The 55,829-nt window shown below is 68.9% G+C and carries 56 protein-coding genes (1 of these 56 running past the window's edge); 14 read left to right on the plus strand and 42 right to left on the minus strand.

Going from position 1 to position 55,829, the window contains the following annotated elements:
• Positions 1-131 precede the first annotated feature (131 nt).
• The 7 genes from E8P82_RS02425 to E8P82_RS02455 all read right to left on the minus strand — a co-directional run bounded on the left by E8P82_RS02425 (position 132) and on the right by E8P82_RS02455 (position 5,716).
• Entirely contained in the window at positions 132-617 is a 486-nt protein-coding gene (locus E8P82_RS02425; RefSeq protein WP_136452913.1) for a hypothetical protein, read from the minus strand.
• Positions 614-1,384, minus strand: coding sequence for a 4-hydroxy-tetrahydrodipicolinate reductase (dapB, locus tag E8P82_RS02430; RefSeq protein ID WP_136452914.1), 771 nt, complete (start codon positions 1,382-1,384; stop codon positions 614-616). Before dapB ends, E8P82_RS02425 begins: the two co-directional genes overlap by 4 nt.
• Before the next feature lie 15 nt (positions 1,385-1,399).
• The gene (locus tag E8P82_RS02435; protein WP_136452915.1) at positions 1,400-1,831 is read right to left on the minus strand and encodes a molybdenum cofactor biosynthesis protein MoaE; all 432 of its coding nucleotides are present in this window, start codon (positions 1,829-1,831) and stop codon (positions 1,400-1,402) included.
• The gene (locus tag E8P82_RS02440) at positions 1,818-2,303 is read right to left on the minus strand and encodes a MogA/MoaB family molybdenum cofactor biosynthesis protein (protein ID WP_136452916.1); all 486 of its coding nucleotides are present in this window, start codon (positions 2,301-2,303) and stop codon (positions 1,818-1,820) included. Before E8P82_RS02440 ends, E8P82_RS02435 begins: the two co-directional genes overlap by 14 nt.
• Positions 2,300-2,791 carry a cyclic pyranopterin monophosphate synthase MoaC gene (gene moaC / locus E8P82_RS02445; RefSeq protein ID WP_136452917.1) on the minus strand — a complete coding sequence of 164 codons (492 nt, stop codon included), beginning with the start codon at positions 2,789-2,791 and terminating at the stop codon, positions 2,300-2,302. Before moaC ends, E8P82_RS02440 begins: the two co-directional genes overlap by 4 nt.
• Before the next feature lie 25 nt (positions 2,792-2,816).
• Positions 2,817-4,106 carry a molybdopterin molybdotransferase MoeA gene (locus E8P82_RS02450; protein ID WP_136452918.1) on the minus strand — a complete coding sequence of 430 codons (1,290 nt, stop codon included), beginning with the start codon at positions 4,104-4,106 and terminating at the stop codon, positions 2,817-2,819.
• 62 nt (positions 4,107-4,168) lie between these two features.
• Positions 4,169-5,716, minus strand: coding sequence for a molybdopterin-dependent oxidoreductase (locus tag E8P82_RS02455; protein ID WP_136452919.1), 1,548 nt, complete (start codon positions 5,714-5,716; stop codon positions 4,169-4,171).
• Positions 5,717-5,956: 240 nt separating this feature from the next.
• Here E8P82_RS02455 and moaA point away from each other — a divergent pair, with 240 nt between their 5' ends.
• Genes moaA through E8P82_RS02475 form a run of 4 tightly spaced genes read left to right on the plus strand, consistent with a single transcriptional unit; the run spans position 5,957 to position 8,266 of the window.
• Entirely contained in the window at positions 5,957-7,027 is a 1,071-nt protein-coding gene (gene moaA, locus E8P82_RS02460) for a GTP 3',8-cyclase MoaA (RefSeq protein ID WP_136452920.1), read from the plus strand.
• A 1-nt stretch (position 7,028) separates the two neighbouring features.
• Positions 7,029-7,280, plus strand: coding sequence for a MoaD/ThiS family protein (locus E8P82_RS02465; RefSeq protein ID WP_136453206.1), 252 nt, complete (start codon positions 7,029-7,031; stop codon positions 7,278-7,280).
• A 41-nt stretch (positions 7,281-7,321) separates the two neighbouring features.
• On the plus strand, positions 7,322-7,615 hold the full coding sequence (locus tag E8P82_RS02470; RefSeq protein ID WP_136452921.1) for a DUF503 domain-containing protein: 294 nt from the start codon (positions 7,322-7,324) through the stop codon (positions 7,613-7,615).
• 6 nt (positions 7,616-7,621) lie between these two features.
• Positions 7,622-8,266 carry a maleylpyruvate isomerase family mycothiol-dependent enzyme gene (locus E8P82_RS02475; protein WP_136452922.1) on the plus strand — a complete coding sequence of 215 codons (645 nt, stop codon included), beginning with the start codon at positions 7,622-7,624 and terminating at the stop codon, positions 8,264-8,266.
• Positions 8,267-8,306: 40 nt separating this feature from the next.
• Here the strand turns inward: E8P82_RS02475 and E8P82_RS02480 are convergent, their stop codons facing one another.
• The 8 genes from E8P82_RS02480 to truB all read right to left on the minus strand — a co-directional run bounded on the left by E8P82_RS02480 (position 8,307) and on the right by truB (position 16,366).
• A complete protein-coding gene (locus E8P82_RS02480; RefSeq protein ID WP_136452923.1) occupies positions 8,307-9,689 on the minus strand; it encodes a M16 family metallopeptidase in 1,383 nt (460 codons plus the stop codon).
• Positions 9,690-9,801: 112 nt separating this feature from the next.
• Positions 9,802-12,054, minus strand: coding sequence for a polyribonucleotide nucleotidyltransferase (locus E8P82_RS02485; RefSeq protein ID WP_136452924.1), 2,253 nt, complete (start codon positions 12,052-12,054; stop codon positions 9,802-9,804).
• Between the two features lie 261 nt (positions 12,055-12,315).
• Positions 12,316-12,585, minus strand: coding sequence for a 30S ribosomal protein S15 (gene rpsO, locus E8P82_RS02490; RefSeq protein ID WP_136452925.1), 270 nt, complete (start codon positions 12,583-12,585; stop codon positions 12,316-12,318).
• Positions 12,586-12,687: 102 nt separating this feature from the next.
• Entirely contained in the window at positions 12,688-13,683 is a 996-nt protein-coding gene (locus tag E8P82_RS02495) for a bifunctional riboflavin kinase/FAD synthetase (protein WP_246020905.1), read from the minus strand.
• 138 nt (positions 13,684-13,821) lie between these two features.
• The gene (locus E8P82_RS02500) at positions 13,822-14,547 is read right to left on the minus strand and encodes a DUF4345 domain-containing protein (RefSeq protein ID WP_136452927.1); all 726 of its coding nucleotides are present in this window, start codon (positions 14,545-14,547) and stop codon (positions 13,822-13,824) included.
• A gap of 84 nt (positions 14,548-14,631) precedes the next feature.
• Positions 14,632-15,099, minus strand: a complete 468-nt coding sequence (locus E8P82_RS02505) for a hypothetical protein (RefSeq protein WP_136452928.1) — start codon at positions 15,097-15,099, stop codon at positions 14,632-14,634.
• A complete protein-coding gene (locus E8P82_RS02510) occupies positions 15,096-15,464 on the minus strand; it encodes a hypothetical protein (RefSeq protein ID WP_136453207.1) in 369 nt (122 codons plus the stop codon). Before E8P82_RS02510 ends, E8P82_RS02505 begins: the two co-directional genes overlap by 4 nt.
• Entirely contained in the window at positions 15,464-16,366 is a 903-nt protein-coding gene (truB, locus tag E8P82_RS02515; RefSeq protein ID WP_246020906.1) for a tRNA pseudouridine(55) synthase TruB, read from the minus strand. The genes E8P82_RS02510 and truB overlap by 1 nt, the downstream gene beginning before the upstream one ends.
• A 93-nt stretch (positions 16,367-16,459) precedes the next feature.
• On the opposite strand from truB, the gene E8P82_RS02520 reads away from it, so the two are divergent.
• Positions 16,460-17,659 carry a pyridoxal phosphate-dependent aminotransferase gene (locus tag E8P82_RS02520; RefSeq protein WP_211096782.1) on the plus strand — a complete coding sequence of 400 codons (1,200 nt, stop codon included), beginning with the start codon at positions 16,460-16,462 and terminating at the stop codon, positions 17,657-17,659.
• On the opposite strand, the gene rbfA is transcribed toward E8P82_RS02520, so the two are convergent.
• The 5 genes from rbfA to E8P82_RS02545 form a co-directional block, all read right to left on the minus strand.
• Entirely contained in the window at positions 17,656-18,084 is a 429-nt protein-coding gene (gene rbfA / locus E8P82_RS02525; protein ID WP_136452930.1) for a 30S ribosome-binding factor RbfA, read from the minus strand. The two genes, E8P82_RS02520 and rbfA, sit on opposite strands and share 4 nt — an antisense overlap.
• 102 nt (positions 18,085-18,186) lie before the next feature.
• Complete coding sequence (gene infB, locus E8P82_RS02530; protein WP_136452931.1) at positions 18,187-21,066, minus strand: translation initiation factor IF-2; 2,880 nt, start codon at positions 21,064-21,066, stop codon at positions 18,187-18,189.
• Between the two features lie 124 nt (positions 21,067-21,190).
• Positions 21,191-21,589 carry a YlxR family protein gene (locus tag E8P82_RS02535; RefSeq protein ID WP_136452932.1) on the minus strand — a complete coding sequence of 133 codons (399 nt, stop codon included), beginning with the start codon at positions 21,587-21,589 and terminating at the stop codon, positions 21,191-21,193.
• Positions 21,590-21,631: 42 nt separating this feature from the next.
• A complete protein-coding gene (gene nusA / locus E8P82_RS02540) occupies positions 21,632-22,621 on the minus strand; it encodes a transcription termination factor NusA (RefSeq protein ID WP_136452933.1) in 990 nt (329 codons plus the stop codon).
• A complete protein-coding gene (locus E8P82_RS02545) occupies positions 22,611-23,315 on the minus strand; it encodes a ribosome maturation factor RimP (protein ID WP_246020907.1) in 705 nt (234 codons plus the stop codon). Before E8P82_RS02545 ends, nusA begins: the two co-directional genes overlap by 11 nt.
• 42 nt (positions 23,316-23,357) lie before the next feature.
• Between E8P82_RS02545 and E8P82_RS02550 the strand changes: the two genes are divergently transcribed.
• Positions 23,358-24,428 carry a DUF4439 domain-containing protein gene (locus E8P82_RS02550; protein ID WP_168796468.1) on the plus strand — a complete coding sequence of 357 codons (1,071 nt, stop codon included), beginning with the start codon at positions 23,358-23,360 and terminating at the stop codon, positions 24,426-24,428.
• 6 nt (positions 24,429-24,434) lie between these two features.
• On the opposite strand, the gene E8P82_RS02555 is transcribed toward E8P82_RS02550, so the two are convergent.
• The 9 genes from E8P82_RS02555 to dxr all read right to left on the minus strand — a co-directional run bounded on the left by E8P82_RS02555 (position 24,435) and on the right by dxr (position 33,421).
• Positions 24,435-25,241 (minus strand): sulfite exporter TauE/SafE family protein, encoded by an 807-nt coding sequence (locus E8P82_RS02555; protein WP_136452935.1) that lies wholly within the window; start codon positions 25,239-25,241, stop codon positions 24,435-24,437.
• A gap of 7 nt (positions 25,242-25,248) precedes the next feature.
• The gene (locus E8P82_RS02560) at positions 25,249-27,048 is read right to left on the minus strand and encodes a proline--tRNA ligase (RefSeq protein WP_136452936.1); all 1,800 of its coding nucleotides are present in this window, start codon (positions 27,046-27,048) and stop codon (positions 25,249-25,251) included.
• 98 nt (positions 27,049-27,146) lie between these two features.
• Positions 27,147-28,049 (minus strand): GNAT family N-acetyltransferase, encoded by a 903-nt coding sequence (locus E8P82_RS02565; RefSeq protein WP_342773216.1) that lies wholly within the window; start codon positions 28,047-28,049, stop codon positions 27,147-27,149.
• Positions 28,003-29,169 (minus strand): flavodoxin-dependent (E)-4-hydroxy-3-methylbut-2-enyl-diphosphate synthase, encoded by a 1,167-nt coding sequence (gene ispG, locus E8P82_RS02570; protein WP_136452937.1) that lies wholly within the window; start codon positions 29,167-29,169, stop codon positions 28,003-28,005. The genes E8P82_RS02565 and ispG overlap by 47 nt, the downstream gene beginning before the upstream one ends.
• A gap of 98 nt (positions 29,170-29,267) precedes the next feature.
• Complete coding sequence (locus E8P82_RS02575) at positions 29,268-29,558, minus strand: YciI family protein (protein ID WP_136452938.1); 291 nt, start codon at positions 29,556-29,558, stop codon at positions 29,268-29,270.
• A 10-nt stretch (positions 29,559-29,568) separates the two neighbouring features.
• The gene (locus tag E8P82_RS02580) at positions 29,569-30,018 is read right to left on the minus strand and encodes a hypothetical protein (protein WP_136452939.1); all 450 of its coding nucleotides are present in this window, start codon (positions 30,016-30,018) and stop codon (positions 29,569-29,571) included.
• 143 nt (positions 30,019-30,161) lie between these two features.
• Positions 30,162-30,770 (minus strand): MarR family transcriptional regulator, encoded by a 609-nt coding sequence (locus E8P82_RS02585; protein ID WP_136452940.1) that lies wholly within the window; start codon positions 30,768-30,770, stop codon positions 30,162-30,164.
• Positions 30,771-30,809: 39 nt separating this feature from the next.
• A complete protein-coding gene (locus tag E8P82_RS02590) occupies positions 30,810-32,201 on the minus strand; it encodes a M50 family metallopeptidase (RefSeq protein ID WP_136452941.1) in 1,392 nt (463 codons plus the stop codon).
• Positions 32,150-33,421: a 1-deoxy-D-xylulose-5-phosphate reductoisomerase gene (gene dxr, locus E8P82_RS02595; protein ID WP_136452942.1), complete on the minus strand. Its 1,272-nt coding sequence runs from the start codon at positions 33,419-33,421 to the stop codon at positions 32,150-32,152. Before dxr ends, E8P82_RS02590 begins: the two co-directional genes overlap by 52 nt.
• Positions 33,422-33,655: 234 nt before the next feature.
• On the opposite strand from dxr, the gene E8P82_RS02600 reads away from it, so the two are divergent.
• Positions 33,656-35,353, plus strand: a complete 1,698-nt coding sequence (locus E8P82_RS02600) for an HNH endonuclease signature motif containing protein (protein ID WP_136452943.1) — start codon at positions 33,656-33,658, stop codon at positions 35,351-35,353.
• Positions 35,354-35,612: 259 nt separating this feature from the next.
• Here E8P82_RS02600 and E8P82_RS02610 read toward each other — a convergent pair whose 3' ends face one another.
• The 8 genes from E8P82_RS02610 to E8P82_RS02645 all read right to left on the minus strand — a co-directional run bounded on the left by E8P82_RS02610 (position 35,613) and on the right by E8P82_RS02645 (position 44,484).
• On the minus strand, positions 35,613-36,686 hold the full coding sequence (locus E8P82_RS02610; RefSeq protein ID WP_136452945.1) for a hypothetical protein: 1,074 nt from the start codon (positions 36,684-36,686) through the stop codon (positions 35,613-35,615).
• A 115-nt stretch (positions 36,687-36,801) separates the two neighbouring features.
• Positions 36,802-37,641, minus strand: a complete 840-nt coding sequence (locus E8P82_RS02615; RefSeq protein WP_136452946.1) for an HpcH/HpaI aldolase/citrate lyase family protein — start codon at positions 37,639-37,641, stop codon at positions 36,802-36,804.
• Positions 37,638-38,144: a MaoC family dehydratase gene (locus E8P82_RS02620; protein WP_136452947.1), complete on the minus strand. Its 507-nt coding sequence runs from the start codon at positions 38,142-38,144 to the stop codon at positions 37,638-37,640. The genes E8P82_RS02615 and E8P82_RS02620 overlap by 4 nt, the downstream gene beginning before the upstream one ends.
• Positions 38,141-38,788, minus strand: coding sequence for a CoA transferase subunit B (locus E8P82_RS02625; RefSeq protein ID WP_136452948.1), 648 nt, complete (start codon positions 38,786-38,788; stop codon positions 38,141-38,143). Before E8P82_RS02625 ends, E8P82_RS02620 begins: the two co-directional genes overlap by 4 nt.
• A 2-nt stretch (positions 38,789-38,790) precedes the next feature.
• Positions 38,791-39,588: a CoA transferase subunit A gene (locus tag E8P82_RS02630; protein ID WP_136452949.1), complete on the minus strand. Its 798-nt coding sequence runs from the start codon at positions 39,586-39,588 to the stop codon at positions 38,791-38,793.
• Positions 39,589-39,639: 51 nt separating this feature from the next.
• Positions 39,640-40,812: an acyl-CoA dehydrogenase family protein gene (locus E8P82_RS02635; RefSeq protein WP_136452950.1), complete on the minus strand. Its 1,173-nt coding sequence runs from the start codon at positions 40,810-40,812 to the stop codon at positions 39,640-39,642.
• Positions 40,809-42,863 carry an acetyl/propionyl/methylcrotonyl-CoA carboxylase subunit alpha gene (locus E8P82_RS02640; protein WP_136452951.1) on the minus strand — a complete coding sequence of 685 codons (2,055 nt, stop codon included), beginning with the start codon at positions 42,861-42,863 and terminating at the stop codon, positions 40,809-40,811. Before E8P82_RS02640 ends, E8P82_RS02635 begins: the two co-directional genes overlap by 4 nt.
• Positions 42,864-42,867: 4 nt before the next feature.
• Positions 42,868-44,484 (minus strand): carboxyl transferase domain-containing protein, encoded by a 1,617-nt coding sequence (locus E8P82_RS02645; RefSeq protein WP_136452952.1) that lies wholly within the window; start codon positions 44,482-44,484, stop codon positions 42,868-42,870.
• A 119-nt stretch (positions 44,485-44,603) separates the two neighbouring features.
• On the opposite strand from E8P82_RS02645, the gene E8P82_RS02650 reads away from it, so the two are divergent.
• Together E8P82_RS02650 and E8P82_RS02655 are read left to right on the plus strand one after the other, a co-directional pair.
• Positions 44,604-45,215 (plus strand): TetR/AcrR family transcriptional regulator, encoded by a 612-nt coding sequence (locus E8P82_RS02650; protein WP_136452953.1) that lies wholly within the window; start codon positions 44,604-44,606, stop codon positions 45,213-45,215.
• Positions 45,216-45,318: 103 nt separating this feature from the next.
• Positions 45,319-45,786, plus strand: a complete 468-nt coding sequence (locus tag E8P82_RS02655) for a GNAT family N-acetyltransferase (RefSeq protein WP_136452954.1) — start codon at positions 45,319-45,321, stop codon at positions 45,784-45,786.
• 79 nt (positions 45,787-45,865) lie between these two features.
• On the opposite strand, the gene E8P82_RS02660 is transcribed toward E8P82_RS02655, so the two are convergent.
• The 3 genes from E8P82_RS02660 to pdhA are packed head-to-tail and all read right to left on the minus strand — an operon-like array spanning position 45,866 to position 49,496.
• Complete coding sequence (locus E8P82_RS02660) at positions 45,866-47,314, minus strand: dihydrolipoamide acetyltransferase family protein (protein ID WP_136452955.1); 1,449 nt, start codon at positions 47,312-47,314, stop codon at positions 45,866-45,868.
• A complete protein-coding gene (locus E8P82_RS02665) occupies positions 47,311-48,333 on the minus strand; it encodes an alpha-ketoacid dehydrogenase subunit beta (protein WP_136452956.1) in 1,023 nt (340 codons plus the stop codon). Before E8P82_RS02665 ends, E8P82_RS02660 begins: the two co-directional genes overlap by 4 nt.
• Positions 48,333-49,496 carry a pyruvate dehydrogenase (acetyl-transferring) E1 component subunit alpha gene (gene pdhA, locus E8P82_RS02670; protein ID WP_136452957.1) on the minus strand — a complete coding sequence of 388 codons (1,164 nt, stop codon included), beginning with the start codon at positions 49,494-49,496 and terminating at the stop codon, positions 48,333-48,335. The genes E8P82_RS02665 and pdhA overlap by 1 nt, the downstream gene beginning before the upstream one ends.
• A 185-nt stretch (positions 49,497-49,681) precedes the next feature.
• Between pdhA and E8P82_RS02675 the strand changes: the two genes are divergently transcribed.
• Positions 49,682-50,158 carry an Lrp/AsnC family transcriptional regulator gene (locus tag E8P82_RS02675; protein WP_136452958.1) on the plus strand — a complete coding sequence of 159 codons (477 nt, stop codon included), beginning with the start codon at positions 49,682-49,684 and terminating at the stop codon, positions 50,156-50,158.
• Between the two features lie 73 nt (positions 50,159-50,231).
• Here E8P82_RS02675 and E8P82_RS02680 read toward each other — a convergent pair whose 3' ends face one another.
• Both E8P82_RS02680 and E8P82_RS02685 read right to left on the minus strand, forming a co-directional pair.
• Positions 50,232-51,869, minus strand: coding sequence for a solute symporter family protein (locus E8P82_RS02680; protein WP_136452959.1), 1,638 nt, complete (start codon positions 51,867-51,869; stop codon positions 50,232-50,234).
• Complete coding sequence (locus E8P82_RS02685; RefSeq protein ID WP_136452960.1) at positions 51,866-52,249, minus strand: DUF485 domain-containing protein; 384 nt, start codon at positions 52,247-52,249, stop codon at positions 51,866-51,868. The genes E8P82_RS02680 and E8P82_RS02685 overlap by 4 nt, the downstream gene beginning before the upstream one ends.
• A gap of 234 nt (positions 52,250-52,483) precedes the next feature.
• Between E8P82_RS02685 and E8P82_RS02690 the strand changes: the two genes are divergently transcribed.
• The 4 genes in view from E8P82_RS02690 to E8P82_RS02705 are tightly spaced (at most 19 nt apart) and all read left to right on the plus strand, a layout consistent with a single transcriptional unit that may run on beyond the window.
• Positions 52,484-53,671, plus strand: coding sequence for a sensor histidine kinase (locus E8P82_RS02690; protein ID WP_136452961.1), 1,188 nt, complete (start codon positions 52,484-52,486; stop codon positions 53,669-53,671).
• Positions 53,672-53,690: 19 nt separating this feature from the next.
• Complete coding sequence (locus tag E8P82_RS02695) at positions 53,691-54,425, plus strand: LytR/AlgR family response regulator transcription factor (RefSeq protein WP_136452962.1); 735 nt, start codon at positions 53,691-53,693, stop codon at positions 54,423-54,425.
• Between the two features lie 3 nt (positions 54,426-54,428).
• Positions 54,429-54,809 (plus strand): DUF485 domain-containing protein, encoded by a 381-nt coding sequence (locus E8P82_RS02700; protein ID WP_136452963.1) that lies wholly within the window; start codon positions 54,429-54,431, stop codon positions 54,807-54,809.
• A protein-coding gene (locus tag E8P82_RS02705) for a sodium/solute symporter (protein ID WP_136452964.1) crosses the window boundary here: on the plus strand, positions 54,802-55,829 show its 5' portion. The gene runs 466 nt beyond the window's last position; only the first 1,028 of its 1,494 coding nucleotides appear in the window; its start codon is at positions 54,802-54,804; the stop codon falls past the right edge of the window. The genes E8P82_RS02700 and E8P82_RS02705 overlap by 8 nt, the downstream gene beginning before the upstream one ends.

Here is a 55,829-nt window from a genome sequence, read left to right on the forward strand (position 1 = left end):
CCCAACACCGGCAAGAACCGGCTCCGCGGCCCCACCTACCAGACCACCATCAGCATCAACATCCTCCCCGACCCAAGTCCTTGACAACCCCACCCACCGCCTAACTACACGGCATTGCCGCTAGCCGTCCGTCAGGGCGCCATCCCGACCCCGTGCTGCCGGTACAGCTTCCCGGCGTCGCGCATCGCCTGCCGGGCGCGCTTGCGGTCCCCCGCCATGTCGTAGGCCAGCGACAGCCTGAACCTGCCGCGCCAGCTCTCCGGGTCGGCCTCCACCTCGGCCTGGTAGGCGGGGAACGCCTCGTCCGCGGCGGAGCGGACGATCCGGCCCGACGGCGTCCTCGGCAGATCGTCGACGGGCAGGCCGCCCTCGCTCTCGAGCTGCCGCGCCATGCGCTGCGTCTGCGCGCCGAAGAGCAGTTCGCGGATCAGGGCCCACGCGCCGATGCACGGCAGCAGGAGATAGCCCGCGCCGATCGCCTTGGCGACGGGTTCGGGATCGCCGAGGAGCAGGATGCTGCGCTGGAACGCGATCACGAGCCAGAAGACGAGCAGCGCCGTGACGAGCAGGACACCGATCTTGACCCTGTGCTCCCGGAAGAACTCCACGGCCCTCACGACGAGGTGCCGGCCTGCAGGTCCAGGTAGCCGTCCAGTCCGACGGTGAGGCCGGGATGCTGCGCCACGGAACGGATGCCGAGCAGCACGCCGGGCATGAAGGAGGCGCGGTCGAAGGAATCGTGGCGGAGACTGAGCTGCTCACCGGGACTGCCGAACAGCACCTCCTGGTGCGCCGTGAGACCGCGCAGCCGCACCGAATGCACCGGGACGCCGTCGATACCGGCTCCGCGCGCGCCGTCGGGCGCATCCCGCGTGGCATCCGGTGCGGCCGGTACTCCTGCGGCCTCCCGGGCTGTCGCGATGAGCTGCGCGGTGCGCACCGCGGTCCCGGACGGCGCGTCGATCTTGTCGGGGTGGTGCAGCTCGATGATCTCGACGGATTCGAAGTAGCGCGCCGCGGTCGCGGCGAACGCGGTGGCGAGCACGGAGCCCAGCGCGAAGTTCGGCGCGATCAGCACCCCCGTTGCCGGTGCGCCGGCGAGAACCGTGCCGAGCTTCCCGAGTCGCTCCGGCGTCCACCCCGTGGTACCGACGACGGCGTGCATGCGGTGCCGGACGGCGAACACCACGTTGTCGTACGTGGCCTCCGGGACCGTGAGATCCACGACGACACGCGCACCGGCCGCGACCAGGGAATCGAGCGGATCGCTGCTGCCGAGGGCTGCGACGAGTTCGAGATCAGGCGCCTCCCGCACGGCCGCGACAGCCTCCGCACCCATGCGTCCGCGCGCTCCCAGCACTGCCACGGGCAGAAGTTCGCTCATGTCCCCAGCGTACTGTCAGGCTCCGACACCCACCCACTCGACGGTGCCGTCGGTGAAGAACTGCTCCTTCCAGATGGGCACGCGCTCCTTGACCAGGTCGACGAGATCCGAGCAGGCACGGAAGGCCTCCCCCCGGTGTGCCGCACCCACCGCGGCCACCAGGGCCTGCTCGCCGATCTCCAGCGGTCCCACGCGGTGTGCCACCCAGATGCGGATCCCGTCGTGCCGTGCGGCGATCTCCTCGGCGACCTCGCGGATGATGCGTTCCGCGCTCGGGTGCGCCGAGTAGCTCAGCGACGTCACCGCGCGTCCGCCGTCGTGATCCCGCACCACGCCGCTGAACCCGACGATGGCCCCGCAGTGCGGTGCATCCACGCCCGCGTGCGCCTCCTCGGGGGTGATGGCAGTTGCTGCGACGGCAGCGTGGACGACGTCACCGGTGATCATTGTGGCCCTCCAGCTGGGAGCAGATGTGGTCGATGAGGGGTGAGAGCACGGCGAGCCCGTCGCGTACCCCTCCCGGCGAACCCGGCAGATTGACCACGAAGGTCGATCCGGCGGTCCCGGCCAGACCCCGGCTCAGGACGGCCGTGAGAATCTTTGCTGCGCCCTGCCCGCGCATCGACTCCATGACACCGGGCAGGGAACGGGTCAGGTAGGGCGCCGTCATCTCCGGGGTGGCGTCGTCGGGACTGAGCCCCGTTCCGCCACTGGTGATCAGCACCGAGGGCCGATCCTCGAGTGCGGCACCGATCGCCGCTCCCACGGGTTCGCCGTCGGGAACCACCACGGCGGTCGCGACCGCGAAATCGCGCTCGTACAGCCAGTCCGCGATGATCGGGCCGCACTCGTCCTGGTAGGCGCCCGACGCCGCTCGCGTCGAGGCAATGATCACGGCTGCACGTCGAAGAGTCGTCATACCGTCCAGTCTCCACTCTTGCCGCCTGATTTGGAGACGACCCGCATGCCCGTGATCACGGCCCGCTTGTCCACCGCTTTGATCATGTCGTAGAGCGTCAGCGCCGCCACCGATGCCCCCGTCAGCGCTTCCATCTCGACGCCGGTGAGCGCCGTGGTCTTCACGAGGACGACGACGCGGACGCTGCCCGCCTCGGGCTCGAAGTCCACGGTGACCCGTGCCAGGGGCAGCGGGTGGCACAGCGGGATCAGCGTGGACGTCTGCTTGGCGGCCATGATGCCGGCCACCCGGGCGACGGCGAGGGCGTCGCCCTTGGGCAGCTGCCCGTCCGTGATGAGGGCGACGACGTCGGGCGTGGTCTCGAGAACCGCTTCGGCGACGGCCTCCCGGGTGGTGGCCTGCTTCCCGGAGACGTCCACCATGTGGGCGGTGCCGTCGGCCCGGACGTGGGACAGCGCGTCGGAGGAGGAGTCGGTCATGGGGTCCATTCCTGCGGGTTCGGGTGGGCAGCGCTCATGAGTTGTCCAGGCTCTCGGTGAGCAGGACGTCGACGACGGCGAAGGGATCGACCGGCACGGGACCGGTCAGGGTGATCTCGACGCGGTCCCCCTCCTGCAGCGCAGCCACACCCTCGGGCAGGTGCATGAGGCAGTTCGACTGCGCGAGGGCGTGGAGGAGGTGTGAGTCCGGGCCCCCCACGACGGCGACCCTGCCGTCGCGGTACAGGCCGCGCCGGAGCTGGTGCTTGTTCTCCACGCTCTCGACTCCGCCGGTGAGCACGGCCTCCAGCACCGGACGCGGTGCGGGGATCCCGGTCAGCTGGTGCAGCGCCGGACGCAGGAACATCTCGAAGGAGACGATGGCGCTGACCGGATTGCCCGGGAAGCCGAGGAACGGGATGCCCGAGATGGTTCCGTGCGCCTGCGGACCTCCCGGTTGCATGGCGACGGAGGAGAACTCGACGCTGCTGTCGGCCAGTGCCTGCTTGACCACCTCGTAGGCTCCCTGGCTGATCCCGCCGGTGCTGAGCACCAGGTGGGTGCTGCCCGCGCTGATCGCGGCGAAGGCGTCCCGCAGGACCGCGGGATCATCGCCGAGCAACCCGTGGCGCGTGACCTCCGCGCCTGCCTCGAGCAGCGCCGCCTCGAGCAGCGTGGTGTTGGCGTCGTAGATCGTGCCCGGGGCGAGGGTTCCGCCCGGTGCGGCGACCTCGTCCCCGGTCGACAGCAGCAGGACGCGGAACCGCGGTCGCACGGGAACCTCGCCGACGCCGCAGGCGGCGAGCAGCCCCAGCTGTGCCGGCCCGAGGAGCGTTCCCGACTCCAGCGCGATCTGCCCCGCCGCGATGTCGCTGCCGGCCCGCCGTACGAACTGAGCGGGCGGGATGCCGCCGGGGAGCTGCACCTGCGCCTGACCGCCGGCGACCTCGGCCGCGGGGTGGAACTGGGCCGGTACTGCCCGCTCGATGGGCACGACGGCGCCCGCGCCGTCGGGCAGCATGGCACCGGTCATGATCGGAGCGGCCGTTCCGATCTCGAGTGCCGGCGGCACCGAGCCCGCGGCGATCGCCGCCGTCACCCTCAGAGAGCTCGGCTCCGCGAGATCCGCGGAGTGGACCGCGTAACCGTCCATCTGGGAGTTGTCGAAGGGAGGCAGGCTCACCGGGGCGTGGACGTCCTCGGCCAGGGCCCGGCCGAGGGCAGCGATCAGCGGCAGGACCTCCGGTGCGTCGTCCGGGTAGCCGCTGCTCCACCGCAGCAGCCCGGCGACGGCTGCCCCGTGCTCGGCGATGGTTCGTCTCATCGCTGCCTCTCGTACATGTGCATCCCGCGCAGTGATATCCCCCGCAGTGATCGCGGGGCGGTCTAGGTCACCGTGAACGATACCGTGTGCAGACCCTCGGACCCGTCGGGCGCAGGCGCGACGTCGGCCGCCGACTGGAGAACTCCGTCCCGGTCCTTCGCCCGCGACTGCACCGTGTGGGAGCCCGCCTCCAGCTGCAGCGTTGCGCTGTACTGGACCCAGGTGTCCGCGGAGATTGCCTCGGCGAGGGTGGCCTGCTGCCAGGGGCCGCCGTCCGCCCTCACTTCCACGCGCTCGATGCCGGTGTGCTGCGCCCAGGCGACACCGGCGATCACGACGTCGCCCGCCGGAACCTCGCGATTCCGGCGGGGCACGTCGATGCGCGACGACGTCTTGACCGGTCCGCGCGTCGACCAGCCGCGCGTGGACCAGTAGGCCGAGGCGTCGGCGAAGCGCGTCACCTCCAGCTCACTGACCCATTTGGTCGCCGACACGTACCCGTACAGACCCGGGACCACCAACCGGACGGGGAACCCGTGCTCCACGGGCAGCGGCTCGCCGTTCATCCCGATGGCCAGCAGGGCGTCACGATCATCCGTGAGTGCCTCGACGGGCGTCCCGGCCGTGAAGCCGTCCACGCTGCGCGAGAGCACCATGTCCGCCCCGTCCTGGACGCCGGCGCGGGCCAGGAGCTCGCGGACCGGCCAGCCCAGCCACCGCGCGGTACCCGTCAGGTCCCCGCCCACCGTGTTGGACACGCACGCGAGCGTGATGTGCCGTTCGATCAGGGGCAGCTCGAGCAGCTCGGCGTAGGTGATCTCGACCTCGCGGTCCACCAGCCCCGTGACCTTCAGCGACCACTTCGCGGCGTCGACCACGGGCACCACCAGCGCGGTGTCGATGCGGTAGAAGTCCTCGTTGGATGTCACGAGATCGCTGATGCCTTCGGCGTCGAGCTCGGCGCCGTCCGGCACGAAGGAGCCCTCGGCCGGCGGCGTGGTGTCCTCCGGCGTCGGGAGCGTGATGGCCGAGCGCTGCTGCGTCACGGTCGACTGCCCGGACCGCACGACGGTGGCTGCTGCTCCGGTTGCCGCGGCGATCACCGCGGCACCGACGGCTCCCTGCAGGAAACGCCGTCGGGCAGGCGCGAACTCCCCTGCGTCGCTTTCGGACCGTAGCGTCCACGCACCCAGCGACCGGATGAGCGCCCTGAGCACGAGGATCGCCACGAGGGCGGCGACGACCGGCGCCGCGTAGGACACGAGCGTGGCCTGCGGGCGGGACGCGACGGCGATCGCACCGAGTACACCGAAGCCCAGGATCACCGCCCGCCCCGCAGGGCTCCTGCGGCGCTCGAGCACACCCGCCGCGAGGGCCAGCACGAGAATCAGGACAGCGATGGTGAGAAGGAACACGGTCTTGTCCGCTGTCCCGAACCACTCGACGGCCCAGTCCTTCACCGCGGACGGCAGGACATCGATCACGGAGGAGCCGACGGCGCTGACCGGTGACACCGACGGACTCAGCGCCGCGGCGGTCAGTTCCCCGCCGATCACGCCCAGGCCCACCGCGAGAGCCCCGGAGACCGCCGCCCACGTGTTATGCCGCATTGTTCGTCACGTATCGCCCCTGTTCAGTTCGCTTCCGTCCGCCCCCCTGGAGACGACGCCCTGCCGGATCCTTCCCGATGGTCCATGGCTGCGGGAACGGTCTGCCCGTTACACGAGCGCGGCCGTCCGTGCGTTCCGTGGTCCGTGCCACACACCTCTGTCCAGACCTCCGCCCGCTCCTTGGCGGGTACGTCCTCCCCGGGACAGTCCTCCCCGAGAGAAAGGGCGTAGGCTCGAAGCATGGGAACACACCTGGGAATGCCGAGTGTCGCCGGCAGGACCGCGGCGTCGGGCCTGCTGGACACCCACGGCCGGCAGGCCACCGACATGCGCCTGTCCCTGACCGACAAATGCAATCTCCGCTGCACCTACTGCATGCCCGCCGAGGGTCTGAACTGGCTGCAGAAGGACGCCGTCCTCTCGCGCGCCGAGATCGTGCGGCTGGTCCGCATCGGCGTGGATCTGCTGGGCATCCGGGAGCTTCGGCTCACCGGGGGCGAGCCGCTGGTCCGGGCGGATCTGCTGGACATCATCCGCGACATCCGCGCGAACCACCCCGTGCTGCCCATCTCCATGACCACCAATGCCCTGGGCCTGGAGCGCCGCGCCGCGCAGCTCAAGGAGGCGGGGCTCTCGCGCATCAACGTGTCCATGGACTCGCTGCACCCCGAGACCTTCGCGCAGCTCACCCGCAGGCCCTTCCTCGACCGGGTCCTGAGGGGAATCGAGGCTGCTGCCGCGGCGGGCCTGGGACTGATCAAGATCAACGCCGTGCTCATGCGCGGCATCAACGACCACGAGGCGCCCGATCTCGTCGAATGGGCCGTGGCGCGCGGCTTCGAGCTGCGCTTCATCGAGCAGATGCCCCTCGACGCCGATCACGGGTGGACGAAGGAGGGCATGGTCACGGCCGCCGAGATGCGCGCCCTCGTCGAGACCCGCTTCGTCCTCACCCCCGATCCCCGTACACGCGACGGCGCCCCCGCCGAACGGTGGGAGGTCCGCTCGAAGGAGGCGCCCGACGTCGTCCTCGGCACGATCGGCATCATCGCCTCGGTCACGGAGCCCTTCTGCGCGGACTGCCGCCGCACCCGGGTCACGGCCGAGGGCAGGATCATGAGCTGCCTGTTCTCCCGCGAGGAGACGGATCTGCGGGATCTGCTGCGCTCCGACGCGGACGACGACGCCGTGGCCGAGCGCTGGCGCGATGCCATGTGGCTGAAGCCGAAGGCCCACGGTATGGACCACACGGGTCTCGGCGCGGCCGATTTCGTGCAGCCCGACCGATCGATGAGTGCCATCGGTGGCTGAGGTGCTGGTGCGGTATTTCGGTGCGGCACGGGCCGCCTCCGGCGTCGACGAGGAACGTCTGCCCGCCGGTCGCGAACTGGCGGCCGTCCTCGATGAGCTCCGGAGCCGACCGGGCAGGCCCGGTCTGCCCGACCTCGGCCGGGTCCTGAACCGCAGCAGTTTCCTGCTCAACGAGGTGGCCCTGAGGAATCACGCGACGGTCCTGGACGAGGGCGATGTGCTGGACATCCTGCCGCCGTTCGCCGGAGGCTGAGTGCTCCTTCACACCTACTCTTCGCCACGGGAGGACCAGTCATGTGGATCGGTCACATCGAATTCGACATCCTGCTCGGTGACGTCCACTCGCTGAAGGGCAAGCGGTCGGTGGTGCGGCCGCTGGTGTCGGATCTGCACCGGAAGTTCGAGGTCTCCGCCGCCGAGGTGGACCACCAGGAGCTGCACCGTCGAGCCGTCGTCGGGGCGGGGCTCGTGGGAGCGGACCGGCAGCACGTGGTGGACGTCCTGGACCGCGTGGAACGCTATGTCGCGGCACGCCCGGAGGTGGAACTGCTCAGTTCCCGTCCACGCATCATCAGCAGCGAGGACTAGTACGCCATGGCAAGGACATCGAGAGCCGAGATCTGGAATGCGGTCCATGACGAGCGCCGGGCCCTGATCGATGACCTCGCGGTGCTCGAGACTGACCAGTGGCACAAAGCTTCCTCATGTCCCGGGTGGGACGTCCACGACGTTTTGGCCCACCTCGTCGATACGGCCAGGACAACTCGCCTGGGTTTCGTGCGTCAGCTGGTGGCGGCCCGGTTCGACTTCGATCGTGCCAATGCCGCCGGGATCGAGCGGGAGAAGTCACCACGTCCTGAGCACACACTGGACGCCTTCAGGGCGGTACGCAGCCACACCGCCACACCCCCGGCGGCCCTGGCCACACGATTGGTGGAGGCCTTCGTGCACGGCGAGGACATCCGCCGCCCCCTCACGATCCGTGGGAACTATCCCCCGGAGCTCGTCGCCCACGCACTCGCCCACCAGGTACGAACCAGCGTGAAGATCGGCGGCGGCAAGGAGATCGCACAGGGATGTCACCTGGTCGCCTCCGACACGGGGTTCGATCACGGGGACGGACCGGAGGTGCGCGGCCCCGCCATCGCTCTTCTCCTCGCCGTCTCAGGCAGGCCGGTCAGGACGGACGACATCGCCGGTCCCGGGGTCCTCCATCTCCTGCCGAGGCAGGGCACCTGACGATTCTGGACGAGGACCCGTCACGCCGGGCCCGGCCGGCTTACGCCTGGGATCCTTCAGCGAAGTCCGCCACAGAGTCGAACGGTCCGACGACGACGGTGGTGCGCGGCGCCGCAGCGAGCTCCCGGGCCAGGGACCGGACGTCCTCCACCGTGACCGCACGAATGCGATCGAGGGAGGCGTCCATGTCGACGAATTCCCCGGACACCAGTTCGGAGCGCCCGAGGCGGGACATCCGCGAGCTGCTGTCCTCGAGTGCCATGACGAGACCTCCGGAGAGCTGACCGATGGCCTTGCGGAGTTCCTCGCCGTCGATGCCATCGGCGGCCAGCCGGTCCAGTTCACCACCGAGCAACTCGATGACCTGACCGGTCTTGGCCGGGGAGCAGCCCGCGTACATGCCGAAGTAGCCGGTATCGGCATACGCCGCCGCGAAGGAGTATGTGGAGTACACCAGGCCCCGCTTCTCGCGGATCTCCTGGAACAGTCTCGAGGACATCCCTCCGCCGAGCACGGCGTTGAGGACACTCATGGCGAAGCGGCGCTCGTCCGTGGCGGTCAGGGACGGGCACCCGATCAGGATGTTCGACTGCTCGACGGCCCTGCGGATGACATGGGTGCCGGTCTCTCCGCTCACCTCGACGGGCTGCGCCGCACGACGCGGCACCGGCACGACGCCGTCCTCGAGTACCCACCCCGCCTCCTCCAGCGCACCCTGCACCAGGCCGCAGACGATGTCGTGATCGAGTCCCCCGGCCGCGGTGACGACCAGTTCCGCAGGAGTGTAGTAGCGGCGGTAGTGCGCCAGCACGGCCTCGCGGGGCACCCCCTGGATGGCCTCGGGGGTACCGCCGATGGGCCGGCCGAGGGGGTGCTCCCCCATGACCAGCTCGACGAACTTCTCGTGTGCCAGGTCCGCCGGATCGTCGCCGTCCATCGCAATCTCCTCGAGGATCACGTCGCGCTCCTGCTCGAGTTCCTCCGGGTCGAGCTCGGCCGAGGTCACCATGTCCGCGATGACGTCGATGGCCATGGGCAGATCGGTGTCGAGCACCCGGGCGTAGTAGCAGGTGTTCTCCTTGGCCGTGGCGGCGTTGGACTCGCCCCCCACCTCGTCGAAGGCCGAGGCGATGTCCATGGCGCTGCGGCGTCCGGTCCCCTTGAACAGCAGATGCTCGAGGAAGTGGGTGGAGCCGTGTTCGCCGTCGGCCTCATCACGCGACCCGACACCGACCCAGAAGCCGATCGTCGCGGAGCGTTGCCCGGGCATCGCCTCGGTGAGCACCCGCACGCCCCCGGGGAGGACGCTGCGGCGCACCACGTTGCCGCTGGGATCGCCCGCGACGAACGTGGGATCGGTCCCATCGCCGTCGGGGCGCGGGGTAGGAAGGAGGGGCAGGGAGACGACGGAGGACAGGGACATACCGGTCTTTCTGAGTGGTTCGACGAAAGGCGGACGGCCCCGGCGCGATCCGATGGAATCGGTGCGCGTCGGGGCCGTCGAAGTGCTCAGCAGGAGCGGGGTCGGAAGAAGATCAGCTCTCCACGTCTACTGCTTCGGGCAGTTCGGTCCCGGGCTCGTCGTCGTCCACATCAGCCACGACGGGCGAGAGGGAGAGCTTTCCGCGGTCGTCGACCTTGGTGATCTCCACCTGGACCTTCTGGCCCACGGAGACGACCTCGTCGACGTTGTCGACCCGCTTGCCACCGGCGAGCTTGCGCAGCTCGGAGATGTGCAGCAGACCGTCCTTGCCCGGGGTGAGTGAGACGAAGGCCCCGAACGTCGTGGTCTTGACCACGGTGCCCAGGTAGCGCTCCCCGATCTCGGGGACCTGCGGGTTGGCGATCGCGTTGACGGCGGCGCGTGCGGCCTCGGCCGACTCGCCGTTCGTCGCACCGATCAGCACGGTGCCGTCGTCCTCGATCGAGATGTCCGCTCCGGTGTCCTCCTGGATCTGGTTGATCATCTTGCCCTTGGGGCCGATGACCTCACCGATCTTGTCCACGGGGATCTTGACCGAGATGATACGCGGGGCGAACTCGGAGAGCTCGTCCGGCGTGTCGATGGCAGCCTGCAGCACACCGAGGATGTGCAGGCGGGCCTCGCGTGCCTGCTTCAGCGCCGCCGCCAGGACCGAGGCGGGGATGCCGTCGAGCTTGGTGTCGAGCTGGATCGCCGTGACGAACTCGGAGGTACCGGCGACCTTGAAGTCCATGTCGCCGAAGGCGTCCTCGGCTCCGAGGATGTCCGTCAGCGCCGCGTAGCGTGTCTGGCCGTCGACGACGTCGGACACGAGTCCCATGGCGATCCCGGCCACGGGTGCGCGCAGCGGCACACCGGCGTTGAGCAGTGACAGCGTCGAGGCGCAGACCGAACCCATCGACGTCGAGCCGTTGGAGCTCAGCGCCTCGGACACCTGGCGGATCGCGTAGGGGAACTCCTCGCGCGTGGGCAGGACGGGCACGAGGGCGCGCTCGGCCAGCGCTCCGTGGCCGATCTCGCGGCGCTTGGGCGAACCGACGCGGCCGGTCTCACCCGTGGAGTAGGGCGGGAAGTTGTAGTTGTGCATGTAGCGCTTGCGCGTCACGGGCGACAGCGAGTCGATCTGCTGTTCCATCTTGAGCATGTTCAGCGTGGTGACACCGAGGATCTGCGTCTCGCCGCGCTCGAAGATCGCCGAGCCGTGCACGCGCGGCAGGACCTCGACCTCCGCGGTGAGCTGGCGGATGTCGCTCAGCCCACGGCCGTCGATCCGGACCTGGTCCTTGAGGATGCGCTGGCGGACGACGGCCTTGGTCAGCGAGCGGAACGCTGCGGAGAGCTCCTTCTCACGTCCCTCGAACTGGCCTGCCAGGCGCTCCATGAGCTCGGACTTCAGGGCATCGGAGGCGAGCTCGCGCTCCTGCTTGTCCGCGATCTGGAACACCTGGGCGAGCTTCTCGGCGCCGGCGGACTCGATCGCGGCGTACGCGTCGTCCTGGTAGTCGAGGAACACCGGGAACTCCATGACCGGCTTCGCGGCGCGGCTCGCCAGATCCGACTGGGCCTCGCAGAGGGCCCGGATGAAGGGCTTGGCCGCCTCGAGGCCGTCGGCCACGATCTCCTCGGTGGGAGCCGTCGCGCCGTCCTCCTTGATGAGATTCCACGAGTTGTCGGTCGCTTCGGCCTCGACCATCATGATGGCGACGTCGTCCCCGGCGATCCGTCCGGCCACCACCATGTCGAACACCGAGTTCTCGAGTTCGGAGTGCTTCGGGAAGGCGATCCACTGGTCGTTGCCGCTGCCGTCGGAGACGAGTGCCACGCGCACGCCGCCGATCGGCCCGGAGAAGGGCAGACCCGAGAGCTGCGTGGACATGGACGCCGCGTTGATGGCGACGACGTCGTAGCGCACGTCGGGGTTGATGGCGAGGATGGTCACGACGACCTGGACCTCGTTGCGCAGGCCCTTGACGAACGCCGGACGGAGCGGGCGGTCCATGAGCCGGCAGGCCAGGATGGCTTCCGTGGAAGGCCTGCCCTCGCGGCGGAAGAAGGAACCCGGGATACGCCCTGCGGCGTACATGCGCTCCTCGACGTCGACCGTCAGGGGGAAGAAGTCGAAGCCTTCGCGCGGGTGCTTGCCGGCCGTGGTGGCCGACAGGAGTGCGGTGTCCTCGTCGATGTACACCATGGCGGAGCCGGCGGCCTGCTGGGCGAGGCGTCCGGCCTCGAAGCGGATGGTGCGTGTTCCGAAGCGACCGTTGTCGATCACTGTCTCGGCGAACTGGATTTCGGGACCCTCCATGAGAGTCACCTCCGTTTCTGCGGTAGCGGAGGCAATCGGCACTCGATCTGACAAGTCCCTCATGGACTCGTCCCGGCACCTGGTCTTCGATCGAGATCCACGGAGCACCCGCTCCTGCGGGGCTCCGGAGACCACTACCGAGGACCACGGATGCGCGGTGCCGACTGGCTCCTGTTGTGCGTCGTCGGCCTGCTCGGGCAGGCCGTTCTTTACGTGAGAGAAGGCGGCTCCCCGTCAGGGGACACCGCCTCCGGCTGCTCTCTAGCGCCGCAGACCGAGGCGCTCGATGAGCGTACGGTACCGCGTGATGTCGGTGTCGCGCAGGTAGTCCAGCAGACGACGGCGGCGACCTACCAGAAGGAGCAGGCCACGACGCGTGTGGTGGTCGTGCTTGTGCATCTTCAGATGCTCGGTGAGGTCGAGGATGCGACGGGAGAGCATCGCGATCTGCACCTCGGGTGAGCCTGTGTCACCTTCGGCGAGCGCGTACTGCTTGATGATGTCCTGCTTGATGGCGGCGTCGAGGGCCATGAATAACTCCTGGAGTTGTACCGTGAGCATGTGCTGCGCAGTGCATGAGGACCGCACAGAAGGATCCAGCCACCACGGACTGCAGCCGGATCCTCGACGAGTCTAGCCGCTGGCCCGCTGCTCTGTCGAAAGCAGGGAACGCGCCTGATCCACATCGAGCTTCATCTGCTCGATCAGGGCCTCGGGTCCCCGGTAGGCCACCTGGCCGCGCAGCCGGTGCAGGAACTCGACGACGACGCACTGTCCGTAGAGGTCGAAGTCCTGGACCCGCTCGGGCGGACGATTGATGACGTGGGCCTCGACCTGGCGCGTGACGCCGTCGAAGGTCGGGTTGGAACCGACGGAGACGGCAGCGGGCCAGCGGACACCGGACTCGTCGATGAGCCAGCCGGCGTAGATGCCGTCCGCGGGGATGAATCCGTCGGAGGACGGCGCGAGATTCGCGGTGGGGTAGCCGAGCTCCCGTCCCCGTGCCGCGCCGTGCACCACCTCCCCGCGCATCCTGTGCTCGCGCCCGAGGACACGTCCGGCGGTCTCGACGTCGCCGCGCTCCAGGGCCTCCCGGACCCAGGTGGAGGAGCAGCGCCTGTCGCCGTCCGTGGCCGTGGAATGCAGGGGGTAGCTCGCCCCGAAGTCGTCGATCGCGATCACCTCGAAACCGAGTGTCGCACCGAGCTCACGCATCGTCTCCAGGTCCCCGCTGTTGCCCCGACCGAAGCGGACATCATGGCCCACGACGACGGCCCTGGCCTTGAGCGCGCGCACGAAGACCCGCTCCACGAAGTCCTCCGGCGAACTCGCGGCGAACTCCAGCGTGTACCGCATCATGAGCAGCGCGTCGATCCCGGTGGCGGCGAGCATCTCGACCCGGTCCTCCAGCCCCATGATCAGCTCCGGCGCGGACTCGGGACGATGCACCTGCGCGGGGTGCGGATCGAAGGAGACGACGACGGCGGCCGCTGACCGCTCCCGTGCTGCCTCGAGAACCTGCTGCAGGACCCGCTGGTGCCCCCGGTGCACACCATCGAAGTTACCGAGGGTCAGGACGGACGGCCCGAAGTCCTCGGGCACGTCGTCCAGGTCTCTCCAGTAATACACACAGCTCCTTCTGGATATGGCCTTCCGACCGGTCGTGCCCGGGGAACGAGCCGACGGGTGCATCGCCGCTTCCAAGTATGGCCGAAACCTGGACGTCGAGGCACCGCAGCGCCGATCTGCGCACCTGCCACGGATCGGTCAGTCGCGCTCGGCGAACTCCCGGCGCAGGTCACTGGTCTTGGCGATGTATTTGTGCCACACGAGCAGGGCCGGCGGGAAGGCCAGTTCCACGACCATCAGGATGATCATGGTGTAGTGCGGGGTACCGGAGAACGCCCAGGAGAGTACGCGGCCGATGCCGCCGATGAACACCATCAGGCAGACGAGCCAGAGCATGTTGGCCCACTGGAACTTCACGGCGATGGTGATGAAGGCAGCACCGACGCCGATCATCATGGCCGAGAAGAAGCGGAACTGGCTCTCGAGCGTGGGGTTCACCACGGCGACTTCCGTATCCGGCAGACCGTCGGAACCGAGGATCAGGTAATAGGCGCCGAATGCCGCGAGGACGAGCCCGACCAGGATGACGACGGTGCGGAAGACGCTCCAGTCATTACCCTTGTCACTGCCCTTGGCCTTGTCACCGCCTTTTTCCGTACTGCCCTTGCCTCGGTCGCTGCTTCTTCCCCTGTCGCTGCCCGCGGATCCGCTCACGCGCTGCACGGTGACCTTGCCCGTCGTCGTACCACGAGCCGGACCGCCGGAGCCGGTGACCACCGGGGAACCCTGGGCCGGGCCGGGCCGCTCGGGTTCGGGTGGCAGGGGCCGCGAGGGAACGGACGCACCCGCGCTGCCGCCCGTCTCCTGGCTCGCCGGTCGGCGGGGGGTGGCGGGATCGTCGTTCTCGGGGCTGGTACTGGTCATGTCGCTCCAAAGGTGCCGGATGGTCGGTGTTCTAGCGTCATACTCTCACGCGCCCGTGCAGCGCTGAAGGCCCTGACCAGGTCTTCACGGTACAGTCCGCTCCGGTCTGTTCCGGCGCAGCCAGATCAGGCCCAGGACGGGCAGGACCAGGGGCACGAAACCGTACCCGCGGCCGAACGCGGACCAGACCGTCTCACTGGGGAAGGCCCGGGCGTCGAAGATGCTCAGGACCCCGACCGTGATGACGCCCACGAGTTCGAGGGTCACGGCGGCGAAGGACACCCGGTAGGCGCGGACTCCGGGACGGGCGAGGGAGATCGTGGCCACGATGTACACGAGCGCAGCGACGGCCGACAGCAGGTAGGCCAGCGGTGCCTCGGTGAACTTGGTCGCGATCTGGAAGCCCGCCCGCGCAGTGGTTGCGAGGGCGAAGATCCCGTAGACGGCGATCAGCAGCCGCCCAGGACCTCTCGCGCGGGTCGATCGTTGCCCGTCGGAACCGGCCGGCACTGCTCCTGCCCGGTCCGCCGGTCCGCCTCGTCCGCCACTCATAGACCAGCCTCCCCCGCCCAGATCTGCTCCATCCGGAAGAGCATGACGAACACCGTGATCCCCGCGGCAGCGAGCACGATGTTGCTCCAGCGGCTCTTGTCGAGAATGGCCCACCAGAACGCTGCGACAGGTACCAGGAGGGCCGTCAGCAGATAGCCCCAGAATTCCCACGCCTCCCCGAGGACGGGTTCGCCGGTCACCTGTCGCACGACGGCGCCGACGGCGTAGGCCAGCAGGAACAGCTCCACCGCGGCCGTCGACAGGATCGTGACGTCGTTGGGGGGCTGGCGCAGCAGTGCGGCTCCGAGGCAGAGGACCGCGGCCATGGCGCAGACGAGGACGCCGACGACGAAGAACGGATCGATCACGCCTGGCCCCCACCGGGAGCGAAGACCAGGACGCTTCGTGCGGTATCGGCACGATTCTCCAGCAGGGCCACGAGCGTGCCGTCGGGAGCGAAGGCCGCCACGTGGCCCTGGTCCTCGCCGGGTCGGATCCTGCGTCCGTGGGAGACGTCGTCCGCCTCCGCGCTGGAGAGCTCCCGCACGGGGAACAGCGCCCGTCCGGCGTCGTCGAGCGCGAGGACGTCCAGCGACTCCGCGAGCTGGTCGAGTGTGCGGGCCTGCTCGATGGAGTACGGACCCACCTGCGTGCGACGCAGGGCTGTCAGGTGTCCGCCCACGCCCAGTGAGGCACCGAGATCGCGTGCCAGGGCACGGACATAGGTGCCCGCGCTGCACTCGACGGTGACCTCGATGTCCTGGAGCCGTCCGTTGTTGACGCGGTGGATCGCATGGACCTCGAAGCGGTGCACCGTCACGGGACGCGGGGGGAGGTCGACCTCCTGACCCGAGCGGACGCGCGCGTAGGACCTCTCCCCCTTGACCTTGATGGCGCTGACGCTGCTCGGCACCTGCTGGATCTCGCCCGTCAGGGCGGCGACTCCGGCGGCGATGTCCTCCTCGGTCACGGCAGCGGCGATGCTGCCGCCGGTGACCTCGCCCTCGGCGTCGTCCGTGACGGTGGACTGTCCCAGTCGGATCGTGGCGGTATAGGTCTTGGACGTACCGACGATGTACGTCAGCAGGCGGGTCGCGCGGTTGATGCCGATCACCAGCACACCCGTCGCCATGGGATCGAGCGTGCCCGCGTGCCCCACCTTCCGGGTGCCGGCCAGGCGGCGCAGGCGACCGACCACGTCATGGCTGGTCCAGCCCTGCGGCTTGTCCACGATGATCAGCCCAGAGTGGACCTGCCCGGAATTCACGCCTCCCAGTATATGGTCCGCGGCCCTCGTTCCCTGCGCCGCATCATCCCCGTCGACGGGTGGAGGAGGCCCGGCCGCGATAGCATCTCGGCTATGCCCTCCACTCCTGCGCATGTGGCCAATGTTCCCGTCAACCAGATCCGCGAGATCACGCAGGCCGCCTGGGCCGTACCCGGCGCGATCGTCCTGAGCATCGGTGAGCCAGCCTTCCCTGTGGCGCCCCACGTGCTCGAGGCTGGTATGGCCGCTCTCGAACGGGACGACACGAACTACACGCCCAATGCCGGGATCGCGGAGGTGAGGGCCGCGTTCGCCCAGCGCTTCTCGCAGCTGTCGGGTGTCGCGGCGGACCCCCACCGAGCCTATGTGGTCGCGGGCGCGCAGCAGGGGCTGCATCTGGCGCTGAGCACGCTCATCGCCCCGGGCGACGAGGTACTCATCCCGGATCCCGGGTACCCCACCTTCGCCATGACGGTCGGGCTGCTGGGCGGGGTGCCCGTGCCCTACCCGCTGGCGCCGCAGCACGGCTTCCAGCCCCGTATCGAGGACCTGCGCCGGCTCGTCACCGCGCGGACCAGGGTGCTGATGCTCAATTCACCCTCGAATCCCCTCGGCTCGGTGTTCGATCACGACCTCACCCGGGACCTCGTCCGCTTCGCCCATGAGCAGGACCTGTGGATCATCTCCGACGAGTGCTACGAGGCGTTCACCTACGACGTCCCGCACGTCAGCCCCGCCCGGTTCGACGCCGGCGGTCCCGAAGCAGTCCAGGGAGCAGCTGCTGCGCGGGTCATCACATCCCTGACGCTGTCCAAGACCTACGGGCTGACGGGTCTGCGGATCGGTGCCCTCATCACGCCCCCGGGGATGGAAGCCCTCCTGGACAACGTCATGGAAGCCTCGGTGTCCTGTGTCTCGGCGACCTCGCAGTACGCGGGACTGGCTGCCCTGCGCGGACCCCAGGACTACGTCTCCACGGCGCTCGCCCACTACCGCCTCAACCGGGACGCGGCGACGGCGGTCCTCGACGCGCAGGGTATCGACTACCTCGACGCGAAGGGGGCGTTCTACCTCTGGGCCGATCTCTCCCATGCCACCGGCGGCGACGTCCGCGCCTGGACGAGGAACTTCCTCGCCGAGCGCGGCGTCGCCCTCGCACCCGGCACCGCTTTCGGCGCCATGGGCGAGGGCTGGGTGCGGATCGCGCTGTGCGGCGACACCGACGAACTCGTCGAGGGACTCTCGCGGTTGCCCGCTGCGCCGGGGCGAGCCGTGAACCCGGTGTCGCGCTAACGCTCCTCGTCAGCGCTGCGGTACGGGTCGGCGTCGCCGGCGAAGTTCGCGTCCTGGGCGATCTCGGCCACTTCCGCATCACGCTCCCGCGCCTTCTTCAGGAGCTCCTCGAGGTGACTGGCATTGACCGGCACCTCGTCGGGAACGAACTCGAGGGTCGGCGTCAGGCGGGCCGTGATGTTCCTGCCGACCTCGGAGCGAAGCACACCGCGCGCCGATTCGAGCGCCACCCGGGTGGCCTGCTGCTCGGCGGAATCGCCGAGAACCGTGTAGTAGAGCGTTGCGTGCTGAAGATCGTTGGTCACGCGGGCATCGGTGATGGTCACGGCTTCGAGCCGCGGATCCTTCACACGACGTCGCAGTGCTTCGGCGACGATGACTTTGATGCGCTGCGCGAGTCGCGCGGCGCGAGCCGGATCTGCCATTACTCGTACTCCTCCTGAGGCGGGGAACCCCTGGGAGGGGTTCGGGCTGTCGAACGGGAACAGGCGCCCCGAGGATCCGGGGCGCCTGTTCTCATCGGGACACTAGACGCGGGGCTTCTCCCGCATCTCGAAGGTCTCGATGGTGTCGCCTTCCTTGACGTCGTTGAACGAGCCCAGGCCGATACCGCACTCGAAGTCCGTGCGGACCTCGGTGACGTCGTCCTTGAAGCGCTTGAGCGAGTCCACGGAGAGGTTGTCCCCGACGACCTTGCCGTCGCGCAGCACCCGAGCCCTCGTGTTCCGCCGGATCACACCGGATCGAACGATCGACCCGGCGATGTTCCCGACCTTCGAGGAACGGAACACCTCGCGTACCTCTGCGGTACCGAGCTGCACCTCCTCGTACTCCGGCTTGAGCATGCCCTTGAGCGCCAGTTCGATATCGTCGATCGCCGCGTAGATGACCGAGTAGAAGCGCATGTCCACGCCCTCGCGGTCGGCGAGGTCCGCCACGCGCTCGGCCGGCTTCACGTTGAAACCGATGATGATCGCATTGTCCACGGTGGCCAGGTTGACGTCGTTCTGCGTGATCGCTCCGACCCCGCGGTGGATGACGCGCAGCTGCACGCCCTCTCCCACGTCGATCTTGAGCAGCGAGTCCTCGAGCGCCTCGACGGCACCCGAGACGTCACCCTTGAGGATGAGATTGAGCGTGTCGACCTTGCCGTCGGCGACCGCCTGGTCGAAGTCCTCGAGGCTGATGCGCTTGCGGCGCTTCGCGAGGGCCGCATTGCGGTCCGCCGCCTCGCGCTTCTCCGCGATCTGACGGGCAGTGCGCTCGTCATCCGTCACGAAGAACGTATCCCCTGCGCGTGGCACGTTGGACAGACCGAGCACCTGGACCGGACGCGAGGGCTCCGCCGTCGTGACGGTGTCGCCGTTCTCGTCGAACATGGCACGCACCCGGCCGTGAGCCGTACCGGCGACGATCGTGTCCCCGACGTTCAGCGTTCCCGACTGCACCAGCACGGTGGCAACGGCTCCCCGACCGCGGTCGAGGTTGGCCTCGATCGCGATGCCGCGGGCGTCCTTGTTCGGATTCGCCCGCATGTCCAGGGCTGCATCGGCTGTCAGCAGGACCGCTTCGAGGAGCTCGTCGATCCCCATTCCCTGCAGCGCGGAGACGTGCACGAACATCGTGTCGCCGCCGTACTCCTCGGGAACCAGACCGTACTCGGTGAGCTGGCCCTTGACCTTGTCCGGGTTCGCGCCCTCCTTGTCCATCTTGTTGACGGCGACGACGATCGGCACGTTCGCCGCCTGCGCGTGGTTGAGCGCCTCGACGGTCTGCGGCATCACGCCGTCGTCGGCAGCCACCACGAGCACCGCGATGTCGGTCACCTTCGCACCACGGGCACGCATGGCCGTGAACGCCTCGTGGCCCGGGGTGTCGATGAAGGTGATGGCGCGCGTGGTGTCCTCGTGGACGTGCTGGATCTGGTAGGCACCGATGTGCTGGGTGATGCCTCCGTGCTCGCCCTCGACGACCTTGGTGTTCCGCACGGCGTCGAGCAGTCGTGTCTTACCGTGGTCCACGTGGCCCATGACGGTCACGACGGGCGGACGTGCCTCGAGCTGCTCGTCACCCTCGGCGTCGAGCTCGGCATCGAAATCGATGTCGAAGCTGCTCAGCAGTTCACGCTCCTCGTCCTCGGGCGAGACCACCTGGATCTTGTACCCGAGTTCGGTGCCGAGGACCTCGAACGTGTCCTCGTCCAGCGACTGGGTAGCCGTGGCCATCTCACCGAGGTGGAACAGCACCGTCACCAGCGCAGCCGGGTTCGCCTCGATCTTGTCGGCGAAATCGGTGATCGACGAGCCACGGCGCAACCGTACGGTCGAGTTGCCGTCCCCGCGGGGTACGCTCACGCCGCCCAGCGACGGAGCCGACATCTGCTCCAGTTCCTGCCGCTTCGCCCGCTTCGACTTGCGCTGCTTGCCACGACCGGCTCCACCCTTGCCGAAGGCGCCGGCGGTACCGCCGCGTCCGCGGCCGCCCTTGCCGAAGCCGCCACCGGCCGGTGCGCCGCTCGGACTGTTCGGAGCCCCGCCTGGTCCGCGCCGTGGGCCGGCTCCTGCACCCGGTGCTCCACGGCCCGGTGCTGCCGGGCGCTCGGTGCGATTGGGCATCATGCCGGGAGTGGGTCGCGATCCCGGGGTTCCGGGGCGTGGTGCGCCGGGCCTCGGTGCTGCGGGACGCGGACCACCCGCGCCTGCTGCGGGACGGGGTCCACCCGCGCCGGCCGCAGGACGCTGCTGGGCGTCGTCTCGGCGGCCCGGGCGGGGCATGCCCTGGGACGGAGCGAAGGGATTGTTCCCCGGACGTGGCGGACGCTCGGATCCCCGGTCGGCGCCGCGATCGGTGTCGCCGCGACGGGACCCCATGCCCTGGGACGGAGCGAAGGGATTGTTCCCCGGACGCGGAGCCCCCGGGCGTGCGCCCGAAGGACGAGTGGTGCCTGCCGAGGGTGCTGCCGGAGGCGTGGCCGGACGAGGCCCGGGCCGGTTGTCCGAACCCTGCTCGGTCTGCTGGGCGGGCGCAGGAGCATCCTGGGCGGGAGCCTCAGCTGCCGGTGCCTCGCTCGAGAAGGGCGAGGGCCGCACCGGGGCCGGCGTCGGGGGCGCCTCCGGTGTGGACGGTGCGGTTGGTGCTGCCGGTGCCGGGACGGGTGCCTCCGGGGCGGGCTTCGTTGCACCGGGCTTGGGTCCCGACGGCGCCGGGGCCGCCTGGCGGACCGGGGATGCCGTGGATGCCTTCGCCACGGCGTCGGGGAATGCGCCGCGAAGCTTCTTCACGACGGGGGCCTCGATGGTGGATGAGGCGGAACGGACGAATTCGCCCAGTTCCTGCAGTTTCGCAACTGCGTCTTTCGAGGTTATACCGAGCTCTTTCGCGAGTTCGTGTACGCGGACCTTGGCCACATTTCTCCTGTCTCGGTCCGCACCGAGTCAGGCACGAACCATCTATTTCCTGCTGCTGCGACCGATCGGCAGAGCGATCGGCGCCTCGAATGCAGAGCGCAACGGATTGATCATCGTTGCGCACTCATCGCTGGGTGCTCATCGAATTTCCATGAGGGTAATGACCCGCTTCCAGGGAGGACGGTGGTGAGTCGGAGCGTGCGTGTCGACGCTCCAGATATGCCCGGAAGTCCACTGCGAACTGCGCAGTGTCCACCGGCCTGCGGAAGGCTCTGTTGAAAGCTCTCCGTCTGACGGCCAGGTCCAGGCACGCCGGGTCGGGATGCAGCCATGCACCCCGTCCGGACAGTCGGCGCCGCTCGTCGATCACGGCGACGCTCAGTTCGCCGACCGGACGTGCAACGACCCGAATCACGTGTGACCGGCGGTCCCGCCGACGGCACCCTACGCACGTGCGTAGCGGATGGGTGCTCCGGTGGTGCCCGGGATCTTCCGGGCGTGACGCGACATCAGTCCCTTTCATTCTACCCCTTGCGCGCTCTGGTCACCGACCCGGCGGCACGCGTCAGGCCCTGGCTTCCTGTGCGGGCTTCGCGGCGTCGGAGACGATGTCGATCCGCCAGCCGGTCAGCTTCGCGGCCAGCCGCGCATTCTGCCCCTCCTTGCCGATGGCCAGCGAGAGCTGGTAGTCGGGAACGACGACGCGCGCCGACCTCGTCGCCTCGTCCGTGATGGTCACCGAGTTGACCCTCGACGGCGACAGGGCACTGGCGATGAACGCCGCGGCGTCGTCGTTGTAGTCGACGATGTCGATCTTCTCGTCGTTCAGCTCACTCATGACGGCGCGGACCCGGCCACCCATCTCACCGATGCACGCACCTTTGGCGTTGACGCCCGGGATGGTGGCCCGCACCGCCATCTTGGTGCGATGCCCGGCCTCACGGGCGAGGGCGACGATCTCCACGGTCCCGTCGGCGATCTCCGGCACCTCGAGTTCGAAGAGCTTCCGGACGAGCCCGGGGTGGGAGCGGGAGAGCGTGATGGACGGACCCTTCAGTCCGCGGTGCACGTCGACGACGAAGGCCCGCAACCGCGTCCCGTGCAGGTACTTCTCCCCGGGCACCTGCTCCGGTGGCGGCAGGACGGCCTCCACCGTGCCCAGATTGACCTGCACCATGTGGGGATTGTTGCCCTGCTGGATCATCCCGGCGACGATCTCGCCTTCCTTGCCGCGGAACTCCCCCAGGATGTTCTCGTCCTCGGCGTCGCGCAGTCGCTGCAGGATGACCTGCCGCGCGGTGCTCGAGGCGATCCGGCCGAAGCCGCTGGGCGTGTCGTCGAACTCACCCACGCTCTCGCCGTTCTCGTCGGTCTCGACAGCCCAGATGACGACGTGCCCGTTCCTGCGGTCGAGCTCCGCGCGCGCTTTCTCGTGTGCTCCCGGTGTGCGGTGGTAGGCGATGAGCAGGGCCTGCTCGATCGTGGGGATCAGCCGGTCCAGCGGGATCTCCCGCTCGCGCTCGAGGGATCGCAGTGCGCTCATGTCAATGTCCATGTGGGTCTCCTTGACCGCGGTGTCCGTCTCCGGCGTTCTCCGGGTCCGTCCCGTCGGCGTCATCGTGGTGGTCGTGCTGCTCGTCCTGGGCGTGCGCGAACTCGACCTGGACGACCCCCTTGCTGATCCTGCTGAAATCGAGGGTGAGCGGCTCGCCCTGCTTCGGCTTCGTGCCCTTCCTGACCGGCAGCTGCGGGAGGAGCCGCACTCCGGCGTCGGTGACGTTCTCCAGGCGGCCGAGGACAACGTCCCCGCCGACCTGCTTCACCTCGATCATTCGCCCCACGTTCCGGCGCCAGTGCCGAGGCTCGGTGAGGGGGCGGGAAACACCGGGAGAAGAGATCTCCAGGCTGTACGGGCGGTCGTCGTTCTCCGGATCCTCGTCCATCACCACGGAGAGATCGGTGGAGATGGCAGAGATCACATCGAGCCCCATGCTTCCCGTGGCATCCTCGGGCAGGTCGACCACCACGTGGACGGTGCGGTGGGAACCGGCCTGCTTGATGTCCACATCCTCGAGATAGAGGTGGTGCTGGTCGACGACGGGCTGCAACCTGGTGCGCAACCGCTCTGCTTCGGCCCGGAGTTCGGCTTCGAGGGTGGATCTGCGGAGCGAAGCCTGGTGTTCGTTCCCGGACCGGACTGCCATGGCTGCCTCCCACTCGATGATGTTGTCCTCCAAGAGTACCGACATTCCCGGGCACCGGGTGTTGCGGGAGCCCCGGACGGACCAACCGTGGGAGCATCGGAAACTGTGATCGGACGTGGGTGGAACGACGGGAATCGGCTGGATCGTGGTCCGGTCCGCTGGATGGTCCGGCTCGCTGCGGGCTTCGTGCTGGTGCTCGTCGTGCTCGGTCTCGGCATGGGGGCACCCGGAGAACCGCGATCGGTCTCCTCCGCCGCCGAACAGGCACAGCAGGACGCCGAAGGACGCTTCCGGGCACTCGCGGCACAGGTCCGAGGGGCCGCTGTGGACGATCCCTCCACCGCGGATCTGCTAGGGGCTCTGGCCACCGATCTGGATGTCCAGGCCGACGCCGTGGCGTTGCCTTGGCCGGCAGCAGATGGAGCGGCTCCTGCTGCGGCGACCGGAGTTCCCGGCGGGTCTCCGCCGGCCGGAGCCGCGCCCGCCGACGCGCAGAGCGTGCTGGTGAGGCTGCGGGACAGCGCCGAGCAGAGCCTGCGGGACGCGGTGACCGCCGAGCCCGGCCCCGCCCGGGTCCTCGCAGCAGCGGGAGCCAACCAGTGGCGCCACGCGGTGCTGCTCGGCGAGGCCCTCGACGTCGACCCCGGTCTGCCGTCGGTCGAGGCGGCAGTGATCACCGGCTTCGATCGGATCAGCGCGCCCCGGTCCGCTCCGGCCGGCGAGGACTGCACCGGCACGGAGCAGGCCTCCGACGCCGAGCGGCTGGCACTGGAGAGCGCCCGCCTGGCCGAGGAGGAGGCCCGCTACGGCTACGAGGTCGCCGCTGCGCTGATGGGCGACCCGGCCCCCGCGCTCGCCCGTGCCCGTCTCCACGGGGACCTGGCGAACGCGGCAGCTCGGCGGCTGGGCGCACTGTGCGTGCCGGTCGCGGCGGCACCACCCGCCTACGCGATCGACGCCGCGTTCCGCGCCGACCCCGCAGCTGCTCTGCGTGAACTGGAACAGGATGGTGCCGAGCTCTATGCCGGGCTGGTGTCCACCGTCGGTCCGGGGGGAAGGGGCTGGATCGTCGCTTCGTTCAACGCAGCGACCCAGCGCAGTCTCGCTGCAGGAACTCCCCTGGACGCCCTGCCCGGATTGCGGGTCGACGTGCCGTGAGATCGGTCAGGCCAGGAGCGGTTCGATGTTCTCGATCCAGACGTCGTAGCCGAGTTTGACGATCAGCGCACCGACGACGGCGAGGAACACGATCCGCACGAAGGTGCTGCCCCTGCTGACCGCCATCCGCGAGCCCAGATAGCCGCCGGCCATGTTCGCGGCGCCCAGCAGGAGGCCGAGACCCCAGAGGATGGAGCCGTTGGGCAGGAAGAACATGAGGGCACCGAAATTGGTCGCCATGTTCACGATCTTCGCCTTCGCACTGGCGCCGAGGAAGTCGTAGCCGAGCAGCGTGACCATCGCGATGATCAGGAAGGATCCGGTGCCGGGTCCGATCAGACCGTCGTAGAAGCCGATCACCAGACCGATGGCCGCGGCCGTCCCGTAGTGCCGGGCTCCCCGGTGCTTGAGCCTGGTCAGGGTCCCGACGGAAGGCTTCAGTGCGGTGAAGACCGCGACGGCCACGAGTGCGACGACGATCACGGGCTTGAAGACCGACGACGGGAGAGATGCGGCGAGGATCGCCCCGCCGAAACTCCCGACGAGGGCTATCCCCGCCATGGGCAGGGCGGTACGCAGATCCGGATGCACGCGGCGGTAGTAGGTGACGGCGCTCGTGGTGGTCCCGAAGATGGAGCCCAGCTTGTTCGTCGCCAGCGCCTGTACCGGGCTGATGCCCGGCACGAGCAGGAGCGCCGGCAGTTGCAGCAGTCCCCCGCCCCCGACGACGGCGTCCACCCAGCCCGCCGAGAATCCGGCGACGAGGACCAGCAGGATCGTGGCGAGGTGGATCTCCTCGAGCCCGGAGACCACGATCGTCCTAGTGGGCCGTGAGGGCCCGCAGGTGGGCCGCGGCGTCCTCGACCGCCACGTTCCCGGTCTCGCCCGTCCGACGGTCCCTGATCTCGATGACCCCCTCGGCGAGCCCGCGGCCGACGACGACGATGGTGGGCACACCGATGAGTTCGGCGTCGCCGAACTTGACGCCGGGCGAGACCTTGGGCCGGTCGTCGTAGAGCACCGTGAGACCTGCGGCCTCGAGCTCCGCCGCGAGCTTCTCCGCCGCCTCGTACACGTCGGTGCCCTTGCCCGTGGCCACGAGGTGCACGTCGGCGGGCGCCACGTTGCGCGGCCAGATGATTCCGCGGTCGTCGTGGTTGGACTCCGCCAGGGCTGCGATGGCCCGGGTGACGCCGACGCCGTAGGAGCCCATGGTGACCGTGGTGAGCTTGCCGTTGCGGTCGAGGACCTTCAGCCCGAGTGCCTCCGCGTACTTGCGTCCGAGCTGGAAGATGTGCCCCATCTCGATGCCGCGTGCGGCGACGAGCGGCCCGGAGCCGTCGGGGGCTTCGTCGCCCTCGCGGACCTCGACCGCCTCGATGGTGCCGTCCCAGCCGAAGTCGCGCCCCGCGACCAGACCGAAGACGTGCTGCCCGGGTGCGTTGGCGCCCGTGATCCAGCTGGTGCCGCTGACCACGCGCGGGTCCACCAGATAGCGCAGACCCGTGCCGGCGTCGACGCCGAGCACGGGATCCTCGAGCGAGAGCCCGGGCCCGATGTAGCCCTTGACGAGTCCGGGATGCTTCGCCAGGTCCGCCTCGGTGGCCGTCTCCACGGCTACTTCGCCACCGGTTCCCAGGTGCCCGGCGATGGTCGCCTCGATGCGCTTGAGATCCACGGCGCGGTCCCCCGGAACGCCGACGACGACGATCTCCCGCTCCCCCGTGGGAAGCACGGCTGCCAGGACCACGTTCTTCAGGGTGTCGGTCGCGGTCCAGGCGCGATCCTCGCGCGGAACCGCGCTGTTCGCGTGATCCACGAGCGTCTCGATGGTCGGGGTGTCCGGTGTGTCGCGGACTTCCGCAGGTGGCAGTCCCGTGACATCGATGTCCGCGGGCACGACCGTGGTGACGGCCTCGACGTTCGCGGTGTATCCGCCGGCGGAGCGGACGAAGGTGTCCTCACCGATCGGCGTGGGGTGCAGGAACTCCTCGCTCCGGGATCCGCCCATGGCACCCGCCGTCGCCGTCACCGGGATGGCCTCGAGACCGAGGCGCTCGAAGATCCGCACGTAGGCGGCGCGGTGGAGCTCGTAGCTCGCCTCCAGCGATTCGTCGTCGATGTCGAAGGAGTAGGAGTCCTTCATGATGAACTCACGACCACGCAGCAGGCCCGCACGGGGGCGTGCCTCGTCGCGGTACTTGGTCTGGATCTGGTACAGCCGGACCGGGAGGTCCTTGTAAGAGGTGTAGAGATCCTTCACGAGCAGCGTGAACATCTCCTCGTGCGTGGGCGCCAGCAGGTAGTCGGCGTCCTTGCGGTCCTTGAGGCGGAAGATGCCTTCGCCGTACTCGGTCCAGCGGTTCGTCGCCTCGTAGGGTTCCCTGGGCAGCAGCGCCGGGAAATGGACCTCCTGCGCGCCGATCGCCTGCATCTCCTCGCGGATGATGGTCTCCACCCGCGCCAGGACCCTCAGTCCCAGCGGCAGCCAGCTGTAGATGCCCGGGGCAGCGCGGCGGATGTAGCCCGCGCGCACCAGGAGACGGTGACTGGCGACCTCGGCGTCGGCGGGATCCTCACGCAGTGTGCGCAGGAAGAGGGTCGAGAGTCGTAAGACCACGCGGGTGTCCATTCGTCCGTATCGGGTTCTGCCAATCCTGTCTCCCGCCGAGCGGCGGGAGACAGCAGCTACCAATCTAGCGGTCGCCGTCGTCGTCCTCAGAACAGGATGGTCGCGAACGTGTCCAGCTGCTCGAAGCCCACACGCCGGTAGGCAGCGATGGCGCGGGCATTGTAGGAGTTCACGTACAGGCTCACGGTGGGTGCCAGCGAGCGGGCAGCGACGACGACGCCAGCCATGTACGGGGCGCTCAGCCCCTTGCCGCGGTGCTCCGGATTCACCCAGACGCCCTGCACCTGGACCACCTGCGAGGACACCGTTCCGAGCTCGGCCTTGAACACGACCTCGCCGTTCTCCCCGGTCGCCACGAGGGAGTGTCCCTTGCCGATGAGCGAGGCCACGCGGCGCCGGTAGTGCTCGGAGCCGCCGATGAACGGCGAGTAGCCCACCTCCTCCTCGAACATGGCGGCGCAGGCCGGCAGGAGCAGATCGAGTTCGTCCGGGCGCGTGAGGCGCAGGTCCGGTGCCGGGGTGATCAGCGGATCCGTGTCCATCGCCAGGAGCGGCTGGGCGGGCCGGACGTCGAAGGGTTCGCCGCTGTAGTCCTCGAGCGTGGACCAGAGATCCATCACGGCCTCGGAGGGCCCGAAGATCGACGAGAACGTGCGCCCCGACCGGCCGAGATGGTCGCCGAAGATGGCGCCGGTCTCGTCGGTCACCCCGATGGGGACGAGGTTCACGCCCGCCCAGCACGCCGCGCGCAACACGCCGAGCCGGAACATCCCGACGATCTCCGCACCGGCGGACGACGGCGCGGCCGTCCCCGTCGCCTCGAGATGGGCGGCGATGAACACATTGGCCACCGGGTCCGCGTTCACGATGGTCCACAGGTCCTGCGTATCGGCCGCTCCCAGGACACGGAAGGACCAGGGCCCTTCCGGATCGGCTTCAGGATCAGCTAACGGTAACCATGGGGCCACCCTGGCCAGCATTCTCGCCATCAGCCTCTCCCATTTCCTCTGCGAGCCGCATCGCTTCCTCGATCAACGTCTCCACGATCTGGTCCTCGGAGACGGTCTTGATGACCTCTCCCTTGACGAAGATCTGACCCTTGCCGTTGCCGGAGGCGACGCCGAGATCGGCCTCGCGGGCCTCGCCGGGTCCGTTGACCACGCATCCCATCACGGCCACGCGCAACGGCACCTCCAGGCCCTCGAGTCCGGCCGTGACCTCCTCCGCGAGGGTGTACACGTCCACCTGCGCGCGTCCGCAGGACGGGCAGGAGACGATCTCGAGCTTGCGGGGGCGCAGATTCAGCGACTGCAGGATCTGGTTGCCCACCTTGATCTCCTCGACCGGCGGGGCCGAGAGCGAGACGCGGATGGTGTCGCCGATGCCCTGCGAGAGCAGGGCGCCGAAGGCCGTGGCCGACTTGATGGTGCCCTGGAAGGCCGGTCCCGCCTCGGTCACGCCGAGATGCAGGGGCCAGTCACCGCGTTCGGCCAGGAGTTCGTACGCGCGCACCATGACGACCGGATCATTGTGCTTCACCGAGATCTTGAAGTCGTGGAAGTCGTGCTCCTCGAACAGCGAGGCCTCCCACACCGCGGACTCCACCAGAGCCTCCGGGGTGGCCTTGCCGTACTTCTGCATGAGACGCGGGTCCAGGGAGCCGGCATTCACGCCGATGCGGATCGAGGTACCGGCGGCCTTCGCTGCGGCGGCGATCTCCTTGACCTGGTCGTCGAACCTGCGGATGTTCCCGGGATTCACCCGGACTGCAGCGCAGCCGGCGTCGATCGCTGCGAAGACGTACTTGGGCTGGAAGTGGATGTCGGCGATCACCGGGATCTGGGACTTCTTCGCGATGATCGGCAGTGCCGCCGCGTCGTCGGCCGTCGGGCACGCGACGCGCACGATGTCGCAGCCGGTGGCCGTCAGTTCGGCGATCTGCTGCAGGGTCGCGTTGATGTCCGTCGTCTGCGTGGTCGTCATCGACTGGATGCTGATCGGTGAATCCGAACCGACTCCCACCGAGCCGACCTTGATCTGTCGGGTCTTGCGCCTGGGTGCGAGAACCGGTGGTGGTGCTGCTGGCATTCCTAGATTGACCGAGGTCAAGACATCCTCCATGCTGGCGACCGTGGCCGCGGATCCGACGATTTTCCTCTACTCATTATCCACCCGGCTCCCCCTCGCGGGCGCCGCCGCGACCTGGCTCACACGTGGTCCTTGAACACACCGATGATGGGATTCCAGGCGGCGGTCTTGACGGCGGAGATCACGCCCTCGCGCGCAAAGGGATCCTGCGCCAGGACGCTGTTGAGCTCGGCCTCCGACCCGGACGCGACAACCAGGAGCGCGCCGCTCCCATCGACGAACGGCCCGGAGGCCAGAACCACGCCCTGCTCCACGAGCTGCTCGAGCCACCCCCTGTGCTCGGGGCGATGCTCTGCGCGGAGATCCTCCTGCTCGGGGTCGTACACGTACTCGACGGCGAAGATACTCATGATCCTCACCCTACGTGACTCCCAGCAGGTAGCTCCTGACGATCGTGGTCACCCCTGCGGCCCACAGCAGGGAGGCCAGGGTACCGATGATGAAGCGCTCCGACGCCGCCGGGGACTGGCTGAGTTCGGGGTAGCGGCCCAGGGCCTTGACCGCGACCACGTAGGCGATCGCCACGGGTTGTCCGCTGAGGATGGCGACGCTGACGGCGAGCCGCTCGAGGACACCGATGACCAGGCCGCCCCTCAGCACTCCGGGCGGGACCATGCTCACCTCGATGGTCGGTGGTTCCGGCGGCGGAGCCGGCATGTCCAGCTGCGGCTGGTCCGCCGGCTCGGGTGGCTCGTCCCGGCGGCGCTGTGCCGTGTCCACGGATCGGGCCAGGCGCAGCACGAGGATGGTCACCGGGGAGCCGAGGGCACCCGAGGCCAGCAGCGCCAGCACGATCCACAGTGCGTCCATCACCCCTCCTGATCTCCCTGCTGAAGTACCTGCTCCCTGTCTACCGCACCGCACCCCCTTCAACTGCACCCTTCGGTCTCGCCGAGACTGCAGTTATGACCACCGCACCGCCGTCGGGCGGTCATATCTGCGGTCTCGGCCGGTCAGCTCCGTTGCGGTTCCGCCCCGGCGTCCGCCCAGGCCAGCAACCGCGCGACGGCGGGGCGCACGGCGAGCTCCTCCTGCCAGGCCGCCCGCGCTGCGGCCTTGCTCACGGCCTGCGGGCTGATGCCGAGCGTGCGCGCGACGGCGGTCTGCGTGCCCCGGGTGGCCGGCTGCAGCAGATCGAGGATGCGCCATTCCGCCTCGGAGCGACCCATGACGTGGCGGCCGAGCAGTGCGAGCACTCCTTCGGCCTCGGCGGAACCGTCGGGTCCCTCCACGGCCAGGGGCGCCCGGTCCCCCGTCTTCTTGGCGCGCTCGACGGCGCTGCGGGCTGCGACGAAGGCGGATCCGCGGCCCTCGCGGGGAGAGGCGGGAAAGGGTCGCTCCACGACGCCGATCCCCACGCCCACGTACCAGCCACCGGAGCGCAGGCAGCTCAGGACGGCGTCGACGACGTCGTACGCGTCCGCGACGACGCCCTGCGCCTCGTCCCCGACCGAGCGTTCCCACGCGATGACGGTCGGAACGGGCGCCAGGAGCGCGAGCAGCTCGGGGATGCGGTCCGCTGTGGAGCGGCTGCCCTCCTGGTCGATGGTGAGTACGAACATATATCAACCATATTCGGTTGAATTGCGATTTACAACCAATCAGCCGAAGAGATCCACCGGTTTCACGATGTCGGCGTAGATCAACAGCACACCCATCCCCATGAACAGGATGGCCACGGCATAGGTGAGCGGCAGGAGCTTCGCCATGTCGAACGGTCCGGGATCCGGGCGCTTGAGGACCCGGGCGACGCTGCGCCGCAGTCCCTCCCAGAGAGCGCCGGCCACGTGCCCGCCGTCGAGCGGCAGCAGCGGGATCAGATTGAAGACGAACAGGGCGAGATTCACCCCCGCCACCAGCCCGACGAGCGTCGCGGCCCGGGAGACCACCGGGATCTCCTCCATCGCCGAGATCTCGCCCGCGATGCGACCCACACCCACCACGCTGATGGGCCCTTCGGGGTCGCGCGGGGCGTCCGAGAAGGCGGCCTGGCCCACCTCCACCACGCGCTGCGGCAGGTGCAGCACCACGCCGGCGACGCTGGTGAGGGAGTCGCCGACGGCGGGGAGAACCTCGCTCGCGGGCTGCGGCACCAGCTCCTCGAGGGAGCCGACCCCGATGAAGCCGACCTCCCGCATCACCGGCACGCCGTCGTCGTCGATCAGCGCTGTTCCGTCCTCCGCCGCCACCGGCCGCTCGGTCAGCAGCGGCCGGATCGTGGCGTCGATGCTCAGACCGTCGCGCACATAGGTGATGCCGACGTCGCGACCCGCCGCCTCCCGGATCCACCCGGAGAGCTCGTTCCAATCGGTGACCTCGCGGCCGTCGAAGCTGACGACGCGATCGCCCGGCAGCAGGCCCGCCTCGTAGGCCGGCGCGGCGGGATCCTCGGGCGTGCACTCCGTCTGACCGGTGGCCGCCTGCTGACGTGCCGGGACCACGCACTCGGACACCGAGGAGATGGTGGTGGTGGGCTGGGCGGTACCGAAGCCCATGATGAGGACGGCGAAGAGCACAGTGCCGATCAGCAGATTCATCAGCGGACCACCCAGCATGATGATGATCCGCTTCCAGATCGGCAGCCGGTAGAAGACGCGGTCCTCGTCGCCGGGCTGCAGCTGTTCCGACGCGACCTGCCGTGCGTCGTTGGCCAGCTGCTGGAAGACGCCCGTGCTGGACTGGCGCACCATGTCCGACTCGGAGGTCGGCGGCGGGAACATCCCCACCATCGACACGTAGCCGCCGGCCGGGATCGCCTTGATCCCGTACTCGGTCTCCCCGCGCCACCTCGACCAGAGCGTGGGTCCGAAGCCCACCATGTACTGGGTGACGCGGACCCCGAACAGCTTCGCGGGTACCAGATGACCCACTTCGTGCAGCGCGATCGACACCACGACCCCGACGACGACGGCGAGCACGCCGACGATGAACAACAGAACGGTCACGACTCTTCCTTCTGGCCCTGCGGCCCTGCAGCCGCGTCCTGCGGCCATCTCTCGACACCACAACGGATCCGCGCCCTCGTGCGTGCCCAGCGCTCGGCGTCGAGGACGGCGTCGAGGGTCAGGTCCTCGTTCCGGCCTCCGGGTTCCAGGGCACGCTGGTCGTCGACGACGGCGGCCACCAGGTCCACGATGTCGGTGAAACCGATGATCCCGGCGTGGAAGGCGTCGACGGCCTCCTCGTTCGCGGCGTTGTAGACGGCCATGCGGGTGCCGCCCTCGGCGGCTGCCCGCTTGGCGAGGGCGATCGCGGGGAAGGCGTCCTCGTCCAGGGGCTCGAACTGCCAGCCGGCGGGCCGGGACCAGTCGCAGGGCCTCGCCGCTCCGGGGACACGGAACGGCCAGCCGATCCCGAGGGCGATGGGCAGGCGCATGTCCGGCGGCGAGGCCTGCGCCAGCGTGGACCCGTCCACGAACTGGACCATCGAGTGGACCATGGACTGCGGGTGGACGACGACGTCGATGCGCTCCAGTGGGATGTCGAACAGCAGGTGCGCCTCGACGACCTCGAGGGCCTTGTTGACCATGGAGGCGGAGTTGGTGCTGATGACCCGGCCCATGTCCCAAGTGGGATGCGCGAGCGCCTGCGCCGGGGTGACGTCCTTCAGCTGCGCCCGGGTCATGCCGCGGAAGGGTCCGCCCGAGGCCGTCAGGACCAGCCGGTCCACCTCGTCCGGCGTGCCGCCGCGCAGTGCCTGGGCGATGGCCGAGTGCTCGGAGTCCACGGGGACCAGCTGCCCGGGAGCAGCGGCGGCGCGGACGAGGGCGCCGCCTGCGATCAGTGATTCCTTGTTGGCCAGGGCCAGCAGGTGTCCGGCCGCGAGCGCTGCGAGGGTCGGCTCAAGGCCGATCGATCCGGTGATCCCGTTGAGCACGACGTCGGCGTCGGGCCACGCGGCTATGCGGGCTGCGGCGCTGGGGCCGGTGAAAAGTTCAGGCCGATAGCCGCTGATCCCGGCGGCATCGGCGGCCTTGCCGAGCGCGCTCTCGAGGTCTGTCTCCGAGCCCTGAGCCACCCCGACCGCCGGGGCCCGGACGGCGACGGCCTGCTCTGCGAGGAGGTCCAGCTGGCGTCCACCTGCACTGAGTCCGGCGACGCTGAACCGGTCGGGAGCGGCGGCTATGACGTCGAGTGCCTGCGTGCCGATCGAGCCCGTGGATCCGAGGATCGACACGCGCCGGTGCGCTCGGGTGGGGTTGCTGAAATCCATGTCCTCAGTATCCCGCAGTCCCCCGTGGCTCACGCCTCCGCGGGCCACGGGGCCCGGTGTGGTGGACGCGGTACCAATCCGCCTCCGTCCGTCTGCCCGGAGAATACCGGCGGCAACAGATACGATCCGTGCCATCCCTCCACACGATGACCAGAGAAATTTTTTTCCACATCTGGTCCCGGAAAACCATCGGATGGGCAGCTATTTTGTCGGTGCCGGGTGATGGAATGAGCTATGTCCACCGGACCGGCAACGCTGACCATCGAGGACTCCTACGAGGAGGCCAACCGGGGCTGGCCTGCGGATTCGTACGAGGCAGCTCTGGAGTCCGCCTACCGGGAAGTGACCGACGATGCCTGGCCCGAGGCAACGGATACCGGTATGTTCTGGGACACCGTGTCATGGTCCGATGCCGTCTCCCGTGGCGCATCATGGGACGGCGTATGTGAGCCCGATGCTGGAGGGCCACACGCTGCGGATTCCAGTGCTGTAGGCTCCGACGGCGCTCGATGGGAGACAGCAGGCTCAGGTGATGCCTGGTTCGACGCCGCCAGTTCCGAGGAGCACGCTCGTGCCCGTGTCGAGGAAGCGTCACCCGCTGGACTCGTCGGCCTGCTGCAGGACGCCGTCGCGGGCAATCCACCCAGTCTCGCGACCACCCTCGATCTGCTGCGGGCAACGGATCGGCTGGCGTCCTGGGCCGCTGCTCAGCGGGCCCGCCTGATCACGAAGGTCCACTCCTTCAGTAGCTCCGATCATCATTCCTGGTCCGGCTCATCCTCGTCCCTGGCACTGACAGAGACCGTCGTCGAGACGGCAGCACTGCTCAAGCTGTCGGAGGGCGCCGCTGCCCGGGTCGTCACGGAGTCCCTGACCCTGACCGGTGAGCTGACGAACACTCTGGCGGCCCTGGAGCAGGGAACCATCTGCGCTTCGCGGGCCTCGGTCGTCGTCGAGCAGTCCCGCACCCTGCCGGACGACGCCGTACACGCGTTCGAGTCGGAGATCCTGCAGGTGGCGGGAGACCTGAACCGGCCGAAGCTCACCGCACGGTGTCGGCGGCTTCGGGAGAAGCTCCATCCCGAGACGTTGGTCGCGCGACGAGTCAGGGCGGAGTCCGACAGGTGCGTGGTCTTCGAGCCGGATCGCGACGGCATGGCGTGGCTGAGCGCCTATCTGCCCGCCGAGCAGGCGTTGACGATCCACACCTCGGTCGACGCCGTCGCCCGCAGTCTCCGGGCCCCGGACGAGCCCCGCACGCTGGCGCAGCTACGGGCCGACGTCCTGGCGGACATGCTGCTGGCTCCCCGCTCCTCAGCACACAGCGAGGGCAGCAGTGCAGAACAGGTATCCAGGTCGCAGTCGGCGAAGATCATCGTCACCGTCCCGGTGTTCTCGCTCATGGGTCTCACCGATGAGCCGGCAGAACTCGAGGGCTACGGCCCGATCCCCGCCGATGCCGCCCGGAAGCTCGCCGCGGACGCCACGTCCTGGCTGCGCCTGCTCACCCATCCCTACACCGGGGCGGTCCTCGGCCTGGACCGGACGCGGTATCGACCGAGCGAGGACCTGCGGACGTGGGTCCAGGTGCGTGAGAGGACGTGCAGCTTCTACGGGTGTTCGCGTCCGGCCAGCCGGTGCGACCTCGATCATTTACTGGCCTGGGCCGACGACGGCTCGACCCGTGCAGAGAATCTCTACCCCGCATGCAAACGGCACCACATGCTCAAGCACCAGACGGACTGGACCCCGACGCCGGATCCCGGGGGCGCGCTGACCTGGCTCTCCCCCGGCGGTCGCACCTACACGACGCCGCCGGAACCACCGCCGACAGAACTTGGGGCAACTGCCACAGCACGCATCCTGCAGGACCTGGACCTTCCGATGCGCACCGAGCCGATTTTCGAAGCCGACGCGCCGCCGCCCTTTTGAGCAGCACCTAGGCTGACAACATGAGCCGAACGGTGTGGATCGTGTGTCACGACGAGACGCCGGACAATACTGTGCTGGGAGTTTTCGAGACCCAGGCTGAGGCGGAGGCGCTGGCTGACGAGATCCAGGATCGATTCGAGAACGGCGTCATCTACTTCAGCTGGGTGGTCGGAACACGGTACGACGGCGGTACACGTCAATTCGTGAATCAAACCGGCCGGCGCCGAACCAACCGAGCCGGGTCGAGGTAGTACTCATATCAGGGATCGGCTCTCTCCCAGGGGTCCTGATAGGTAGCACGTCGCCACTGCGCGCGAGGGCCGTCCGCCTCCCGGGCCGAGGCCGTCAGCCAGATCGTCGTGTCGGGGTTCCATCCCGCGATGACCGTCGCCGTATCCACGTCCACCTGCAATGCACGGTTAGCGCTGCCGAGGTAGGCCAGAACTGTCAGGTGCACTGCATCCCACTGCCGGGAAACCTTCTCCCAGTCCGGGATCACCCAGTCGCCATCGCGCCCGGTACAGCGGAACCAGTCGTGTCGCCGGGAGGCAGTGACCTCCAGCGGACAGGCACGACACAATGACACCCACTCGTCCTCGCCCCGGATCTCGTAGGTCCGGCTGAGCCCACGAAGCGGGATCGTCGTGGCGTGCTCCCAGCCCAGCGAATCTTCGATGAGATTCAGACCGAGCGGTATTCTCCCGACCGACTGGAGGGCGCCTTGCGGGAACGACCACCACGTTCCCGACCACGTGGCTTTGGGGTCACGCGGTCTTTCCTTTTCTGCTCGCACCTCCTCGGCTCGTGCGGTGCGCGCCCAGGTCGAGAGCAACTGGGCCGGGTTTCTCCCCAGCGGTGCAGGGTCGTCGGGTGATCGCCAGTCGATCGCCCACTGCTCGATCTGCCTGCCCTGCGACCACCACTGTGTGGACGGAAGCGTCACCAGGCTCCGGGCGATCGGGGCAAGAACAGCTCTGACCTCGGGAAGGCCCGCGAGGACGTCTTCCCCGTCCGGCTCCTGCCACGGACGGGACGTGTCGACCGCCTGCGCCAGAGCCCGGTCGATGAAATCGTCGTCCGTCAGCGACACATCGAGCGAGGCCACCGCGGTCAGGAAATCCGTCATGGACGATTTCGGCAACGGATCGTCGACGCCGTCCGCGGTGTCGGAGACCGCGGTGAGCATCACCCGGGACGATCCCTTTTCCGGGTCCAGATCGTGCGCGAGCCAGAACGCGGCAGACCTGATCTCGGAGCTCATCTCCATGGCCACCTCCAGGCACAGACGCCGACCGCGGGGCCCAGCCAGCAGCATCTCAGCATCCCTCATCATCGGCCCACCCTAAGCGAGCCGTTCGTGACACGCACGCAAGGTCAGCACCGCGCCATTCGCTCGGGCTGCTGTCCTCGAAGCCACGGTCCCGTCCGTTACGGAACGCCCGTATCAGCTAGAGCACCCCAGCCCTCGCCACCACACTGCGCGCATGCCGAAGGATCGGCTCATCGACCATCCTGCCCTCGTAGGTGAACACACCACGCTCGTGCTCCGCCGCAGCAAGCAGGGCCCGAGCGTGCTCCACCTCGTCGTCGGTGGGCGCGAAGGCCGCGCGGATCGTCGCGATCTGACCGGGATGGATACAGGCCTTCGACCCGAATCCGGAGGCCACGGCGTCGTCGGCCTCCTCCTTCAGCCCTGCAGTGTCCTCGATGTCCACGTACACCGCATCGATCGTGTGGACACCGGCAGCACCGGCCGCGAGCAGGACCTGCGAGCGCGCCTGGAGCGCCACCGCCCTGTAGCTTCCCGAGGCCGTCCGGCTGGAGGTGCCACCGAGGGAGGCCACGAGATCCTCCGCACCCCACATCAGTGCGACGACGCCCTCCGCCAGGGCGATGGCCACGGCCTCGACGACGCCCCGCGCCGTCTCGCACAGCGCGATGACCGACACGTCTCCGAGTGCCTCCCGGAGCGCTGCGACATCGGCCGCGGACTCCGTCTTGGCGAGCATGATCGTGCGGTAGGCAGTTCGGCGCACAGCCTCGCAGTCGAGCGCGAACTCCGGTGTCCCCACGCCATTGACGCGCACCACGGTCCGCGAGGGGTCCAGCGGAGTCTCCTCCAGCGCGGAGTCCACGAGCGCCTGCCGCGCGGCGGCCTTCGCCGCAGGAGCGACGGCGTCCTCGAGATCGAGGATCACCGTATCGGCGCGATCGGCGGCCTTGGCATAGCGCTCGGGCCGGTCGGCAGGGCAGAAGAGCAGGGCCGGACCCAGCACACTGGCACTCACGACGCGCCGTCCCGCTGCGCCGCCGAGGACCACATCAGCACCGAGCGCGTGGCGGTCGCCACGACGTCGCCGTGCTGGTTCCGCCCGGTGTGCGCCATGGAGACGATGCCCTGGCCGGGGCGCGACGACGACGGCCGCACCCCGGTGATCTCCGTCTGCGTGTACAGCGTGTCACCGTGGAACAGCGGCTTCGGGAACGCGACGTCGGTGAGCCCGAGCTGCGCCACGATGGTGCCCTGCGTGAGCTGCGCGACGGACTGCCCGACGAGCGTGGCCAGGGTGAGCATGGAGTTGACCAGCCGCTGCCCGAACGGCTGCTCGGCGGACCACGCGGCGTCGAGGTGCAGCGCCTGCGTGTTCATGGTGAGCGTGGTGAACAGCACGTTGTCGGCCTCGGTCAGCGTGCGCCCCGGCCGGTGCGCGTACACGGCCCCGACCGCGAGCTCGTCGGCATACAGACCACGCTGGACGATGACGTCCCGGGCGGGATCGGAGTCGCTCACGCCCTGGCCTCGAGCTCGATCCGCAGGGGCACTCCCGTGGCAGCGACGACGTCGTCCGCCGAGACACCGGGTGCGGTCTCGCGCAGCACGAGGCCGTCCGGTCCGACGTCGATCACCGCGAGATCGGTGATGATCCTGTTCACGCATTCCTTGCCGGTCAGCGGCAGCGAGCAGGCCTCGACGATCTTGGGGCGCCCGGAGCGGTCCACGTGCTCCATCATCACGATCACGCGCTTGGCGCCGAACACCAGGTCCATGGCCCCGCCCATGCCCTTGACCATCTTGCCGGGTACCATCCAGTTGGCCAGGTCTCCGTTCTGCGCCACCTCCATGGCACCGAGCACGGCGACGTCCACGTGCCCTCCCCGGATCATGCCGAAGGACGCGGCCGAGTCGAAGAACGCCGCCCCGGGATTGGCGGTGACGGTCTCCTTGCCGGCATTGATCAGGTCGGGGTCCAGCTCCTCCTCCGTGGGGTAGGGCCCGACGCCGAGGATCCCGTTCTCGGAGTGCAGCACCACCTCCACGCCGTCGGGGATGTAGTTCGGGATCAGCGTGGGCATGCCGATCCCCAGATTGACGTACTGGCCGTTCTCCAGCTCCTGCGCCACCCTGGCGGCGAGTTCGTTGCGGGTCAGTGCCATGCTCATGCTCCTTCGGGTGCGGTCGGGCCGGCCTGCGGATCGGGGGTGCCTCGGAGCGAGACGGTCCGTTTCTCGATGCGCTTCTCCACATCGGGGGCGACGACGACGCGCTGCACGAAGATGCCCGGCGTGTGGATCTCGTTGGGATCGAGCTCGCCGGGCTCCACGAGCTCCTCGACCTCGGCGATCGTGATCCTTCCGGCCTGGGCGCACAGCGGATTGAAGTTCATCGCCGTGGCGTGGAACACCAGATTGCCGTGGCGATCACCCTTCCAGGCGTGGACCAGCGCGTAGTCGGGGCGCACGGACTCCTCGAGCACGTAGTCCACGCCGTCGAACGAGCGCACCTCCTTGGCCTGGGAGGCGACGGCGATCCCGCCCTCGGCGTCGTACCGCTGGGGCAGTCCGCCCTCGCTGACCTGGGTGCCGACACCCGCCGTCGTGTAGAAGGCGGGGATCCCGGCCCCGCCTGCACGGAGCTTCTCGGCGAGCGTGCCCTGCGGGGTGAGTTCCACCTCGAGCTCTCCCGCGAGGTACTGGCGGGCGAACTCCTTATTCTCCCCCACGTAGGAGCTGATGGTCCGGCGGATCCGGTGATCGGAGAGCAGCCTCCCGAGGCCCCAGCCGTCCACACCGCAGTTGTTGCTGATCGTCTCGAGCTCCGCGGTGCCCTGCGCGTGCAGGGCGTCGATGAGCGCCACCGGGATACCGCTGAGTCCGAAGCCTCCGACCGCCAGCGACGCGCCGTCGGGAATGTCCGCCACGGCTTCCGCCGCGCTGTCGATCACCTTGTTGATCACTGCATCTCCTCCTGCTGTCCGATGCGCCTGTGGGAATGCCGGCCCGACGAGCTAGAGGCCGAGCTCCCGGGCGATGAGCATGAGCTGGACCTCCGTGGTCCCCTCACCGATCTCGAGGATCTTCGAGTCACGGTAGTGCCTCGCGACCGGGAACTCGTTGATGTACCCGTAGCCGCCGAAGATCTGCGTCGCGTCGCGCGCGTTGTCCATGGCTGCTTCCCCGGCGACGAGCTTCGCGATCGAGGCCTGCGTCTTGAACGGCTTGCCCGCGAGCATCCGCGACGCGGCGTCGTAGTAGGCCAGGCGGGCCGTGTCGGCACGGACCTTCATGCGCGCGATCTTGAACTGGATGGACTGGTAGGCACCGATGGTGCTGCCGAACGCCGTGCGCTCGCCGGCGTACCTGATGGATTCCTCCACGCAGCCCTGCGCCGCACCCGTGGCGAGCGCGGCGATGGCGATCCGGCCCTCGTCGAGGATCTGCAGGAAGTTTGCGTAGCCGCGGCCCCGCTCGCCGAGCAGATTCGCCTCGGGGACACGGACGTCCGTCAGGGTCAGCGGGTGCGTGTCGGAGGCGTTCCAGCCCACCTTGTTGTAGGCCTTCTCGGCGGTGAAGCCGGGCGTGTCCGAGGGCACCAGGATGGTGGAGATCTCCTTCTTCACGGTGCCGTCCGGCCGCTCCGAGGTCCCGGTGACGGCCGTGACGGTGACGAGCGAGGTGATGTCCGTGCCGGAGTTCGTGATGAACTCCTTCGTGCCGTTGATCACCCACTCGGGGCCGTTCGCGCCGTCCTCGAGCTTCGCCGTCGTCTTCGTCCCGGAGGCGTCGGAGCCTGCCTCGGACTCCGTCAGGCCGAAGCCGCCCAGCGCCGTGCCCGCGGCGAGCGAGGGCAGCCACTGCTGCTTCTGCTCCTCGGTGCCGAACCGGTACACCGGCATGGCGCCGAGGGACACCCCGGCCTCGAGGGTGATCGCCACGGACTGATCCACGCGGGCCAGCTGCTCGAGCGCGAGGCAGAGCGCGAAGTAGTCCCCGCCCATTCCCCCGTACTCCTCCGGGAACGGCAGGCCGAACAGGCCCATGTCCCCCATCTGCTTGACCACCTCGTAGGGGAAGCTGTGCTCGGCGTCGTGCCTGGCCGAGACCGGGGCCACCACCTCGTCGGCGAACTCGCGGACCGTGTCGACGAGATCCTGGTATTCCTCGCTCAATTCGAAGTTCATGCTGCGCTGCCTTCCGTGGGACTGGTTGTGTCTTGCTCTGCTGCTGCTTCGATGGTGGCGACGACCTGCTGGGCCCTGACCAGATCGCCGGGCTTCAGCGAGAGGCGGACGACGCCGGAGAGGCCCGCAGTGAGCTGGTGCTCCATCTTCATGGCCTCGACGGCGACGAGCACGTCCCCCGCCTCGACGAGCGCACCGTCCTCGACCGCCACCGAGACGACCGTGCCCGGCATGGGACTGCGGACCGCGGGATCGGCAGCCCCTTCCTCGCGCTCGATGCGTGAGAGGACGGCGTCGAGCAGTTCCCTGCGACCGAGCCGCCTGATGCGTGCGGAGAACCCGTCCTCGCCCAGCCAGAGCGTGTCGCCGTCGACGACGTGCTGCCGCTGCGAGCGCAGACCGTCGACGGCCGCGCCTCCGGTGCTGACCGAGATCGTGCGGTCGTCGATCGTGGCGCTCCAGCCGGTCCCCGCCTGGCGGAGGCCGACGACGGTGGTGCCGCCGTCGTGCTCCAGGTGGATCGAGCAGGGCCGGGGTGCCCCGAGCCGGAAGCCGTCCCCGCGCCGCCACGGGGAGCTGACGGTCGCAGGCGCGTCCGCCTCGACGAGCAGCACCGCGGCGACCGCGAGGTCCTCCGGGCTCAACGTCCGGAAGGCGAGATCGGGGAGTTTGCGCTCGATCATGGTGGTGTCCAGCCGTGCGGCCCGGACGTCGTCGTCGTTCACGAGCAGGCGCAGGTACTCGAGATTCGTGTCCACCCCGAGCACCACGGTGTCGGCGAGCGCGGCGTCGAGCCGGTCCAGCGCCTGACTCCGGTCCGTCCCCCAGGCGATCACCTTGGCCAGCATCGGATCGTACGACGACGACACGGTGCCGCCGGGCAGGAGGGAACTGTCCACCCGGATGCCCTCCCCGACGGGCTCGGAGAGCGAGAGCACGGTCCCGGTGGACGGCAGGAACCCGGCCTCGGGGTTCTCGGCGTAGACGCGGGCCTCCACGGCGTGACCGGTGAGCGCGACGTCGTCCTGACCCAGGGGCAGGTGCTCCCCCGCGGCGATGCGGATCTGCCACTCGACCAGATCCACCCCCGTGACGAGCTCCGTGACCGGGTGTTCCACCTGCAGGCGGGTGTTCATCTCCATGAAGAAGAATTCGTCCGGCGCGGCGTCGGAGACCAGGAACTCGACCGTCCCGGCGCCGGTGTAGTCGACGCTGCGCGCGGCATTGCAGGCCGCCTCGCCGATCCGGGCCCGCGTCGCCTCGTCGAGCAGGGCCGACGGTGCCTCCTCGATGACCTTCTGGTGGCGGCGCTGCAGGGAGCACTCGCGCTCGCCGAGGTGGATCACGGACCCGTGGCCGTCGGCCAGGACCTGCACCTCGATGTGCCGGGGTCGCTCGATCAGCCGCTCCAGGAACAGGGTGTCGTCCCCGAAGGCACGGGCGGCCACGCGGCGGGCGGTGAGCAGTACCTCGGGCAGCTCCTCGGCACGCTGGACGGCATGCATGCCCTTGCCCCCACCCCCGGCCGAGGGCTTGATGAGCAGGGGGAAGCCGACGTCGCCTGCCGCGCGGAGCAACTCCTCGTCGGAGAGGCCGGGTTCGGCGATGCCCGGCACCACGGGTACGTCGAAGCCGGCCACGTGGTTCTTGGACCTGATCTTGTCGCCCATGACGTCCAGCGCGTGCACGGAGGGTCCGATGAACACGATCCCGGCGTCCCCGAGCGCCGCCGCGAAGGCCGCGTTCTCACTCAGGAAGCCGTAGCCGGGGTGGACGGCGCCGGCACCCGTGCGCCGGCACGCCTCCAGGACGGCGGGGATGGACAGGTAGCTCTCCGACGGTGCCGCAGACCCGATGCGCACGGCGATGTCGGCGTCGCGGACGTGGCGCGCGTCGGCATCGGCGTCGCTGTAGACGGCGACCGAGCGCAGGCCCAGGGCGCGGACGGAGCGGATCACCCGGCTGGCGATCTCGCCTCGATTCGCAATGAGGACCGTGTCGAAGGGCCACGACGACGTGTCCGGGCCGGAGGAGTGGGTGCTGGGGGTCATCTGGTCACATCCTGAACAAGCCGAAGGAGGTCTCCGGCAGTGGTGCACTGGCGCAGACATCGAGCGCCAGGCCGAGGACGGTCCGGGTGTCCGCCGGGTCGATCACGCCGTCGTCCCACAGGCGCGCCGTCGAGTAGTAGGGATTGCCCTGGGCCTCGTACTGCTCGCGGATGGGGGCGCGGAAGGACTCCTCCTCGTCGGTGGACCAGTCCTCGCCACGGGCCTCGAGCTGGTCGCGCTTGACCGTCGCGAGGACCGCCGAGGCCTGGTTGCCGCCCATCACGGAGATGCGGCTGGCCGGCCACATCCACAGGAAACGCGGGGAGAACGCGCGCCCGCACATCGAGTAGTTGCCGGCGCCGAAGGAACCCCCGACGACGACGGTGAGCTTCGGGACCCGGCACGTGGCGACGGCGGTGACCATCTTCGCCCCGTTCTTGGCGATGCCGCCGGCCTCGTAGTCCCTGCCGACCATGAAGCCGGAGAGATTCTGCAGGAACACCAGCGGTACACCGCGCTGGTCGCAGAGTTCGATGAAGTGGGCGCCCTTGAGCGCGGACTCGCTGAACAGTACGCCGTTGTTGGCGACGATCCCCACCTGGTGTCCGTGGATCCGCGCGAATCCCGTGACGAGCGTGGTCCCGTACTCGCGCTTGAACTCGTGGAAGAGGGAACCGTCGACGATCCGGGCGATGATCTCGCGTGCGTCGTAGGAGGCGTTGACGTCGGTGGGGACGGCTCCGTAGAGCTCGTCCATCGGCACGGCGGGCTCCTGCACTGCCTCGGACTCGGGCACCGCAAGGGGAGTCCCGGCCGCGGGCGGCAGGGTCGCGATGATGTCGCGGACGATCTCGAGGGCGTGCTGGTCGTTCTCCGCGAGATGGTCCGTGACGCCCGAGATCCTCGAGTGCACGTCTCCGCCACCGAGTTCCTCGGCCGTGACCACCTCACCGATCGCGGCCTTCACGAGCGGCGGCCCGCCGAGGAAGATGGTGCCCTGGTTGCGAACGATGATCGTCTCGTCGCTCATCGCGGGCACGTATGCGCCGCCGGCGGTGCAGCTGCCCATGACCGAGGCGATCTGCGGGATCTTCCGCGCGGACATGGTGGCCTGGTTGTAGAAGATCCGGCCGAAGTGGTTGCGATCGGGGAAGACCTCGTCCTGCCGGGGCAGGAAGGCTCCGCCGGAATCCACGAGGTAGATGCACGGGAGGTGGTTCTCCAGCGCGATCTCCTGGGCCCGGAGATGCTTCTTGACCGTCATCGGGTAGTAGGTGCCGCCCTTGACCGTCGCGTCGTTGGAGATGACGAGCACCTGCCGCCCGTGGACCAGACCGATACCGGCGATGACCCCGGCTCCCGGGGACTCGCCGTCGTACATGCCGTCCGCCGCGAGCGGGGCGATCTCGAGGAAGGGACTGCCGTCGTCGAGCAGCTGATCGACGCGCTCGCGGGGCAGCAGCTTGCCGCGGGCCACGTGACGCTCGCGGGAGCGCGGCGGCCCGCCGAGGGCTGCGGTCGCGAGCTTGGCACGCAGTTCGTCGACGAGTTCGGTCTGTGCCTCATGATTCGCGCGGAACGACGCCGAGAGCGGGTCGACCTTCGATGTGAGAGTCTCCATCGACTACTTCCTCGAGGTGTCCGGTTAGCACTCACTAACCGGAGTCAGGTTAGTATCCATTAACCCGATTGTCCACCACCGCCGGGTGGTCAGCTCCCCCACCGACGACAAGGACCCGCATGGAGGCGCAGCCCACGCACGACCGCGTCACCGACCGGAGCATCGCCAAGGCCACCCGGCGTGCCGCGCTGCTGGACGCTGCCGCCGAGCTCTTTGCGGACCGCGGCTACAACGGCGTATCCATCGAGGATCTCGGAGCCGCCGCCGGTGTCAGCGGGCCGGCCGTCTACCGCCATTTCGCGGGCAAACCGTCGGTGCTGGCCGCGCTGCTGACCGGCGTCAGTGAGCAACTCCTGGGAGGAGCGCGGGCCGTCGCCCGGTCGTCCTCCTCCCCGGAGGAGGCGCTCAGGGGACTCATCCGCTTCCAGGTGGAGTTCGCGCTGAACCACGCCGACGTCATCCGCGTCCAGGATCGCGACCTCGGCTCGCTCCTGCCCGACGACGAGAGCGCGGTCCGGTCCCTGCAGCGCAGCTACGTGCAGCTCTGGGTGGACGAGCTGGTGGCCTATCGCTCGGACGGTGACCGCTCGCTGCAGCGCCGACGCGTCCACGCGGTCTTCGGCCTGATCAACTCCACCCCGCACACGGCCCACGGTACCGGCTCCGTGCACGAGCGGGATCTGCTGCGGACGCTGCTCGAGAAGATGGCATGGGCTGCGCTGACCGCCTGATCGTGGAGGTTCGTCGTCGCCCGTTCGGCTGGCTGTACGCTGAAGCTCGAGACGTCCCGGCCGCGCTCACCCGCCGGCCGCTCCACCGACCGGGAGAATTGCCGTGATCACCCTACGTGCCGTTGAAGCCACCGACCTCGACGAGTTCTTCTCGCACCAGCTGGACCCCCGCGCCAATCACATGGCCGCTTTCGGCGCCAAGAACCCCTCGGATCGCGGTGTCTTCGACCACCACTGGCAGGACATCCTCAACGATCCGAAAGTGACGGTGCGCACCATCCTGTCCGACGGTGACGTGGTGGGCAGCATCCTCGCGTACAACGACGGCGAGGTGCCCGAGATCAGCTACTGGATCGACCGCTCGCACTGGGGTATGGGCATCACGACGGCGGCCGTGGGACAGTTCCTCGAGGAAGTATCCGAGCGACCCATCCGGGCCCGGGCGGTCGCCGACAACGTCGGCTCCATCCGCATCCTCGAGCGCTGGGGCTTCACGGAGATCGGGCAGGCTCAGGGCTTCGCACCGGCCCGCGGCGCCGTCGTCGATGAACTGGTCCTCGAACTGCAGTAGCACCCGCCGAGACTACAGAAACGACCATGACCCCGGACCGCACGCGGTCATTTCTGTCATCTCGGCCGATCAGGAGCCGCTACACCATGGTGAGGACCATCGCCGGATTCCGCAGGATCGTCCCGATGTCCGCGAGGAAGCGCGAGCCCTGCTCGCCGTCGACGAGCCGGTGATCGAAGGACAGACTCAGCGTCATCACGGACCGGAGGGCGACGGCGCCCTGGTACTCCCACGGCGTGCTGCGGACCGCGCCCATCGCGAGGATGGCCGCCTCGCCGGGATTCAGGATCGGCGTGCCGGCGTCGATGCCGAAGACACCGATGTTCGTGATCGAGATGGTCCCGCCCGTCAGGTCCGCAGGAGGCGTCTTCCCGGCACGTGCCGTCTCGGTCAGTGAGGCCAGGGACCGCGCGAGGTCCACGAGGGACAGGGACTGTGCGGCCCTGATGTTCGGTACGAGCAGTCCGCGCGGCGTCGCGGCGGCGATGCCGAGATTGACGTCCGCGTACTGCACGATCTCCTGGGCCTGCTCGTCCCATGACGAGTTGACGGTGGGATTCCGCGCGACGGCGATGCACAGGGCCTTGGCGACGATTGTCAGTGGCGTGACCCTGGTGCCCTCGAACGCGCGGCTCGCCTTGAGCTCGGTGAGCAGCTCCATGGTCGGCGTGACGTCGATGGTCAGGAACTCCGTGACATGGGGCGCGGTGAAGGCACTGGCCACCATCGCCGCAGCGGTGTGCTTGCGCATCCCCCTGATCGGCGTACGGGTCTGGCGAGCGGCCGTGTCCGTGGCGGGCGGCTCCCCGGCGGGCGGCTCCCCGGCGGGCTGCTGCCCCGGCGAGAGCTCTGCCGGGCTTCCGTCGGCCGCCGCCAGGACGTCGTCGCGCACGATCAGGCCCCCGGGCCCGGATCCGGTGAGGGTCTCGAGGGCGATCCCCAGATCCCGGGCGAGTTTGCGCACGGGAGGTGTGGACCGCGGACGTTCGGCGGGAGCCTGCGCGGAAGCTGCAGCGGCAGGCTGTTCCACGGGTTTCACAACGGGTGGCGGTGTTGCCTCGGCCGTGCCCGCCTGGTGCGCCCGACTCCGACGCTGCGGCCGCCCGCTCTTCTCCAGCGCAGCACCGTAGCCCACGAGATTCGGCTCGCGCTTCGCCGGAGCGGCATCGGTGTCCCCATCGGGCGGTGCAGCCACCTCGTCGGACGCGGTCTCCGGCGCTGACGCAGGCGGAACGGAAGGGGTGGTGGTCGGGGTCTTCCCCGGTTCGCCGGCGACCTCGAAGGAGACGATCGGAGCCCCGACGTCGACGACGGTTCCCGCTGCCTCGTGCAGCCGGAGCACCGTGCCGGCGTACGGGGAGGGCAGCTCGACCACGGCCTTGGCGGTCTCGACGTCGGCGATGATCTGGTTCAGCTCGACGGTGTCGCCCTCACCGACGTGCCACTGGACGATCTCGGACTCGGTCAGCCCCTCCCCGAGATCGGGCAGGCGGAACTCCTTCACCGTCGTGCTCGTCGTCGTGGTCATCGGGCTGCTCCTTCGCCGGTCAGGGCACTGAGCGAGTTGGGCCGGCGCAGTACGCGGTCCACGCCGTCGAGGATACGGTCGAGATCCGGCAGGTGGTGGAATTCGAGCTTGGAGTAGGGGTACGGGACGTCGAAACCCGTGATCCGCACGGGCGCGTGCTCCAGGACGTCGAAGCAGCGCTCGGTGATGCTCGCGGCGATCTCCGCGCCGAGACCGCCTGACTGCGCCGCCTCGTGGGTGATGACGAGGCGGCCGGTCTTGCGGACGGAGGCCTCGATCGTGGCGAAATCGATCGGGGCCAGCGAGCGGAGATCGATCACCTCGATGGAGATGTCCTCGTCGGACGCCGCGACGGCGGCATCGCGCGCCGTGGGAACCAGTGGACCGTAGGTCACGAGCGTGACGTCCGTGCCCTCGGAGACCACCTGAGCCCTGCCCATGTCCGACGACGGACCGGTCATGCCCTCGTCGACCTCGCCCTTGACGTGGTACCGGCGCTTGGGCTCGAAGTACATCACGGGATCGTCGCTGGCGATGGCCTGCTGGATCATCGTGTAGGCGTCCTGCGGGTTGGAGACGCTGACCACCCGGAGCCCGGAGGTGTGGGTGAAGTAGGCCTCGGGCGACTCCGAATGGTGCTCGGGTGAGCCGATACCGCCGCCGAAGGGCACCCGGATGGTGAGGGGCATCCTCACGGCTCCCTGCGTGCGATAGTGCAGTTTCGCCACCTGGCTGACGATCTGGTCGAACGCCGGGTAGATGAAGCCGTCGAACTGGATCTCCACGACGGGACGGTAGCCGCGGTACGCCATCCCCACGGCCGTACCCAGGATCCCCGATTCCGCCAGGGGACTGTCGAGGACGCGGTGCGGACCGAAGTCCTTCTGCAGTCCGTCGGTGATCCGGAAGACACCGCCGAGCTTGCCGATGTCCTCCCCCATGAGGATCACCTTGGGATCATCCTCCATCGCGCGCCGCAGACCGGCGGTGATGGCACGGCCGAACGTCATGGTGGTCATCAGCGGGATCCTTCCTGGGATGCCTCGGCGAACGAGGCGAGATAACGCTCGTAGTGATCCTGCTGGCGGTCGAGCCAGGAGTTCGGAGCACTGTAGACGTGCTTGAAGACATCAAGCGGTTCCGGTTCGGGCATCGACAGGCAGCCCTGGCGCAGTTCTGCAGCGATGGCGTCCGCCGTGGCCTTGACCGAGTCCGTGTAATCGGCGTCGAGCAGCCCGAGCGAGTCCAGGAGCGTTGCCACGCGCGCCAGCGGATCACGCGCCGTCCAGTCCTCGAGCTCGTTCGCGTCACGGTAGCGCTTGGGATCATCGGCCGTCGTGTGCGGGCCCATGCGATAGGTCACCGCCTCGATGAAGGTGGGGCCCCCGCCGGACCGCGCGCGGGCCAGCGCCTCCCGGGTCACGGCGAGGCAGGCGAGGACGTCATTGCCGTCCACGCGGACGGACGGGATACCGAATCCCGGCGCCCTGCGCGCGATCGGCACGTGGGCCTGCAGACCCACCGGCTCCGAGATGGCCCACTGGTTGTTCTGGCAGAAGAAGATGACCGGCGCCTGATAGCTGGCGGCGAAGACCATGGCCTCGTTGACGTCGCCCTGGCTTGTGGCGCCGTCGCCGAAGTAGGTGACCGCCACGGAATCGGCGCCGTCCTGGAGGATGCCCATCGCGTATCCGGTGGCATGCAGGGTCTGGGCGCCGATGATCACCTGGGGCGTGGCCATGTTGATGGAGTACGGGTCCCAGCCCGAGGACGCGTTGCCCCGCCAGACCCGCAGCAGATCCGTCAGATCCACTCCGCGGCAGTAGGCCACCGCGTTCTCGCGATAGCTGGAGAACACGAAGTCGTCCTCGCGCAGCGCCCGTCCGGAACCGATCTGGGCCGCTTCCTGGCCCAACAACGGCGGCCACAGGGCCAGTTCGCCCTGCCGCTGGAGAGCCGTCGCCTCGGCGTCGATGCGGCGGACCACCACCATGTCCTCGTACAGCTTCCGCAGCGCTGCGCCGTCGACGTCGGTGATCAGTTCGTCGTAGTGCCCGTGCGGACGGCGTACACCGTGCTGATCGATGAGCTGCACCGGGTCGTCGGCGCCGTCGTGCGGGGGGCCGGGCAGTATCGCGCCGCTGCCCGTCTCCGGTCCTCGTGGTGTGTCGTCCTGGGCCATGTCAGTCAACCTTCGCGTGTCCAGCAGGTCCTCGCCCGATCGGGAGCGACGCGGGGCGGGGTCGGGCACCGTTGCCCGAAGATGCTGTGACCCTACTCACAGCGAGCAGGTAGCACAACCGGTCGTGCTCGGACTGAGCAGAATGCATCACAGCTGGTCGCGAAGCTCTGTTAGCGTTGCGCACTATGCAACCCCTCGATCGCACGGACATGCGCCTCCTGCTCGCCATGGCGAAGGACCCGCGGCGCACCGTCGTCGCCCTCGCGCAGCGACTGGGTCTGTCGCGGAACACCGTGCAGGCGAGGATGGGTCACCTCGAGAGGAAACACGTGTTCCTCTCCTTCGAGCGGCGCATCAACACCGTCTCCCTCGGGTACCCGCTCACCGCCTTCATCCACGTGCATGTCCAGCAGCAGAAACTCGCCTCCATCACCACCAGCATCGCCGCGATCCCGGAGGTCATCGAGGCCTTCGGGCTGACCGGTCAGGCGGACATCCTGGTCCGCGTCGTCGCCGTGGACGCCGAGGACCTCTTCCGTATCAACGGCAAGATCCTCGCGTGCGACGGCGTCGAGCGGTGCGACACCTCCCTGGCGATGGGCGAGCTCGTGCCGTTCCGGGTGGAGCCGCTGCTCGAACGCGGGCCGCTGCCGCCGGCGTGAATCGGGTGGCGCGCCCGACACGATGCGAGGCCGCCCCTACCGGGACGGCCTCGCGTCGTGGAACGGGTCGATGTCAGTGGTCGGTGGCCTTCTCGGCGCCGACACCCGTGAGTGAGCGGACCTCCATCTCCGCCTGCTTCATGGGGTCCTCCACGGTCCTGGACAGCACGGTGCCGAGCCAGCCGAGCAGGAACGCCAGCGGAATCGAGACGATACCGGGGTTGCTGAGCGGGAAGACCGAGAAATCGGCGCCCGGGATCATCGACTTCTCCCCACCGGAGACCACCGGCGAGAGCGCGATCAGCAGGATGGCCGAGCCGAGACCGCCGTACATGCTCCACACGGCGCCCTGGGTGTTGAACCTCTTCCAGAACAGCGAGTAGAGGATGGTCGGCAGATTGGCACTGGCGGCCACCGCGAAGGCGAGCGCCACGAGGAACGCCACGTTCTGACCCTGTGCGCCGATACCGCCCGCGATGGACAGGAGCCCGATGACGATCACGGTGCGCCGCGCCACCTTCACCTCACCGTCCGCGTCCACCCTGCCCTTGCGGATGACGCTGGCGTAGATGTCGTGGGCGAAGGACGCGGCGGCCGTGATGGTCAATCCGGCCACGACGGCCAGGATGGTCGCGAAGGCCACGGCCGAGATCAGCCCGAGCAGGATGGACCCGCCGAGCTCGTAGGCCAGCAGCGGCGCCGCCGAGTTGACGCCTCCGGGTGCGGCCTGGATGCGCTCCGCGCCGATGAGCGCGCTGGCGCCGTAGCCGAGCACGAGCGTGAAGAGGTAGAAGGCGCCGATGAGCCAGATGGCCCACACCACCGAGCGGCGGGCCTCCTTGGCGGTGGGCACGGTGTAGAAGCGCATCAGGACGTGCGGCAGGGCCGCGGTGCCCAGGACCAGTGCGAGCGCCAGGGACAGGAAGTCCAGCCGCGTGAGGGCGCTGACGCCGTACTGCAGGCCCGGTCCGGTGATGGCCGGGTTGCCGGAGGTCTCGATCGCCGCCCCCAGCAGCGTGGAGAGATTGAACCCGTGGCGGGCGAGGACCCAGATGGTCATGATGAACGCGCCGGCGATCAGCAGGCAGGCCTTGATGATCTGCACCCAGGTGGTGCCCTTCATGCCGCCGATCAGCACGTACATGATCATGAGGACACCGACCACCGTGATCACCAGCGACTGGCCGAGGCGGTCGTCGATGCCCAGCAGGAGTGAGACGAGCCCTCCGGCACCGGCCATCTGGGCGAGGAGGTAGAAGAAGCAGACCGCCAGGGTGGTGATGGCCGCGGCGATCCTCACCGGCCGCTGCCTGAGGCGGAAGGACAGCACGTCGGCCATGGTGAACTTGCCGGTGTTGCGGAGCAGCTCGGCCACCAGGAGCAGGGCCACGAGCCACGCCACGAGGAAGCCGATGGAGTACAGGAAGCCGTCGTAGCCGTTGATGGCGATGGCGCCCACGATGCCGAGGAAGGAGGCGGCCGAGAGATAGTCCCCCGCGATCGCCGTGCCGTTCTGGCCACCGGTGAACGAACGGCCCGCCGCATAGTAGTCGGCCGCCGTCTTGTTGTTGCGGCTGGCCCGCAGCACGATCACCAGGGTGATCGCGACGAACGCACCGAAGATGGAGATGTTCAGGACCGGGGAGCCGACACTCGTCGACTCGACGGTCTGGAGCGGTACGCGGAGCACCGCACTGCCGAGGGAGATCATTTGGTTCCGCCTGCCGGATCGATGAACGCTTCTGGTGCGGCTTCCTCGAGCTCGTGCCGCAGCTCGGCCGCGATCGGGTCGAGACGCCGGTTGGCGTAGCTCACGTACCACATGGTGATGACGAACGTGCTGACGAACTGCAGCAGCCCGAGGATGATGCCGATGTTGATGTTCCCGACGACCGGTGTGGCCATGAAGTCATGGGCGTAGTCGGCCAGGAGGACATAGGCGAAGTACCACAGCAGGAAGAACACCGCCATGGGGAAGACGAAACTGCGGTGGCGTTTGCGCAGCTCCCTGAACTGCTCGGTCTGCTGGACCTCGGTGAAGTCCACGGCAGCGCCGGAGCCGGCAGGCGGCTCTACTGGGTGGAAACCCATGATTGCTCCTTCGGTTCGGACGTCACCCTCGCCGCAGGGCGGCATCCCCGCCGCTCGGCAGGGCACATCGGTGTGACTGTCATCACTGTGGGGCACGACGGTGATCACCGCCACCTGCTCCCGCCACCCGCTCGGTGAGTGCGCCGCCGCGTGCGGTGAACGGTCGGCCGGTACGACGAACGGTCGACCTCCGCCGTCGACCTGGGTCCGATGCGGTCCGGATAGTCTGGGGCGATGTTCAGCGCCGCCGTCGACACCGCCCTGGTGTGCGCCGTCGCCGCCGTCACTCTCGCCGTCGTCGCCTCGCTCGGCTTCCGCCTCTCACGCTCCTCCCGCGACCTCGGATCCGACGCCGACCGCGCGACCTACGCGACCCTCCACACCGCCGCCCTGGCCTCCGAGTACCTGCGCGAGGGCCTCACGCCCGCAGGAGCACAGAAGGCGAGCCGCCATCTGCGCGGACTCCTGCGCTGCGACGTGCTCGTGATCACCGACGACGCCGGCGTCCTCGCGTGGGAGGGCGGACGTTCGGCGCAGCAGGAGGTGATGCCGCTGGTGGAGCAGGTGCTCGGCAGCGGCCGCACGCAGATCTTCCGGCGCCAGAGCGTGATCGATGCGCAGCTCGTGGAGCTCGGCGAGCTCGTGCTCTGCCCCGTGCGGGTGGAGAACCGTGTGGTGGGCACCGTCGGGGCCTTCTCGAGCGTGGTCCGTGCCGGCCTGGTCCGGGCCACCAACGAACTCGCCGGGTGGGTCTCGACCCAGGTGGAACTCGCCGAGCTGGACTCCTCCCGCCGGCTCCTCGCCGAGGCCGAGCTCCGTGCCCTCCGCGCCCAGATCAGCCCGCACTTCATCTACAACTCCCTCAATGCCATCGCCTCCTTCATCAACACGGATCCCGAGCGGGCCCGCGAGCTGGTCGTCGAGTTCGCGGACTTCACGCGCTACTCCTTCCGCCGTCACGGTGAGTTCACCACGGTCGCCGAGGAGCTGCTGAGCATCGATCGCTACCTCCTGCTCGAGCGTGCCCGGTTCGGTGACCGGCTCAGGGTCAGCCTGAACGTGGGACCGGAGGTCCTCGGTACCGTCATCCCCTTCCTGAGCCTCCAGCCGCTCGTCGAGAACGCGGTGCGCCACGGCCTGGACTCGAAGGACGGTATCGGGAACATCGCCATCACCGCGCACGACGCCGGCACGTTCGCGGAGATCACCATCGAGGACGACGGCGTCGGGATCGAACCGGAGCATCTGCGCTCCGTCCTCGCGGGCCACACCGAAGGTGTCCACGTGGGACTGCGCAACGTCGATCTGCGTCTGCGCCAGGTCTACGGGAACGATCACGGTCTCGTCATCGACACGGCGCCCGGTGCTGGGACGCTGATTACCATGCGGGTCCCCAAGTCCCAGCCCGGGCACCGCGTGTGAGACGCGTAGCCTATGAGCCATGGTCACTGTTGTCCCTGCCAATGTCGTCGTCGCCGATGACGAACTCCCCGCCGTCGAGGAACTGGCGTTCCTGCTCGGCCGCGATGCCCGGATCGGGACGATCCACCGCGCCTCCAGCGGGGCCGAGGCGCTCAGGGCGCTCGAGAAGTACCCCGTCGACGCGCTCTTCCTCGACATCCACATGCCCTCCCTGTCCGGGCTGGACATCGCCCGCGTCATCTCGCGCTTCCGCAAACCTCCTCCCGTCGTCTTCGTCACGGCGGACGAGGACCGCGCCGTGGAGGCCTTCGATCTCCGCGCGCTCGACTATCTCCTCAAGCCCGTACGCACCGAGCGCCTCGCCGAGTCGGTCCGACGGATCTGCGAGCTCATGGAGGGCTCCACGCCGGCGCCGGAGGTCATCACCGTGGACCAGGGTGGTGTGAGCCGCATGATCCGGCGTGACGACGTCCGCTACGTCCAGGCCCAGGGCGATTACGCCCGTCTGCACACCGTCGAGGCGAGCTACCTGATCCGCATTCCGCTCAACGACCTCGAGCGCCAATGGGCGCAGGCCGGGTTCCTCCGGACGCACCGCTCCTACCTCGTGGCGATGGATCAGGTGCGCAAGGTCCGCATCAATGCCGGGCGCGCCAGCCTGTTCGTGGGAGACGCGGAGCTGCCGGTCAGCCGCCGCCACCTGCCCGACGTTCGGGAGAAGCTGGAGGCCACGCGCCTCCGCCCGGGCCACTGAGCCGTGGACCAGCCGCAGCCCCCGCACCGGGTACGCGTCACGGCGCCGCGGAGTGCGGCCCGCGCCACCGGTGCGTCCTTCCCCGTGGCACGCGAGATGGCCGAGCAGTCCGAGGTGGGCGAGCTCTTCGTCGCCTCGCTGATCCGATCGCAGTTGCGCCTGGCGGTGGTGGTCGCCGGGGGGTTCCTCGTGATCCTCATCAGCATCCCGGTGCTCCTGGCGGTGTTCCCCGACATCAACGGCGTGAGGATCGCGACGGTGCCCGTCCCCTGGCTGCTCCTCGGTCTTGGCATCTACCCGCTCGTGATCGGCAGCGCCGTGCTGTACGTCCGCAGTGCCACGCGCAACGAGCGCCGCTTCCAGGATCTCGTCGACGATGACTGAGACCGGCACGGGCCTCGACGTCGATCCTGCGGTGGGCTACGCCGCGCTCGTCGTCGTCATCCTGAGCACGGTCCTGATCGGCGTCTACGGCCTGCGCGTCTCCCGCACCACGGACGACTTCTACGTGGCATCGCGGACGGTCCGGCCGTGGTGGAACGCCTCGGCCATCGGAGGCGAGTACCTCTCGGCGGCGAGCTTCCTGGGTATCGCCGGGCTGATCCTGGTCTCCGGTGTGGATGCCCTGTGGTTCCCGATCGGCTACACGGCCGGCTACCTCATGCTGCTGCTGTTCGTGGCTGCCCCGCTGCGGCGCTCGGGCGCCTACACCGTCCCGGACTTCGCGCAGTCCCGGCTCGACTCCCTGCTGGTGCGGCGCGTGACCAGCGTGCTGGTGATCGTGGTGGGCTGGCTGTACATCGTGCCGCAGCTGCACGGCGCCGCCCTGACCGTGCGCATCACCACCGGTCTGCCCTCCTGGGTCGGTCCGGTCGCCGTCGTCGTCGTGGTGTATCTCAGCGTCCTCACCGGAGGGATGCGCTCGATCACCTTCGTCCAGGCCTTCCAGTACTGGCTCAAGCTCACGGCCCTCGCCGTCCCGGTGGTGTTCATCCTCCTCCGGCTGGGCGCGGACGGCAGTCCCGTCACGGGTGGCGGCAGCGCCTTCACCACGGAGCTGGACACGTCGGCGGACGCGTCCCTCTACGGCACCATCTCCCTGGTCATCGCGCTGCTGTTCGGCACGCTCGGTCTGCCCCATGTCCTGGTGCGGTTCTACACGAATCCCGATGGCGCCTCCGCGCGCAGGACCACCCTGATAGTCCTCGGGCTCCTGTCCGTCTTCTATCTCCTTCCCACGGTGTACGGGATCCTGGGGCGCATCCACACTCCCGAACTCGCGGCCTCCGGCATGTCGGACGCCACCGTTCTCCTGCTGCCCGGACGGATCATCGACGGGACCACGGGCGATCTCCTCTCGGCGCTCGTGACCGCGGGCGCCTTCGCCGCATTCCTCTCCACCAC

The organism is Arthrobacter echini (assembly GCF_004803505.1).
Lineage (GTDB): Bacteria > Actinomycetota > Actinomycetes > Actinomycetales > Micrococcaceae > Arthrobacter_D > Arthrobacter_D echini.

Bases quoted from the DNA above. Each gene is read 5' to 3' on its own strand.
- E8P82_RS02565 (WP_342773216.1), bottom strand. From the start codon at position 28,049: ATGGCGAGAATGCTGGCCAGGGTGGCCCCATGGTTACCGTTAGCTGAT.
- E8P82_RS02680 (WP_136452959.1), bottom strand. From the start codon at position 51,869: ATGATCTCCCTCGGCAGTGCGGTGCTCCGCGTACCGCTCCAGACCGTC.
- E8P82_RS02585 (WP_136452940.1), bottom strand. From the start codon at position 30,770: ATGTTCGTACTCACCATCGACCAGGAGGGCAGCCGCTCCACAGCGGAC.
- E8P82_RS02660 (WP_136452955.1), bottom strand. From the start codon at position 47,314: ATGACCACGACGACGAGCACGACGGTGAAGGAGTTCCGCCTGCCCGAT.
- E8P82_RS02470 (WP_136452921.1), top strand. From the start codon at position 7,322: ATGTGGATCGGTCACATCGAATTCGACATCCTGCTCGGTGACGTCCAC.
- moaA (WP_136452920.1), top strand. From the start codon at position 5,957: ATGGGAACACACCTGGGAATGCCGAGTGTCGCCGGCAGGACCGCGGCG.
- dxr (WP_136452942.1), bottom strand. From the start codon at position 33,421: ATGGATTTCAGCAACCCCACCCGAGCGCACCGGCGCGTGTCGATCCTC.
- E8P82_RS02580 (WP_136452939.1), bottom strand. From the start codon at position 30,018: ATGGACGCACTGTGGATCGTGCTGGCGCTGCTGGCCTCGGGTGCCCTC.
- E8P82_RS02600 (WP_136452943.1), top strand. From the start codon at position 33,656: ATGTCCACCGGACCGGCAACGCTGACCATCGAGGACTCCTACGAGGAG.
- E8P82_RS02520 (WP_211096782.1), top strand. From the start codon at position 16,460: ATGCCCTCCACTCCTGCGCATGTGGCCAATGTTCCCGTCAACCAGATC.
- rpsO (WP_136452925.1), bottom strand. From the start codon at position 12,585: ATGGCCCTCGACGCCGCCATCAAGCAGGACATCATCAAGCAGTACGCG.
- E8P82_RS02450 (WP_136452918.1), bottom strand. From the start codon at position 4,106: ATGAGACGAACCATCGCCGAGCACGGGGCAGCCGTCGCCGGGCTGCTG.
- dapB (WP_136452914.1), bottom strand. From the start codon at position 1,384: ATGAGCGAACTTCTGCCCGTGGCAGTGCTGGGAGCGCGCGGACGCATG.
- E8P82_RS02535 (WP_136452932.1), bottom strand. From the start codon at position 21,589: ATGAAAGGGACTGATGTCGCGTCACGCCCGGAAGATCCCGGGCACCAC.
- E8P82_RS02575 (WP_136452938.1), bottom strand. From the start codon at position 29,558: ATGAGTATCTTCGCCGTCGAGTACGTGTACGACCCCGAGCAGGAGGAT.
- E8P82_RS02475 (WP_136452922.1), top strand. From the start codon at position 7,622: ATGGCAAGGACATCGAGAGCCGAGATCTGGAATGCGGTCCATGACGAG.
- E8P82_RS02665 (WP_136452956.1), bottom strand. From the start codon at position 48,333: ATGACCACCATGACGTTCGGCCGTGCCATCACCGCCGGTCTGCGGCGC.
- E8P82_RS02610 (WP_136452945.1), bottom strand. From the start codon at position 36,686: ATGATGAGGGATGCTGAGATGCTGCTGGCTGGGCCCCGCGGTCGGCGT.
- E8P82_RS02690 (WP_136452961.1), top strand. From the start codon at position 52,484: ATGTTCAGCGCCGCCGTCGACACCGCCCTGGTGTGCGCCGTCGCCGCC.
- E8P82_RS02485 (WP_136452924.1), bottom strand. From the start codon at position 12,054: ATGGAGGGTCCCGAAATCCAGTTCGCCGAGACAGTGATCGACAACGGT.
- E8P82_RS02640 (WP_136452951.1), bottom strand. From the start codon at position 42,863: ATGACCCCCAGCACCCACTCCTCCGGCCCGGACACGTCGTCGTGGCCC.
- moaC (WP_136452917.1), bottom strand. From the start codon at position 2,791: ATGGACCCCATGACCGACTCCTCCTCCGACGCGCTGTCCCACGTCCGG.
- rbfA (WP_136452930.1), bottom strand. From the start codon at position 18,084: ATGGCAGATCCGGCTCGCGCCGCGCGACTCGCGCAGCGCATCAAAGTC.
- E8P82_RS02590 (WP_136452941.1), bottom strand. From the start codon at position 32,201: ATGGCCGCAGGACGCGGCTGCAGGGCCGCAGGGCCAGAAGGAAGAGTC.
- E8P82_RS02625 (WP_136452948.1), bottom strand. From the start codon at position 38,788: ATGGCACTGACCCGCAACGAACTCGCCGCCAGGGTGGCGCAGGAGCTG.
- E8P82_RS02435 (WP_136452915.1), bottom strand. From the start codon at position 1,831: ATGATCACCGGTGACGTCGTCCACGCTGCCGTCGCAGCAACTGCCATC.
- nusA (WP_136452933.1), bottom strand. From the start codon at position 22,621: ATGGACATTGACATGAGCGCACTGCGATCCCTCGAGCGCGAGCGGGAG.
- E8P82_RS02440 (WP_136452916.1), bottom strand. From the start codon at position 2,303: ATGACGACTCTTCGACGTGCAGCCGTGATCATTGCCTCGACGCGAGCG.
- E8P82_RS02685 (WP_136452960.1), bottom strand. From the start codon at position 52,249: ATGGGTTTCCACCCAGTAGAGCCGCCTGCCGGCTCCGGCGCTGCCGTG.
- E8P82_RS02695 (WP_136452962.1), top strand. From the start codon at position 53,691: ATGGTCACTGTTGTCCCTGCCAATGTCGTCGTCGCCGATGACGAACTC.
- E8P82_RS02500 (WP_136452927.1), bottom strand. From the start codon at position 14,547: ATGACCAGTACCAGCCCCGAGAACGACGATCCCGCCACCCCCCGCCGA.
- pdhA (WP_136452957.1), bottom strand. From the start codon at position 49,496: ATGGCCCAGGACGACACACCACGAGGACCGGAGACGGGCAGCGGCGCG.
- E8P82_RS02635 (WP_136452950.1), bottom strand. From the start codon at position 40,812: ATGAACTTCGAATTGAGCGAGGAATACCAGGATCTCGTCGACACGGTC.
- E8P82_RS02505 (WP_136452928.1), bottom strand. From the start codon at position 15,099: ATGAGTGGCGGACGAGGCGGACCGGCGGACCGGGCAGGAGCAGTGCCG.
- E8P82_RS02455 (WP_136452919.1), bottom strand. From the start codon at position 5,716: ATGCGGCATAACACGTGGGCGGCGGTCTCCGGGGCTCTCGCGGTGGGC.
- E8P82_RS02480 (WP_136452923.1), bottom strand. From the start codon at position 9,689: ATGTCCCTGTCCTCCGTCGTCTCCCTGCCCCTCCTTCCTACCCCGCGC.
- E8P82_RS02675 (WP_136452958.1), top strand. From the start codon at position 49,682: ATGCAACCCCTCGATCGCACGGACATGCGCCTCCTGCTCGCCATGGCG.
- E8P82_RS02650 (WP_136452953.1), top strand. From the start codon at position 44,604: ATGGAGGCGCAGCCCACGCACGACCGCGTCACCGACCGGAGCATCGCC.
- E8P82_RS02645 (WP_136452952.1), bottom strand. From the start codon at position 44,484: ATGGAGACTCTCACATCGAAGGTCGACCCGCTCTCGGCGTCGTTCCGC.
- E8P82_RS02545 (WP_246020907.1), bottom strand. From the start codon at position 23,315: ATGTCGGTACTCTTGGAGGACAACATCATCGAGTGGGAGGCAGCCATG.